This window comes from Burkholderia sp. BCC1972 (genome assembly GCF_905339605.1).
In the GTDB taxonomy this organism is placed as follows: domain Bacteria; phylum Pseudomonadota; class Gammaproteobacteria; order Burkholderiales; family Burkholderiaceae; genus Burkholderia.
On record NZ_CAJPGH010000016.1, the window covers coordinates 112896 to 170290 of the forward strand.

The 57395-nt window shown below is 67.4% G+C and carries 50 protein-coding genes (2 of these 50 cut by a window edge); 13 read left to right on the forward strand and 37 right to left on the reverse strand.

From position 1 onward, the window contains the following. The 3 genes in view from pdxA to U5798_RS22585 are tightly spaced (at most 51 nt apart) and all read right to left on the reverse strand, a layout consistent with a single transcriptional unit that may run on beyond the window. A protein-coding gene (pdxA, locus tag U5798_RS22575) for a 4-hydroxythreonine-4-phosphate dehydrogenase PdxA (RefSeq protein ID WP_322083234.1) crosses the window boundary here: on the reverse strand, positions 1–864 show its 5' portion. The gene continues 126 nt to the left of window position 1, outside the view; 864 of the gene's 990 nt are visible here — the first part of the coding sequence; it begins with the start codon at positions 862–864; its stop codon lies off the left edge, out of view. Positions 865–875: 11 nt separating this feature from the next. Further along, entirely contained in the window at positions 876–2234 is a 1359-nt protein-coding gene (locus tag U5798_RS22580) for a peptidylprolyl isomerase (RefSeq protein ID WP_124453618.1), read from the reverse strand. A gap of 51 nt (positions 2235–2285) precedes the next feature. Continuing rightward, on the reverse strand, positions 2286–4646 hold the full coding sequence (locus U5798_RS22585) for an LPS-assembly protein LptD (RefSeq protein ID WP_124453616.1): 2361 nt from the start codon (positions 4644–4646) through the stop codon (positions 2286–2288). Between the two features lie 223 nt (positions 4647–4869). Here U5798_RS22585 and U5798_RS22590 point away from each other — a divergent pair, with 223 nt between their 5' ends. Both U5798_RS22590 and murU read left to right on the forward strand, forming a co-directional pair. Continuing rightward, complete coding sequence (locus U5798_RS22590; protein ID WP_322083235.1) at positions 4870–5919, forward strand: aminoglycoside phosphotransferase family protein; 1050 nt, start codon at positions 4870–4872, stop codon at positions 5917–5919. Positions 5920–5952: 33 nt separating this feature from the next. After that, the gene (murU, locus tag U5798_RS22595; protein ID WP_322083236.1) at positions 5953–6672 is read left to right on the forward strand and encodes an N-acetylmuramate alpha-1-phosphate uridylyltransferase MurU; all 720 of its coding nucleotides are present in this window, start codon (positions 5953–5955) and stop codon (positions 6670–6672) included. Positions 6673–6847: 175 nt separating this feature from the next. On the opposite strand, the gene U5798_RS22600 is transcribed toward murU, so the two are convergent. Further along, positions 6848–8719 (reverse strand): ABCB family ABC transporter ATP-binding protein/permease, encoded by a 1872-nt coding sequence (locus U5798_RS22600; RefSeq protein WP_124453612.1) that lies wholly within the window; start codon positions 8717–8719, stop codon positions 6848–6850. A 174-nt stretch (positions 8720–8893) separates the two neighbouring features. Here U5798_RS22600 and U5798_RS22605 point away from each other — a divergent pair, with 174 nt between their 5' ends. After that, positions 8894–9289, forward strand: coding sequence for an acyl-CoA thioesterase (locus U5798_RS22605; protein WP_034208354.1), 396 nt, complete (start codon positions 8894–8896; stop codon positions 9287–9289). Between the two features lie 43 nt (positions 9290–9332). Here U5798_RS22605 and U5798_RS22610 read toward each other — a convergent pair whose 3' ends face one another. Then, complete coding sequence (locus tag U5798_RS22610) at positions 9333–9815, reverse strand: nitrate reductase associated protein (RefSeq protein ID WP_124453609.1); 483 nt, start codon at positions 9813–9815, stop codon at positions 9333–9335. Positions 9816–9929: 114 nt separating this feature from the next. On the opposite strand from U5798_RS22610, the gene fdhD reads away from it, so the two are divergent. Further along, positions 9930–10784, forward strand: a complete 855-nt coding sequence (gene fdhD / locus U5798_RS22615) for a formate dehydrogenase accessory sulfurtransferase FdhD (RefSeq protein ID WP_322083237.1) — start codon at positions 9930–9932, stop codon at positions 10782–10784. 51 nt (positions 10785–10835) lie between these two features. On the opposite strand, the gene U5798_RS22620 is transcribed toward fdhD, so the two are convergent. The 18 genes from U5798_RS22620 to U5798_RS22705 form a co-directional block, all read right to left on the reverse strand. Continuing rightward, complete coding sequence (locus U5798_RS22620; RefSeq protein WP_322083238.1) at positions 10836–11603, reverse strand: enoyl-CoA hydratase; 768 nt, start codon at positions 11601–11603, stop codon at positions 10836–10838. 92 nt (positions 11604–11695) lie between these two features. Further along, the gene (locus U5798_RS22625; protein WP_124453603.1) at positions 11696–12895 is read right to left on the reverse strand and encodes an acetyl-CoA C-acyltransferase; all 1200 of its coding nucleotides are present in this window, start codon (positions 12893–12895) and stop codon (positions 11696–11698) included. A 27-nt stretch (positions 12896–12922) separates the two neighbouring features. Further along, the gene (locus tag U5798_RS22630) at positions 12923–15358 is read right to left on the reverse strand and encodes a 3-hydroxyacyl-CoA dehydrogenase/enoyl-CoA hydratase family protein (RefSeq protein ID WP_124453601.1); all 2436 of its coding nucleotides are present in this window, start codon (positions 15356–15358) and stop codon (positions 12923–12925) included. A gap of 113 nt (positions 15359–15471) precedes the next feature. Beyond that, complete coding sequence (locus tag U5798_RS22635) at positions 15472–17259, reverse strand: acyl-CoA dehydrogenase C-terminal domain-containing protein (RefSeq protein ID WP_124453599.1); 1788 nt, start codon at positions 17257–17259, stop codon at positions 15472–15474. Between the two features lie 58 nt (positions 17260–17317). Then, positions 17318–17917 carry a TetR/AcrR family transcriptional regulator gene (locus tag U5798_RS22640; protein WP_006751498.1) on the reverse strand — a complete coding sequence of 200 codons (600 nt, stop codon included), beginning with the start codon at positions 17915–17917 and terminating at the stop codon, positions 17318–17320. Positions 17918–18117: 200 nt separating this feature from the next. Continuing rightward, positions 18118–19392 (reverse strand): cardiolipin synthase ClsB, encoded by a 1275-nt coding sequence (gene clsB / locus U5798_RS22645; RefSeq protein ID WP_322083239.1) that lies wholly within the window; start codon positions 19390–19392, stop codon positions 18118–18120. Next, entirely contained in the window at positions 19389–19883 is a 495-nt protein-coding gene (gene nudB, locus U5798_RS22650) for a dihydroneopterin triphosphate diphosphatase (RefSeq protein WP_124453595.1), read from the reverse strand. The genes clsB and nudB overlap by 4 nt, the downstream gene beginning before the upstream one ends. Positions 19884–20042: 159 nt before the next feature. Beyond that, the gene (gene aspS / locus U5798_RS22655) at positions 20043–21845 is read right to left on the reverse strand and encodes an aspartate--tRNA ligase (protein ID WP_014896081.1); all 1803 of its coding nucleotides are present in this window, start codon (positions 21843–21845) and stop codon (positions 20043–20045) included. Between the two features lie 67 nt (positions 21846–21912). Beyond that, positions 21913–22563, reverse strand: a complete 651-nt coding sequence (locus U5798_RS22660) for a DUF502 domain-containing protein (RefSeq protein WP_059465763.1) — start codon at positions 22561–22563, stop codon at positions 21913–21915. 61 nt (positions 22564–22624) lie between these two features. Beyond that, positions 22625–22972, reverse strand: coding sequence for an FmdB family zinc ribbon protein (locus U5798_RS22665; RefSeq protein WP_124453591.1), 348 nt, complete (start codon positions 22970–22972; stop codon positions 22625–22627). A gap of 96 nt (positions 22973–23068) precedes the next feature. Continuing rightward, positions 23069–23695 (reverse strand): SAM-dependent methyltransferase, encoded by a 627-nt coding sequence (locus tag U5798_RS22670; protein WP_124453589.1) that lies wholly within the window; start codon positions 23693–23695, stop codon positions 23069–23071. Positions 23696–23711: 16 nt separating this feature from the next. Continuing rightward, positions 23712–25289, reverse strand: coding sequence for a ubiquinone biosynthesis regulatory protein kinase UbiB (ubiB, locus tag U5798_RS22675; RefSeq protein ID WP_124453587.1), 1578 nt, complete (start codon positions 25287–25289; stop codon positions 23712–23714). A gap of 12 nt (positions 25290–25301) precedes the next feature. After that, positions 25302–25928 carry an SCP2 domain-containing protein gene (locus tag U5798_RS22680; protein WP_124453585.1) on the reverse strand — a complete coding sequence of 209 codons (627 nt, stop codon included), beginning with the start codon at positions 25926–25928 and terminating at the stop codon, positions 25302–25304. A 163-nt stretch (positions 25929–26091) separates the two neighbouring features. Then, positions 26092–27123 carry a Tim44 domain-containing protein gene (locus U5798_RS22685; RefSeq protein ID WP_322083240.1) on the reverse strand — a complete coding sequence of 344 codons (1032 nt, stop codon included), beginning with the start codon at positions 27121–27123 and terminating at the stop codon, positions 26092–26094. A gap of 41 nt (positions 27124–27164) precedes the next feature. Continuing rightward, positions 27165–27896 carry a bifunctional demethylmenaquinone methyltransferase/2-methoxy-6-polyprenyl-1,4-benzoquinol methylase UbiE gene (ubiE, locus tag U5798_RS22690; RefSeq protein WP_124453581.1) on the reverse strand — a complete coding sequence of 244 codons (732 nt, stop codon included), beginning with the start codon at positions 27894–27896 and terminating at the stop codon, positions 27165–27167. Between the two features lie 52 nt (positions 27897–27948). Next, on the reverse strand, positions 27949–28362 hold the full coding sequence (locus tag U5798_RS22695; protein ID WP_124453579.1) for a gamma-butyrobetaine hydroxylase-like domain-containing protein: 414 nt from the start codon (positions 28360–28362) through the stop codon (positions 27949–27951). After that, complete coding sequence (locus U5798_RS22700; RefSeq protein ID WP_124453577.1) at positions 28359–28802, reverse strand: HIT family protein; 444 nt, start codon at positions 28800–28802, stop codon at positions 28359–28361. Before U5798_RS22700 ends, U5798_RS22695 begins: the two co-directional genes overlap by 4 nt. A gap of 85 nt (positions 28803–28887) precedes the next feature. Further along, a complete protein-coding gene (locus U5798_RS22705; RefSeq protein WP_322083241.1) occupies positions 28888–32913 on the reverse strand; it encodes a DUF3683 domain-containing protein in 4026 nt (1341 codons plus the stop codon). Between the two features lie 577 nt (positions 32914–33490). Between U5798_RS22705 and ilvA the strand changes: the two genes are divergently transcribed. Then, the gene (ilvA, locus tag U5798_RS22710) at positions 33491–35014 is read left to right on the forward strand and encodes a threonine ammonia-lyase, biosynthetic (RefSeq protein WP_124453573.1); all 1524 of its coding nucleotides are present in this window, start codon (positions 33491–33493) and stop codon (positions 35012–35014) included. A gap of 12 nt (positions 35015–35026) precedes the next feature. Beyond that, positions 35027–35857, forward strand: coding sequence for an NADPH-dependent 7-cyano-7-deazaguanine reductase QueF (queF, locus tag U5798_RS22715; RefSeq protein ID WP_322083242.1), 831 nt, complete (start codon positions 35027–35029; stop codon positions 35855–35857). A gap of 63 nt (positions 35858–35920) precedes the next feature. Here the strand turns inward: queF and U5798_RS22720 are convergent, their stop codons facing one another. The 5 genes from U5798_RS22720 to U5798_RS22740 form a co-directional block, all read right to left on the reverse strand. Continuing rightward, the gene (locus U5798_RS22720) at positions 35921–36358 is read right to left on the reverse strand and encodes a hypothetical protein (protein WP_322083243.1); all 438 of its coding nucleotides are present in this window, start codon (positions 36356–36358) and stop codon (positions 35921–35923) included. Between the two features lie 77 nt (positions 36359–36435). Then, positions 36436–36789, reverse strand: a complete 354-nt coding sequence (locus tag U5798_RS22725) for a DUF1493 family protein (protein WP_322083244.1) — start codon at positions 36787–36789, stop codon at positions 36436–36438. A gap of 275 nt (positions 36790–37064) precedes the next feature. Continuing rightward, positions 37065–37451, reverse strand: a complete 387-nt coding sequence (locus U5798_RS22730; protein ID WP_057926573.1) for a RidA family protein — start codon at positions 37449–37451, stop codon at positions 37065–37067. Positions 37452–37529: 78 nt separating this feature from the next. Then, on the reverse strand, positions 37530–39011 hold the full coding sequence (locus tag U5798_RS22735; protein ID WP_322083245.1) for a D-aminoacylase: 1482 nt from the start codon (positions 39009–39011) through the stop codon (positions 37530–37532). A 2-nt stretch (positions 39012–39013) separates the two neighbouring features. Beyond that, entirely contained in the window at positions 39014–39952 is a 939-nt protein-coding gene (locus U5798_RS22740) for a MurR/RpiR family transcriptional regulator (protein ID WP_322083246.1), read from the reverse strand. A gap of 119 nt (positions 39953–40071) precedes the next feature. On the opposite strand from U5798_RS22740, the gene U5798_RS22745 reads away from it, so the two are divergent. Continuing rightward, complete coding sequence (locus tag U5798_RS22745) at positions 40072–41352, forward strand: amino acid deaminase (protein WP_322083247.1); 1281 nt, start codon at positions 40072–40074, stop codon at positions 41350–41352. A gap of 154 nt (positions 41353–41506) precedes the next feature. After that, positions 41507–42088, forward strand: coding sequence for a DJ-1/PfpI family protein (locus tag U5798_RS22750; RefSeq protein WP_006487930.1), 582 nt, complete (start codon positions 41507–41509; stop codon positions 42086–42088). Between the two features lie 70 nt (positions 42089–42158). Here U5798_RS22750 and U5798_RS22755 read toward each other — a convergent pair whose 3' ends face one another. Further along, positions 42159–42605, reverse strand: a complete 447-nt coding sequence (locus U5798_RS22755) for a MarR family winged helix-turn-helix transcriptional regulator (protein WP_124453553.1) — start codon at positions 42603–42605, stop codon at positions 42159–42161. Between the two features lie 51 nt (positions 42606–42656). Continuing rightward, positions 42657–44252, reverse strand: coding sequence for an MDR family MFS transporter (locus U5798_RS22760; RefSeq protein WP_124453551.1), 1596 nt, complete (start codon positions 44250–44252; stop codon positions 42657–42659). Positions 44253–44358: 106 nt separating this feature from the next. Between U5798_RS22760 and U5798_RS22765 the strand changes: the two genes are divergently transcribed. After that, positions 44359–45201 carry an EcsC family protein gene (locus tag U5798_RS22765; protein WP_124453549.1) on the forward strand — a complete coding sequence of 281 codons (843 nt, stop codon included), beginning with the start codon at positions 44359–44361 and terminating at the stop codon, positions 45199–45201. On the opposite strand, the gene U5798_RS22770 is transcribed toward U5798_RS22765, so the two are convergent. The 5 genes from U5798_RS22770 to U5798_RS22790 all read right to left on the reverse strand — a co-directional run bounded on the left by U5798_RS22770 (position 45171) and on the right by U5798_RS22790 (position 50725). Further along, positions 45171–46133, reverse strand: coding sequence for an alpha/beta hydrolase (locus U5798_RS22770; protein ID WP_124453547.1), 963 nt, complete (start codon positions 46131–46133; stop codon positions 45171–45173). The genes U5798_RS22765 and U5798_RS22770 overlap by 31 nt on opposite strands. Positions 46134–46222: 89 nt before the next feature. Further along, entirely contained in the window at positions 46223–46657 is a 435-nt protein-coding gene (locus tag U5798_RS22775) for a CHRD domain-containing protein (RefSeq protein ID WP_322083248.1), read from the reverse strand. 303 nt (positions 46658–46960) lie between these two features. After that, entirely contained in the window at positions 46961–47734 is a 774-nt protein-coding gene (locus U5798_RS22780) for a class II aldolase/adducin family protein (protein WP_322083249.1), read from the reverse strand. A gap of 437 nt (positions 47735–48171) precedes the next feature. Next, positions 48172–49794 (reverse strand): phospholipase D family protein, encoded by a 1623-nt coding sequence (locus U5798_RS22785; RefSeq protein ID WP_322083250.1) that lies wholly within the window; start codon positions 49792–49794, stop codon positions 48172–48174. Between the two features lie 214 nt (positions 49795–50008). Next, positions 50009–50725, reverse strand: coding sequence for a FadR/GntR family transcriptional regulator (locus U5798_RS22790; RefSeq protein WP_124453539.1), 717 nt, complete (start codon positions 50723–50725; stop codon positions 50009–50011). 127 nt (positions 50726–50852) lie between these two features. Between U5798_RS22790 and U5798_RS22795 the strand changes: the two genes are divergently transcribed. Genes U5798_RS22795 through U5798_RS22810 form a run of 4 tightly spaced genes read left to right on the forward strand, consistent with a single transcriptional unit; the run spans position 50853 to position 55571 of the window. Then, entirely contained in the window at positions 50853–51653 is an 801-nt protein-coding gene (locus U5798_RS22795) for a (Fe-S)-binding protein (RefSeq protein WP_322083251.1), read from the forward strand. Next, positions 51650–52378: a LutC/YkgG family protein gene (locus U5798_RS22800; protein ID WP_322083252.1), complete on the forward strand. Its 729-nt coding sequence runs from the start codon at positions 51650–51652 to the stop codon at positions 52376–52378. Before U5798_RS22795 ends, U5798_RS22800 begins: the two co-directional genes overlap by 4 nt. Further along, on the forward strand, positions 52375–53820 hold the full coding sequence (locus U5798_RS22805; protein WP_322083253.1) for a LutB/LldF family L-lactate oxidation iron-sulfur protein: 1446 nt from the start codon (positions 52375–52377) through the stop codon (positions 53818–53820). Before U5798_RS22800 ends, U5798_RS22805 begins: the two co-directional genes overlap by 4 nt. 50 nt (positions 53821–53870) lie before the next feature. Further along, complete coding sequence (locus U5798_RS22810) at positions 53871–55571, forward strand: lactate permease LctP family transporter (RefSeq protein ID WP_322083254.1); 1701 nt, start codon at positions 53871–53873, stop codon at positions 55569–55571. 115 nt (positions 55572–55686) lie between these two features. Here U5798_RS22810 and U5798_RS22815 read toward each other — a convergent pair whose 3' ends face one another. Next, a complete protein-coding gene (locus U5798_RS22815) occupies positions 55687–56448 on the reverse strand; it encodes a M48 family metalloprotease (RefSeq protein ID WP_124453529.1) in 762 nt (253 codons plus the stop codon). A 202-nt stretch (positions 56449–56650) separates the two neighbouring features. After that, on the reverse strand, positions 56651–57395 hold the 3' portion of the coding sequence (locus U5798_RS22820; RefSeq protein ID WP_124453527.1) for a glycosyltransferase family 2 protein. It continues 38 nt past the right edge of the window; 745 of the gene's 783 nt are visible here — the last part of the coding sequence; its start codon lies off the right edge, out of view; its stop codon occupies positions 56651–56653.

The following is a 57395-nucleotide window of genomic DNA, read 5'->3' on the forward strand; positions in this document are numbered from 1 at the left end:
GATCGGCAGCCCGAGCGTCACGTTGATGCCCTCGCCGAAGGTCGCATACTTCAGCACGGGCAGGCCCTGGTCATGGAACATCGCGAGCACGCAATCGGCATCGGCCAGATGGCGCGGCTGGAACAGCGTGTCGGCCGGATACGGGCCGCGCGCGTCGATGCGCTGCGCGTTCGCCCGGGCCAGCGCGGGCGAGATCACGTCGATCTCCTCGCGGCCGAGATAACCGTTCTCGCCCGCGTGCGGGTTCAGGCCCGTCACGAGGATCCGCGGCGCCGCAAGGCCGAAGTCGCGCCGCAGGTCGCGATCGATGATCGCGAGCGTCTCGACGAGACCGTCGATCGTCAGCGCGGCGGAGACATCCTTCAGCGGCAGGTGCGTCGTCGCGAGCGCGACGCGCAGCGGCCTGTCGCCGGTGCCCGCCAGCATCATCACGACGCGCGGCGTATGCGTGCGCTCCGCCAGGTATTCGGTATGGCCGGTAAACGGCACGCCCGCATCGTTGATCGTGCTCTTCTGCAGCGGCGCGGTCACGATCGCGTCGTACCGGCCGGCCAGCGCGCCGTCGATCGCCGTGTCGAGCAGCCCGAGCACGTACCGGCCGTTCGCCGCGTCCAGCTTGCCCGCCAGCACGGGAACGGCCAGCGCGTGGTGCGCGACCGACACGTGCGCACCGCCGGCCAGCACGGCGCGATCGGCGCCGACGGCTGCGGCCCGCGCATCGAGCAGCGCCGCATCGCCGAGCACGGTGAAATGCGCGTCGGGCCAGCGCTGCGCGGCGTCACGCAGCGCCTGCACGGTCAGCTCCGGGCCGACCCCCGCCGGTTCGCCTGTCGTGATCGCGATCTGCAGCGCGGGCGTGGTCATGCGGGGCTCGCTCAGTTCGCCGGGGCGACGCCGCCGATCTTGTACTGAACGTACGACGAATCGCGCAGCTCGCGCAGCCAGTCGGCGTAGGCCTGCTCGGCCTTGCGCTGGCCGATCGCCTGGCGGGCGATGTCCATCTGCTGTTGCACCGACCCTTCCGCTTCGCGGCGGTTCAGCACCTGGATCAGGTGATAGCCGTACTCGGTACGGATCGGCTGGCTGATCTGGCCGTCCTGCAGGTTGTTCATCGCACGCTCGAATTCCGGCACGGTCTCGCCCGGGCTGATCCAGCCGAGATCGCCGCCCTGCGACGCCGACCCGTCCTGCGAGTAGGTGCGCGCGAACTTCGCGAAATCGCCGCCGGCCTGGACCTGGTTGCGGATGTCGACCAGTTGCTGGCGCGCCTGGCCTTCCGACTTGCCTTCGCCGACGCGCAGCAGGATGTGGCGCACGTGCGTCTGCACGATCTTCGGCGCGGCGGCCGTGGCGCCCTGGCTCTGGCGGCGGTCGACGAGGCGCACGATCTCGAAGCCGTCCGGCACGCGGATCAGCGTCGGGTTGACCTGGCCCGGGCGCAGCTTCGATGCGGCGTCGACGACCTCGGCCGGCAGCGCGCTCGGCGCCTTGAAACCGAGGTCGCCGCCCTTCTTCGCGTCGTTCGCTTCCGAGTTGTTCTTCGCGAGGCGCTCGAAATCGGCGCCCGACTTCGCCTGCTGCAGCAGCGCGTCGGCCTTCTTCTGCGCGGCCTCGATGTCGGCCTGCGGCGCGTTGGTCGGCGCCTTGATGAAGATGTGCTGGAAGCGCAGGTCCTGCTGCTGCGACGCGTTCGGCCCGCGCTGGCTCGCGATGTAGTTCGCGACTTCGGCATCCGACACGGTGATCTTGCCGTCGACCTCGCGCTCACGCAGCTTCGACAGCGTCAGCTCGGTCCGCGCATCGCTCGTGAAGATGCTCCAGGGCACGCCTTGCGCCTCGAGACGCGCGCGGTACTGCTCGAGCGTCATCCCGTTCGCCTGCGCGAGGCGCTGCAGCGTGGACTGCACGGTCGCGTCGTCGACGCGGATCCCGTCGTCCTTCGCCTTCTGCACCTGGATACGCTCGAGCACCATCTGGTTCAGCACCTGCGCGCGCAGCTGGTCGGTCGGCGGCACGGGCGCGTTCTGCTGCTGCAGCCGGCGCGCGATCAGGCCGGCGCGCTGGTCGAGTTCGCGGCCCGTGATCACGTCGTTGTTGACGACCGCGACGACTTCGTCGGCGAGCTGCGCACCTTGCGAACCGAGCGCCTGCGCCGCGGCCGGCGCGGCGGCGAGCAGCGCGGCGGACGCGGCGAGGCTGGACACGACTGCCGCGAAACGAAGGTTTTTCTTCATTGCCACTGAAACTCCATTGAAATCGTGCTGACCGGTGCAGACAAGCCTGCGTTACTCGTAGTTGCTGAAGCGGGACATCGGCGGCGGCGGCGGCGGCAGCGGCGTGTAGCCCGGTACCCCGGCGCGGAATGCGGACACGAGGCCGTTGTCGACGGTCGACAGGCCCTTGAGCGTCAGCTGCATCATGAATCGCGTCGACGAGTTCTGCTGTCCCGACGAATTGATGCCGTTCGCGGCCCGCTGCACCCCGACCCCGAGCGCCCAGCAATCCGCGTCGTATTGTAAGCCGACCAGACCGTCGACCACGCGATCTCCGGCGAGGTCGTAGTTGAAACGGCCGATCGCATACAGGCGGCGCGTGAGCGGCCATTGCGCGGACACCAGGAACTGGTTGATCGGCTGGTTGTCGAGCGTGGTGTTCGAGCGCGTGTAGCGATAGCCGACGTTGATCACGCGGCGCTCGCCCGGGCTGTAGCCGAAACCGATGCTCGACTTCACGAGCTGGTTGTTGTTCTGGTTGTACTGGAACGCCGTCTCAGACATGAAGCCCGAGCCGAGCTTCAGCGCGGCGCCGACGATCAGGTCCGAGTGGCGCGCCAGCACGGCGGCCTGCCCGGGATTCAGCGTCACGCGCTGATCGGCGAAGTAGTACTGCTGCGCGATCACGAAGCGCGCGCGCTCGTCGCCGGTGCGCGGGTCGATGAAGCGCGACGTCAGGCCGGCCGTAATCCGGTTCGCGTCGGCGATCCGGTCGTTGCCGACGAACGTGTTCGGCTGGTAGATCTCCGCGAGGCCGAAGTCCGATTCCGCGGTGTCGAACAGCGGCGCGTTCGACTGGTTGCGATACGGCGTGTACACGTAGTACAGGCGCGGCTCGAGGGTCTGGATGAAGTCCTGGCCGAACAGGCGCACCGAGCGGTCGAAGATCAGGCCCGTGTCGAAGCTCACGGTCGGGATCGACTCGGTGAAGCGCTTCGGGTTGTTCGGCGTGGTCGACGACAGGTAGTTCAGGTCGTACGACGCGAAGTGGTACTGGACCTTCGGCACGACGAAGTAGCCGGGGCCGTACACGCCGTACGCGATGTACGGGTTGAAGACGATCCGGTCGCCTTCGGTTGCGTCGGCCGTCGTGATGCGGAACCGCGAATAGTCGGCTTCCGCGCCGAAGTCGAAGCCGCCGACGTTGTACTTCGTGTACTTCACGTTCAACTGCGGCTCGCGGCTGTACGGCGCGATCGACGGCGGCAGCGTCTGCCAGTGCTGGTAGCGCGCGAGCACCGACCACGGGCCGTTGTTGTACGTGAGGCCGGCTTCCTGCTGGTACAGCGTCTGCGTCCCGTTGATGAACTGGTTCATCGAACCCAGTTGTTCGGGATACAGGTTGTCCGAGACCTTGTTGTAGTAGACGTAGCCGCCGAAACCGCCGCCGAAGTTCTGCTGGTGCTGCCAGTAGATCGCGTAGCGGTTGCGGTGCTCGAGCCGGTCACTCGGCAGGTAATTGGCCGTAAACGTGCCCGAATACGACGGCGACAGGTAGCGGAACGTCGCCTCGGTCATCACGCCGCGCCGCGAGATGATGCGCGGCGTGAGCGTCAGGTCGCGGTTCGGTGCGATGTTGAAGTAGTACGGCAGCGTCAGCTCGAAGCCGTTGCTCGAGTTCACCGAGAACGTCGGCGGCAGCAGGCCGCTGCGCCGCTCGCCCGACAGCGGGAACGTCATCCACGGGCTCGCGAAGATCGGCACGCCCTGGAAGAACAGCACGCCGTTGCGCGCGGTGCCTTCGTCGGCGCCCGTATCGAAGTCGAAGCGGCTGCCCTTGATGTACCACGCGGGGTTCGTCGAGCACTGGCACGCCGTGTAGGTGCCGTTGACGAACACCGAGCGCTCGTTGTCGACCATGTCGACGCGCTCGGCGCTGCCCGACCCGCCCGTCATGTTGAAGTGGTACTTCGGCGCCGTCATGAAGCCCTGGTTCGCCTCGATCTTCAGGTGCGCCTCGGGACCTGCGAACGACGTACCGCCATTGACCACCTTGACCTGGCCGTACGCATCGGCCATGTCGGTATCCTGATCGTAGTGGAGCGCGTCGGCCTTCACGACGGCGTCGCCGCGCCGCAGCTCGGCGGAGCCCTTGGCGGCGAGATCCTGCTCGGCCGTGCCGCTCGTGTGGTCGGCGATCACGAAGGCGGCCGGCTTCGCGCCGTCCTTCAGCGGATGATCCTCGAGCTGGGGCGCGAGACGCAGATCCCACGGCGAGTCGAGCGGCTGCGGCTGCGCGGCCGCGCCCGACAGCTGCGCGTACGACACGGCCGGCACGAGGCCGGGCACGGCCAGGAGCGCGAGCGCGAGCCGCCGTTTGCGCGGCGCCCCGTCACCGGGGAAAACATTCGGGAATAGCGGTTTGGGCGGCATCTATCGTTTGGCGAATCGCCCCTTGTCAACCGCGCCTTCACTGCACATGCGCGCACGGCGGGCCGCGCCGTCGCACCGCGACTGCGGCTGAGCGCAAACCGGGGAGGCGATCGGGCGGGCGGCGCGACAGGCAGCGGGCCTGCACGGCGGAAGCTGACGCGGGGCGCGTCAAAAAAGTCGTGGGGTATTATATGGCAAGACGTTCCCCCCTCCTCCGAGTTTCATGACGCCCCCATCCGCCGCATCCCAGCCCGACGCCCGCCTCGACGCCCTGACCGCGTGGCTGCAACCGCTCGCCGAGCGCTATGCCCTCGACCTGTCGACCCTCGCGCCCGCGTCGTCGGACGCCAGTTTCCGCCGCTATTTCCGTGTCGCATCGGCCACGAGCGCCGGCGGCACGCTGATCGCCGTCGACGCGCCGCCGCCCGAGAAGTGCCGTGAATTCGTCCAGGTCGCGCAGCTGCTCGCCGCGGCCGGCGACCACGTGCCAGACGTGCTGGCCCACGATTTCGACGCGGGCTTCATGCTCGTGACCGATCTCGGCCGCACGTCGTACATCTCGGTGCTCGACCCGGCCGACCCGGTCGCCGCGCGGCCGCTGATGCGCGACGCGCTCGATGCGCTGATCCGCTTCCAGCTCAGGTCGTTGCCCGACGTGCTGCCGCCGTTCGACGAAGCGTTCCTGCGCCGCGAAATGGAGCTGCTGCCCGAATGGTTCGTCGGCCGCCACCTCGGCAAGCCCGTCACCGACGCGATGCGCGGCACGCTCGACCGCACGTTCGCGCTGCTGGTCGCGAGCGCCCATGCGCAGCCGCAGGGTTTCATGCTGCGCGACTTCATGCCGCGCAATCTGATGGTCTGCGAGCCGAACCCGGGCGTGCTCGACTTCCAGGACGCCGTCTACGGGCCGCTGACGTACGACGTCGTGTCGCTGCTGCGCGACGCGTTCGTCAGCTGGGACGAGGAGTTCGAGCTCGACTGCTTCGCGTACTACTGGGAAAAGGCGAAAAAGGCCGGCGTGCCGGTCGATCCCGATTTCGGCGAGTTCTACCGCCAGCTCGAATGGATTGGGCTGCAGCGCCATATCAAGATCCTCGGCCTGTTCGCGCGCATCAATTACCGCGACGGCAAGCCGCATTACCTGAACGACCTGCCGCGCTTCATCGCGTATGCACGCAAGGTTGCGCTGCGCTACCGCCCGCTCGTCCCGTTCGCGAAGCTGCTCGACGAGCTCGAGGGCAACGCGCCGGCCGACATCGGCTATACGTTCTGACCGCCCCCCCAGAGTCCTGATACCCGGCCGAACATGAGCACTACCCTGACCACGGCGATGATCTTCGCCGCCGGGCGCGGCGAACGAATGCGCCCGCTGACCGACACCCGCCCGAAACCGCTGCTCGAAGCCGGCGGCAAGCCGCTGATCGTGTGGCAGATCGAGGCGCTCGCGCGCGCGGGCATCGAGACGATCGTGATCAACCACGCGTGGCTCGGCGAGCAGATCGAGGCCGCGCTCGGCGACGGTTCGCGCTGGGGCGTGCGGCTCGCGTATTCGGCCGAAGGCGAAGCGCTGGAAACGGCGGGCGGCATCGCGCAGGCGCTGCCGCTCATCGAGCGCGACGGGCAGCCGGCCGTGTTCGCGGCGGTCGCGGGCGACGTGTACTGCGCATTCGACTACCGGACGCTCGCGGCCCGCGCGGCACGGATGGCCGCGCTCGACGCGCCCGCGATGCACCTCGTCATGGTGCCGAACCCGCCGTTCCATCCGGCCGGCGACTTCGTGCTCCGCGACGACGGACAGTTGTCGCTCACCGGTGCGCCGCGCGTCACGTTCGGCAGCATCGGCCTGTACGACACGCGGATGTTCCGCGACATCGAGCCCGGCGCGCACCGCGCACTGTCGCCGTACTTCAAGGCGACGATCGAAGCCGGCCGCGCGAGCGGCGAATTGTACGAAGGTATCTGGGAGAACGTTGGCACGCCGGCGCAACTGGGCGAACTCGACGCACGGCTGCGTACCGCGAAGTGACCGGCTGACGGGACGCCGGGCTGGTTGATCGCCTCGCTGGTTGGCCGGTCGGCTGGTTGGCTGACCGGCGAAGCGGGGGGATCGGCCGGGCTGATCAACAGGTCCGGCGCCGGCCGGCTCCCGGCCATCAGGCACGCCCCCTTTCCGCTGCGCGCCCCGCGTGCAGCGCCGCCGCTCACGCGGCCTCGGCCTCTTCGCCGCCTGCCGCCGCGCGCTGCTGCTGCAGCGCCCACATCTGTGCATACAGCCCGTCGGCGCGCACGAGCTCGTCGTGCGTGCCGCGTTCGACGATCCGGCCGTGATCCATCACGAGGATCTGCTGCGCGTGCACGACCGTCGACAGCCGGTGCGCGATCACGAGCGTCGTGCGGTGTCGCGCGATCTGGTCGAGCTCGTGCTGAATCGCGCGCTCCGAGCGCGAATCGAGCGCCGACGTCGCCTCGTCGAACAGCAGCACCGGCGGATCCTTCAACAGCGTGCGCGCGATCGCGACGCGCTGCTTCTCGCCGCCCGACAGCTTCAGCCCGCGCTCGCCGACCGGCGTGTCATAGCCCTTCGGCAAGCTCTCGATGAAATCGTGGATGTGTGCGGCGCGCGCGGCCGCGACCACCTCGTCGCGCGTCGCGGTCGGCCGGCCGTACGCGATGTTGTAATAGATCGAGTCGTTGAACAGCACGGTGTCCTGCGGCACGATCCCGATCGACGCGCGCAGCGAATCCTGCGTGACGTCGCGGATGTCCTGGCCGTCGATCCGGATCGCACCGCCCGCCTCGCGGTCGAGATCGTAGAAACGGAACAGCAGGCGCGACAGCGTCGATTTCCCCGAACCGCTGTGGCCGACCACCGCGGTCGTCGTGCCCGCATCGATCGTGAACGTCACGTCGTGCAGGATCTGCCGCGCCGGCTCGTACGCGAAGTTCACGTGCTCGAAGCGCACCTGCGCGCCGGCCACCGCGAGCGGCTGCGCATCGGGACGGTCGGCCACTTCCTTCGCGGCCGACAGCAGCCCGAACATCCGGTCCATGTCGGTCAGGCTCTGTTTCAGCTCGCGATACACGACGCCGAGGAAATTCAGCGGAATGTAGAGCTGCAGCATGAACGTGTTGATCAGCACGAGATCGCCGAGCGTCAGCTTGCCTGCGAGCACGCCCTGCGTCGCGCGCCACAGGATGAACACGAGCCCCGTGCCGATGATCGCCTGCTGGCCGAAGTTCAGCACCGACAGCGAGTTCTGCGAGCGGATCGCGGCCTTCCGGTAGCGCTTCAGGTTCTCGTCGTAGCGCTGCGCCTCCCACTCCTCGTTGCCGAAGTACTTCACCGTCTCGTAGTTGATCAGCGAATCGATCGCCCGCGAGTTCGCGCGCGAATCGAGTTCGTTCATCGTGCGGCGGAAGTGCGTGCGCCAGTTGGTGACCTTCACGGTGAACACGATGTACGTGACCAGCGCCGCGAACGTCACGTACGCGTAATAGGCCTCGTACTTGACGACGAAGAAGCCGAGCACGAGCCCGACCTCGACGAGCGTCGGCAGGATGCTGTACAGCGAATACGAAATGAGTTGCTGGATGCCGCGCGTGCCGCGCTCGATGTCGCGCGACATGCCGCCCGTCTGGCGTTCGAGATGGAACCGCAGCGACAGCCCGTGCAGGTGCCGGAACACCTGCAGCGCGAGCTGGCGCACCGCGCTCTCGGTGACCTTCGAGAACAGGATCTCGCGCAGCTCGGTGAACAGCGACGTCGACAGCCGCACGAGCGCATACGCGACGACCAGCAGCCCGACGCCGCCCGCGAGCACGATGCCGGCCGACTGCTCGGCACGACCGAGCGCGGTGATCTGCTGCACGTAGGACAGGTGGTCGACGATGCGCTTCATCACGACCGGCACGCCGAGGTTCGCGACCTTCGCGCCGATCAGGCAGGCGAGCGCGAGCGCGACGCGCCATTTGTAGGTGGTCAGGTACGGCAGCAGCGACCGGATGGTCTGCCAGTCGTTGCGGGGCCCGGTCGAAGCCGGCGCGGGCTCGCCGGAAGCAGGGAATCGGCGCATGGGGGAAGTCTCGGTGGCGGTGCACGACGCGTGTATCGACGGCCGGCTCGCGCGCTTTCTCGTACAATTTGCGAACGTTGTATTGTCGCAGAAGCCGCTTCGCGCCGCTGCCGGCGGCCTCGCCGGCCCGCCTGCGCGCGGCGGCCCATTTATTACAGGATGAAAGCCCCCGCCATGACCGATTCGACCCTCGAACTCCCGCAGAAGCAGCCCGCATTGCGCGTCGTCCCGCAACCGCACGACGCGAATGTCCACGGCGACGTGTTCGGCGGCTGGATCATGTCGCAGGTCGACATCGCCGGCTCGATCCCCGCGAGCCAGCGCGCGAACGGCCGTGTCGCGACGGTCGCGGTCAACTCGTTCGTGTTCAAGCAGCCGGTGTTCGTCGGCGACCTGCTGAGCTTCTACGCGACCATCACGCGTACCGGCAACACGTCGATCACGGTCGACGTCGAGGTGTACGCGCAGCGCATGCGCCTGATGGGCGAAATCGTGAAGGTCACCGAAGCGACGCTCACGTACGTCGCGACCGGCCCGGACCGCAAGCCGCGCCAACTGCCGCCGCTCTGACCGGCACGCGCCGCGACCGCGCGGCGCACCGTGTACGGCCGCGTCAGTGCGTGGCCGTCAGCCCGAACTCCCGCATCGCGGGCAGGAAATCGTGATTCAGCTTCGGCTTGCGCGACAGCTTGACCAGCACGTAGCGCTGGAACGGCGCGAGCTGCTGCCACTGCGCGAGCGCCGGCGCCGTCAGTCCGGCCAGCGCGCTCTGCTGCACGAGCGACTCCGGCACCGCGTCGACGGCGCGCCAGGTCGGCTGCTCGTCCGGCTGGAACCATGACGGTTCCAGATCCGCGTGCGTGCGCAGCATTTCGAACAGCGCGTGATCGAAGTTGGGCTCGATCGCGGTGTCGTCGTCGGCCGGAAAACGCGCGAGCAGCTTGCGGTCCTCGAGCGGCAGCAACTGCCACTGTTCGAGCGAGATCCGCAAACCGAAGCGGTCGAGATTGAAACGCACGATCATCGGGATGTACGTGAAGTTTTCCGACGAATCGTGTTCGAAGTTGAAGAGCAACGGAGCGTCGCTGAGTCCCATGGTCGTTACCTGACGTGGCGGATGCCGGCGCGGCCGGCCTGCCTGAGGTATTTTAGAACCTCTGCGCGCGGGCGGCGGCACGATTGTCGCCGGCCGTGCCTCGAATCAACGGGAGTGCTCGTGAATCCGACCCAATCCGATGGACTGCGCGACGACCTGCGCGACGAACCGCGCGGCGTGATCGAACTGTCCGTGCGGCGCACGCGCGGCGGCGCAGTCGAAACCGCGCACGACTACGTGGGCCAGGAATGGCCGGTCGCGCTCGTGTTCAACGGCATTTCGCACGCGGTGATGATGTGTACGCCGTGCGACCTCGAAGCGTTCGCGGTCGGCTTCGCGATCTCGGAAGGGATCGTCGCGCGCGGCAGCGACATCAAGGACATCGAGGTAATCCTGCACGCCGATGCGCCGCTGCCGCATGCGGAAGTGCACCTGGAGGTCGTCCAGCAGGTATTCGCCGCGCTGAAGGACCGGCGCCGCGCGCTCGCGGGGCGCACGGGCTGCGGCGTGTGCGGGATCGAAAGCATCGACCTGCTCGACCTCGCGCCCGAACGCGTGCCCGACACGGGCTTTCTCGCGCGCCTCGCTCCCGACGCGCTCGCGCACGCGGCGCACGGGCTGCCGGCGCACCAGGCGCTCACGAAGCTGACCGGCGGCCTGCACGCGGCCGCGTGGTGCGACGCAACAGGCGCGATCCGGACGGCATTCGAGGATGTCGGCCGCCACAACGCGCTCGACAAGCTGATCGGCTCGCTCGTGCTGGCGCGCGCCGACACGACCGACGGCTTCGTGTTCCTGTCGAGCCGCGCGAGCTACGAGCTCGTGCGCAAGGCCGCGCGCGTCGGCATCCCGCTGGTCGCGACTATCTCCGCGCCGTCGTCGCTCGCGATCGAGATCGCGAAGGCGGCCGGCTTGCGGCTCGTCAGCTTCTGCCGCGAAACCGGCCACGTCGACTACGGCACGGCCTGACCGCCATCGCGGGATCGCGCCGGCGGTCACACGTCGGCGCGCCCTGCTCCGTCAGTCGAACTGACGAAAATCCGGCTTGCGCTTCTCGAAGAACGCCGTCATCGCCTCGCGCGCTTCCGGCGCACGCAGCATCGCGGAGAAATGGCCGGCTTCCTCGGCCATCCGCGCGGACGTCGCGACACCGCCCGAGTCCTTCAGCAGCGCCTTCGTCACGCGCAGCGACGACGCCGGCAGCGCCGCAAGCTTGGCCGCCTGCTTCGCCGCGAACGCGTCGAGCTCGGCAGCCGGCAGCACGCGGTTGACGATGCCGATCCGGTGCGCTTCCAGCGCGTCGAACGCTTCGCCGAGCAACAGCTTCTCGGCGGCGACCTGATGGCCGGCCAGGCGCGGCAGCAGCACGCTCGACGCGGCTTCCGGGCACAGCCCGAGCTGCGCGAACGGCAGCGAGAACGTCGCGGTGTCCGCCGCGTAGACCAGATCGCAGTGCAGCAGCATCGTCACGCCGACGCCGACCGCAATGCCCGGCACCGCGGCCACGATCGGCTTGCTCGCGCTGCTGATCCGCGCGAGAAACTGGAATACCGGCGCGGTGTCGTCCTTCGGCGGCGCCTTCAGGAAATCCTCGAGATCGTTCCCTGCGCTGAAATTGCCGTCGCTGCCGCGCAGCAGGATCACGCGGATCGCCTTGTCTTCCTGCGCGTCGGCGAGCGCGTCGGCCATCGTCTGGTACATCGCCGCCGTCAGCGCGTTCTTCTTCGCCGGGCGCACGATCGTGATCGTCATCACGCCTTCGGCGCGTTCCACTTGAATTTCGGCCACAACCGTCTCCTTTGACTTTCCTCTATCGGAATGAAAAAACGGTGCGCGAGCTCGTGGCCCGCGCACCGTCGTCGTCTTTCGTCGCGTCCCGCTTACAGGCGTTCGATGATGCCCGCGGCGCCCATGCCGGTGCCGACGCACATCGTGACCATCCCGTACTTCAGGTTGCGGCGGCGCAGGCCGTGCACGACAGTCGCCGCGCGGATCGCGCCGGTCGCGCCGAGCGGGTGGCCGAGTGCGATCGCGCCGCCCAGCGGGTTGACCTTCGACGGATCGAGGCCGAGATCGCGCATCACAGCCAGCGATTGCGCGGCGAACGCCTCGTTCAGTTCGATCCAGTCGAGATCGTCCTGCTTCAGGCCGGCAGCCTTCAGCGCGGCCGGAATCGCTTCCTTCGGGCCGATGCCCATGATTTCCGGCGGCACGCCGCGCACCGCGAAGCTCACGAAGCGCGCGAGCGGCGTCAGGTTGAATTCCTTCAGCACCTTCTCCGACACGACGAGCAGCGCGCCCGCGCCGTCCGACGTCTGCGAGCTGTTGCCGGCCGTGACCGAGCCCTTGTTCGCGAACACCGTGCGCAGCTTCGCGAGGCCTTCGATCGACGTATCCGCGCGCGGACCCTCGTCGAGCTTGATCTCGCGCGTCTTCACGTCGACTTCGCCGGTCGCGAGGTTCGGGAAACGCTCGCTGATCGTGTACGCGGCGATCTCGTCGTTGAATTCGCCGGCCTGCTGCGCCGCGAGTGCCTTGCGGTGCGACTCGACCGAGAACGCGTCCTGGTCTTCGCGGCTCACCTTCCACTGCTCGGCGACGCGCTCGGCGGTCAGGCCCATCCCGTACGCGATGCCGAAGTCTTCATTGCGGTCGAAGATGTGCGGCGACATCGACGGCTTGTTGCCCATCATCGGCACCATGCTCATCGATTCGCAGCCGCCCGCGAAGATCGCGTCCGATTCGCCGACGCGAATCCGGTCGGCCGCCATCGCGAGCGCGGTGATGCCCGACGCGCAGAAGCGGTTGACCGTCACGCCGCCGACCGTCTGCGGCAGGCCCGCGAGCAGCGCGCCCATGCGCGCGACGTTCAGGCCCTGCTCGGCTTCCGGAATCGCGCAGCCGATGATCGCGTCCTCGATCAGCTTCGTGTCGAAGCCGGGCACCTGCGCGACCGCCGACTTGATCGCGTGGACCAGCAGCTCGTCCGGGCGCGTGTTCTTGAAGACACCGCGCGGGGCCTTGCCGATCGGCGTGCGGCTGGCGGCGACGATGTATGCGTCTTGCAATTGTTTGCTCATTTGAGACTCCTTGCCTTATCCGCTCGCTCAGTTACGCACCGGCTTGCCGGTCTGCAACATGCCCATGATCCGTTCCTGCGTCTTCTGCGTGCCGAGCAGCTCGACGAACGCGCGGCGCTCCAGCGCGAGCAGCCACTGCTCGTCGACGAGGCTGCCGGCTTCGACGTCGCCGCCGCACACGGCTTCGGCGATGCGGCTCGCGATCAGGTAGTCGTGGTCGCTGATGAAGCGGCCGTCACGCATGTTGACGAGCGATGCCTTGATCGTCGCGATCGCCGAACGGCCTGCCACCGGCACGTCCTTCGCGCGCAGCGGTGCGCGATAGCCGGTGGCGGCCAGCGCACGCGCTTCCTTCTTCGCGGTGTCGAGCAGTTCGAACACGTTGAAGATGATCGTGTCGGACGGCTTCACATAGCCCATCGCACGCGCATCGTGCGCGGACGCCGAGACCTTCGCCATCGCCGCGTTCTCGAACGACTTCGTGACGAACTTCAGGATGTCGGTGGTCGCGTTCGCGGCCGTTGCGGCATCCGCCGCGCGCAGCGCCGCTTCCTTCAGGCCGCCGCCTGCCGGCACGAGGCCGACGCCCACTTCGACGAGACCGATGTAGCTCTCGACGTGCACGACACGCTTCGCGCTGTGCAGCATCAGCTCGCACCCGCCGCCGAGCGCGATGCCCGACACGGCTGCGACGACCGGCACGTTCGCGTACTTCACGCGCAGCATGCCTTCCTGGAACTTCTTCACGAACGGCTCGATGCCCTTCGCGCCGCCCATCATGAACGCGGGCATCGCCTCCTCGAGGTTCGCGCCGGCCGAGAACGGGCCGCCCGGCGTGCCGAGCTTCAGCGACGTCGGCTGCCAGATCACCACGCCCTTGTAGTCCTTCTCCGCGAGTTCGATCGCCTGCACGAGGCCGTCGATCACGCTCGGTCCGATCGTGTTCATCTTCGACTTGAACGACACGATCACGACGTCGTCCTCGCCGGCACGGTCGTCGACCCATGCGCGCACGGCATCGGTCTCGAACAGCGTCTTGCCGTACGTCTTCGGATCGGCACCGGCTTCGCCGAGCAGCGGCGCGCGGAATACCTGCTTGTCGTAGACCGCGAGGTCCGAACGCGGCACGAAGCGCTTCGCAGCCGGCGCCCACGAGCCTTCGGCGGTGTGCACGCCGCCCTTCTCGGCGACCGGGCCTTCGAGCACCCACGACGGCAGCGGCACGTTTGCCAGCGCCTTGCCGGCCGCGATGTCTTCCTGCACCCACTCGGCGACCTGCTTCCAGCCGGCGGCCTGCCAGCCTTCGAACGGGCCTTCGTTCCAGCCGAAGCCCCAGCGGATCGCGAGGTCGACGTCGCGCGCGTTGTCGGCGATCGACTCGAGATGCACGCCGATGTAGTGGAACACGTCGCGGAAGATCGACCACAGGAACTGCGCGTGCGGATGGTCCGTCTCGCGCAGCAGCTTCAGGCGCTCCGCCGGCGGACGCTTCAGGATGCGGCCGACCGTCTCGTCAGCCTTCGCGCCCGAATCGACGTAGGTGCCCGTCTTCGCGTCGAGCACCTTGATCGCCTTGCCTTCCTTCTTGTAGAAACCGCCGCCCGTCTTCTGGCCGAGCGCGCCCTGCTTCACCAGTTCGGCGAGCACGGCAGGCGTCTGGTAGACCGGGAAGAACGGATCGTCGGCGAGGTTGTCCTGCATCGTCTTGATCACGTGCGCCATCGTGTCGAGGCCGACCACGTCCGCGGTGCGGAACGTCGCCGACTTCGCGCGGCCGAGGCGGCTGCCGGTCAGGTCGTCGACTTCGTCGAAGCGCAGGCCGAACTTCGCGGCCTCGGTGATCACCGCGAGGATCGAGAAGATGCCGACGCGGTTCGCGATGAAGTTCGGCGTGTCCTTCGCGCGCACGACGCCCTTGCCGACGATGCTCGTCAGGAACGTCTCGAGCTGGTCGAGGATCTCCGGACGCGTATGCGCGGTCGGGATCAGTTCGACGAGGTGCATGTAGCGCGGCGGGTTGAAGAAGTGCACGCCGCAGAAGCGCGACTTCAGCTCGTCCGAGAAACCTTCGGACAGCTTCGTGATCGACAGGCCCGACGTGTTGGTCGCGAAAATCGCGTTCGGCGCGATGTGCGGCGCGACCTTCTTGTACAGGTCGTGCTTCCAGTCCATCCGCTCGGCGATCGCCTCGATCACGACGTCGCATTCGGCCAGCTTCGCGATGTCGTCTTCGTAGTTCGCTGCCTCGAGGTACTTCGCGTCGTCCTTCACGCCGAACGGCGCGGGCGACAGCTTCTTCAGGTTCTCGATCGCCTTCAGCGCGATCGCGTTTTTCGGGCCTTCCTTGGCCGGCAGGTCGAACAGCAGCACCGGCACGCGCGCGTTGATGAGGTGCGCGGCGATCTGCGCGCCCATCACGCCGGCGCCCAGCACGGCGACCTTGCGAATCAGGAAATTGCTCACGGGATGTCTCCGGATAGTGTCGTGCAGCGCGGGTTGTGGGGGCTGCACGGCGAAGTGAGTACCAGGAACCGTTGCGTTCGGGCGGCGCGCGGCGCGCACCGCCCGGACTCGCGTCAGAACAGCGATTCGTCGACTTCCATCAGCGTCTTCGAACCGGCGCGCGCGGCGCGGATCGTCGACGCCGTTTCGGGCAGCAGGCGCGCGAAGTAGAAGCGAGCGGTGGCGAGCTTCGACTTGTAGAACGGGTCGCCCGACGCTTCGTTGTCGAGGGCGAGGCGTGCCATGCGCGCCCAGAAGTACGAGAACACCAGGTGGCCGACGGTACGCAGGTACGGCACGGCGGCAGCACCGACTTCGTCGGGGTTCTGCATCGCCTTCATGCCGATTTCCATCGTCAGCTTCTGCACCTTTTCACCGATGTCGGCGAGCGGATTGATGAACTCGGCCATTTCCGGCTTCACGCCTTCGGCTTCCGCGAATTCCGTCACGAGCTTGCCGAACTTCTTCAGCTTCGCGCCCATGTCGCCGAGCACCTTGCGGCCCAGCAGGTCGAGCGACTGGATCGAGTTCGTGCCTTCGTAGATCATGTTGATCCGCGCGTCGCGCACGTACTGCTCCATGCCCCACTCGGAGATGAAGCCGTGGCCGCCGTAGATCTGCATCGCGTGGTTCGTGCACTCGAACGCGTTGTCGGTCAGGAACGCCTTGATGATCGGCGTGAGCAGCGCGACGAGGTCGGCCGCTTCCTTGCGCACGGCTTCGTCGGCATGCGACAGCTCCTTGTCGATCTGCAGCGCGGACCAGTACGTGAACGCACGCGCACCTTCCGCGTAGGCCTTCTGCGTGAGCAGCATGCGGCGCACGTCCGGATGCACGATGATCGGGTCGGCCGGCTTGTCCGGTGCCTTCGGGCCCGTCAGCGAGCGCATCTGCAGGCGATCCTTCGCATACGCGAGCGAGTTCTGGTACGCGACTTCCGTGAGGCCGAGACCTTGCGCGCCCACGCCGAGACGGGCCGCGTTCATCATCACGAACATCGCGTTCAAGCCCTTGTTCGGCTCGCCGACCATCCAGCCCTTCGCGTTGTCGAGGTTCATCACGCACGTCGAGTTGCCGTGGATGCCCATCTTGTGCTCGATCGAGCCGCACTTGATGCCGTTGCGCTCGCCCGGCGCGCCCGCTGCGTCGGGAATGAACTTCGGCACGATGAACAGCGAGATCCCCTTCGTGCCCTGCGGCGCGTCCGGCAGGCGCGCGAGCACGAGGTGGATGATGTTCTCGGCCATGTCGTGCTCGCCGCTCGAGATGAAGATCTTCGTGCCGCTGATCGAGTACGAGCCGTCGCCGTTCGGTTCGGCCTTGGTGCGCAGGATGCCGAGGTCGGTGCCGCAATGCGGCTCGGTCAGGCACATCGTGCCGGTCCATTCGCCGGTCACGAGCTTCGGCAGGTAGGCCTTCTGCAGTTCCGGCGCGCCGTGCGCGTGCAGGCATTCGTACGCGCCGTGCGACAGGCCCGGATACATCGTCCAGGCCTGGTTCGCCGAGTTCATCATTTCATAGAGCGCGTTGTTCACGAACGCGGGCAGGCCCTGGCCGCCGTAGTCCGGATCGCAGCCGAGCGCCGGCCAGCCGGCCTCGACGTATTGCTGGTAGGCCTCCTTGAAGCCGGTCGGGGTCTTCACGACGCCGTCGCCTTCATACGTGCAGCCTTCGCGGTCGCCGACCTGGTTCAGCGGGAACAGTACCTCGGAGCAGAACTTGCCCGCTTCCTCGAGGACCTGGTTGATCGTGTCGGCGTCGAGGTCCGCATGCTTGGGCATTTGCTTGACTTCGGCTTCGACGTTCAGAAGCTCGTGCAACACGAATTGCATGTCGCGCAGCGGCGCGGCGTACTGTCCCATGACTCTCTCCAAAGGTGGGCAAAACGGCTCGAGCTCCAGGCGGGCGGGTCACGCGCCGCTAACGGCTCTCGCTCTGATACGAAACAATCGTCTTTTCCAGCGCGGCCCACGTGAGGCGCACGGCGTCCGGCGAATGCAGGAAGCGTGCGTCGTGATGCAGGCCGAGCGTGAAGCTGTACAACTCGAAGAGCATCAGGTCCGGATCGGTATCCGCACGCAGATGGCCTTCTTCCTTCGCCTGCGAAATGGCACGCAGCATCGCGGCACGCCAGGCCGTCACGCTCGCGATCAACTGCTCGCGCACGGGGCTGTCAGGCCGATCGTCGTACTCGACCGCACCGCTGATGTAGATGCATCCCGTCGTCACCTCCTGGATGCGCTTCTCCGTCCAGCGGGCCAGCATCGCCCGAAGGCGCGGCAAGCCTCGCGGTTCGCGCAGGCTCGGAAAGAACACCTCGTTTTCGAAACGATGGTGATACTCGCGGACGACCTCGACCTGCAGGTCTTCACGCGATCCGAAGTGCGCGAACACACCGCTCTTGCTCATCTGCATGCGCTCGGCCAGCAGGCCGATCGTCAGCCCCTCCAGCCCGTCACGGCTGGCGAGGTCCAAAGCAGCTTCAAGTATCGCGGCACGCGTCTGTTCGCCTTTTCGCATAGCTATTTCTGTAACCGTTCGGGGGTTCGAATAAAATCGAACGGCCGTACTATTATTGAGTGCGGCCGCTCGCGAAACAAGGAAATTATTAGAAACCGGTGTCTAACCGAGCCGCTATTTTGCGCGATTCCGGCGGGACCGGAGCGGCTTTTCCGCACGAACGTGCGGACAGATATTTTGAAGCGAATGCTTAGTCTGCGTCAGTCGTAACCGCCGACCGTCAGCGCCTTCATCACGAGACGATACGTGGTGTACGCAAGCCAGTTCAGCAGCCGCTCGACGCGCGGGCGCGCGGCGAAGCGCGCGGGGTCGATCTCCCGGCCGTCGGCGAACGCGGCCGCGATCGCGTCGCGCAGTTCGTTCGTGACTGCATCGTAGCGCACCAGCACGACGTTCGCTTCATTGTTCAGCATCAGGCTCAGCGCGTCCAGGTTCGACGAGCCGACCGTCGCCCAGTTGTCGTCGATCACCGCGACCTTGCCGTGCAGCATCGTCTTGTCGTATTCGGCGACGCGCACGCCCGCGCGCAGCAGCGCGTGATAGAGGAACGGCACGGCCGTATCGAGCGCCGCGAACTCCTTGCGGCCGATCAGGATCCGCACGTCGACGCCGCGCCGTGCCGCGCCCGTCAGCGCACGGCGCAGCTTGCGGCCCGGCATGAAGTACGGATTCGCGAGCAGGATCCGCTGGCGCGCCTGGCCGATCGCGGCGAGATAGGCCTTCTCGATCGCGCGGCGGTTCACGACGTTGTCGCGCGCGACGAACGCGACGCTCGGCTCCGTCACGACCCTGAGCGCACCGGCCTTGATCCACCGGTGGCTGCGCATCCAGCGCCGGAACATGTCGGGGAACGCTTCGCCGCCGTGCAGCCCGGCCGCGTACTGCGCGTACGGCTTGTGGCCGAACTGGATCCGGTGCCACTGCAGTTCGAACGCGGCGCGCACGTCGGACACCGCGGGCCCCGCCATCTCGACCGCGAAATCCCAGCGCGGAAACGGCAGCGTCGTGCCGTTCTGCGCATAGTCGTCGACGATGTTGATGCCGCCGCAGAACGCGGCCGCATGATCGATCACCGCGAGCTTGCGGTGCGTGCGCGAGAAGCCGAAGCGGCCGAACAGGAAGCGGTTGTAGATGCAATGCTCGACGCCGGCCTCGGCCCAGGTGTCGAACAGCGGCAGGCGCGCGGTGCCGATGCCGTCGGTGATCACGCGCACGCGCACGCCGCGCCGCGCCGCACGGATCAGCGCGTCCGACACCGGCCGCCCCGCCGCGTCGTCGCAGAAGATGTAGGTTTCGAGCATCACCTGCTCGCGGGCGGCGTCGATCCGCTCGATCAGCGCCTGGAAGAATTCGCCGCCGGTTTCGCACAGCCGCACCGTATTGCCGGCCGTGAACGCGAGCCGCGATGCGGAACCGCGTTCCTGCAGGAACATCTGCCGCAATTGCGCGAAGCGCTTGCGGGCCTCCGCCGTCATGCGGACGAGCCGTGCGGCGCGCGCGACAGGGCCACGCGCGCGGGCAGTTGCAGGATCGCCTCCGCATTCGACGGCGAGAAGCAGCGCGCGGCCGCCTCGCGGAACGGCAGCCACGCATGGTCGACGTGTTCGCGCGGCGACAACGTCACGTCGACGCGACGCGGCACGCACAGGCCGAACCAGTGCTCGACGTTGCGCGTGACGCCCGGTGCATAGCGATGCAGGTATTGCGGATAGATCGTGTATTCGATCCGGTGGCGCCAGTCGACGAGCGCGCTGGCCGGCACGTCGGGCGTGCCGACGGCGATGCCGGTTTCCTCGGCCACTTCGCGCGCGGCCGTCACGGCGAGCGGCTCGTCGAGCGCGTCTTTCGAGCCGGTGACCGATTGCCAGAAATCGGGCTGGTCGGCACGCTTGATCACGAGTACATCGAGGTCGGGCGTGTAGATCACGACAAGAACGGATTCGGGGATTTTCGGCGGCTTCGTCATCGTTGTTTCATGCGGCACAGGGCCGTGCGTCGGGCATGTGCCCCGAACGTGCGGCAAGTGCTGCGACTGTACCGCAAAAAATGAAAAAGGCGCATCGCTGCGCCTTTTTCGTAGGTGTCGTGTGCGCGCGACCGCACACACGACCGGGTACCGAACGCGTTACGCCTTCGGCTGCTCCGGCTGACGCAGACGGATGTGCAGTTCGCGCAGCTGGCGCTCGTCGACCGGGCTCGGCGCTTGCGTGAGCAGATCCTGCGCACGCTGCGTCTTCGGGAACGCGATCACGTCGCGGATCGAATCGGCGCCGGCCATCATCGTGACGATGCGGTCGAGACCGAATGCGATACCGCCGTGCGGCGGCGCGCCGTACTGCAGCGCGTCCAGCAGGAAGCCGAACTTCAGCTGCGCTTCTTCCGCGCCGATCTTCAGCGCACGGAACACCTTGCTCTGCACTTCCTCGCGGTGGATACGCACCGAGCCGCCGCCGATTTCCCAGCCGTTCAGCACCATGTCGTAGGCCTTCGCGAGGCAGCGGCCCGGGTCGGTCTCGAGGTACTCGAGGTGCTCGTCCTTCGGGCTCGTGAACGGGTGGTGCGCAGCCACGTAGCGCGCATCTTCGTCGTCGTATTCGAACATCGGGAAGTCGACGACCCACAGCGGCTTCCAGCCGGCCTGGACGAGGCCGTTCGCCTTGCCGAATTCCGAATGGCCGATCTTCAGGCGCAGTGCGCCGAGGCTGTCGTTGACGACCTTCGCGCGGTCGGCCGCGAAGAAGATGATGTCGCCGTCTTCAGCGCCGGTGCGCTCGAGGATCGCCGCGATCGACGCGTCGTGCAGGTTCTTGACGATCGGGCTTTGCAGGCCGTCGCGGCCCTTCGCCTTCTCGTTGACCTTGATCCAGGCGAGGCCCTTCGCGCCGTAGATGCGCACGAATTCCGTGTAGCCGTCGATGTCGCCGCGCGACAGTTCGCTGCCCTTCGGCACGCGCAGCGCCGCGACACGGCCGTCCTTCGCGTTGGCCGGCGTGCTGAACACCTTGAAGTCGACGTCCTTCATCGCGTCGGTCAGCTCGGTGAATTCGAGCTGCACGCGCAGGTCCGGCTTGTCCGAACCGAAACGCGCCATCGCTTCCGAGTACGGCATCACCGGGAATTTGGCGTCGAGCTCGACGTCGATCGTCGTCTTGAAGATGTGACGGATCATGTCTTCGAACAGGTCACGGATTTCCTGCTCGCCGAGGAACGACGTTTCGCAGTCGATCTGCGTGAATTCCGGCTGGCGGTCGGCGCGGAGGTCCTCGTCGCGGAAGCACTTGGTGATCTGGTAGTAACGGTCGAAGTTCGCGACCATCAGCAGCTGCTTGAACAGCTGCGGCGACTGCGGCAGCGCGAAGAACTGGCCCGCGTTCACGCGCGACGGCACGAGGTAGTCGCGCGCGCCTTCCGGCGTGCTCTTCGTCAGCATCGGCGTTTCGATGTCGATGAAGCCCTGCTCGTCGAGGTACTTGCGTGCCTCGATCGCGACGCGGTAGCGCAGGCGCAGGTTGTGCTGCATCTGCGGGCGGCGCAGGTCGAGCACGCGGTGCGTGAGGCGCGTCGTTTCCGACAGGTTGTCGTCGTCGAGCTGGAACGGCGGCGTGACCGACGCGTTCAGCACGTTCAGTTCGTGGCACAGCACTTCGATCTTGCCGCTCTTCAGGCCGGCGTTGACCGTGCCTTCCGGACGGTTGCGCACGAGGCCCTTGATCTGCACGCAGAACTCGTTGCGCACGCCTTCGGCGGTCGCGAACATCTCCGCGCGATCCGGGTCGCATACCACCTGCACGAGGCCTTCACGATCGCGCAGGTCGATGAAGATCACACCGCCGTGATCGCGGCGGCGCTGCACCCAGCCGCACAGCGACACGGTTTGGCCCAGCAGGTGTTCGGTCACGAGACCGCAGTATTCAGTACGCATCGACATGATGTTTGCTTTCGTTCGGTTTGATCAACGGGCGCCGCAACGCGCGGCCCGGGCGATGATTCTTTACTTACAGCGGCGGCTCGACGGGGCGGCGGGCGGGCGCCGGAGCCGGCGCCGGAGGCGCCACGACGCCCATCGAGACGATGTACTTGAGCGCGGCATCGACCGACATGTCGAGTTCGATGACTTCGCTCTTGGGCAGCATCAGGAAGAAGCCCGACGTCGGGTTCGGCGTCGTGGGCACGTACACGCTCACGTACTCTTCCGTCAGATGGTTGACCACGTCGCCGCCGGGCGTGCCGGTCAGAAACGCGATCGTATACGAGCCGCGGCGCGGGTATTCGATCAGCAGCGCCTTGCGGAACGCGTTGCCGCTGCTGGACAGCAGCGTGTCCGACACCTGCTTGACGCTCGTGTAGATCGGCCCGACGACCGGGATGTGACGCACGACCGCGTTCCACCACGTGACGAGCTTCTGGCCGATGAAGTTCTGCGTGGCCAGCCCGACGACGAAGATGAACGCGAGCGTCAGCACCGCGCCGATCCCCGGCAGATGGAAGCCGAGCATCCGCTCGGGCTGCCACGATTCGGGCAGCAGGAGCAGCGTCTGGTCCATCGTGCCGATGATGAGGCCGAGCACCCACAGCGTGATCGCGAGCGGGACGAGAACCAGCAAGCCGGTCAGGAACACCGTTTTCAGGGTCGTCTTTTTCATCATCTGCCGTCAATGAACCGCGCTGGAAGCGCGGGTTGGTCGCGGCCCGGCCGGGCCGCGACGGTCAACTGCTGGCGGCGGGCGTGGCGGCCGGTGCCGGCGCTGCGCTCGTCGTCGTGCTGGCGGAAGGGCTTGCCGCCGCCGGTGCGGCTGCAGCGGGCGCGGCTTCCGCCGCTGCGGCCGGCGCCGCGTCGCCCGACGCCGTCGCCGGTGCGCTGGTGCCGCCCGAGCCGCCGCGGAAATCGGTGACATACCACCCCGAGCCCTTCAGCTGGAAACCGGCGGCGGTGACCTGCTTGCGAAAAGCATCCTTCCCGCATTCAGGGCATTGCGACAGCGGCGCGTCGCTCATCTTCTGGAGCACGTCCTTCGCGAAACCGCACGCTTCGCATCGATAGGCGTAGATCGGCATGATATTTTTTCCCGCAGAAACTGGAAACGGCTTGCAAAACCTTGAATTATATCCGAAACCCCGGCGCGCTCCGGCAATCGCTGCGATGCCCGGGCCTCAGCGGCGGCGCCACGTGAGCCAGCGCTCGTGTCCTTCGAACACGGCCAGCGAATCGGTCACGGGCAAATCCTCGATCAATTCGAAGTGCGGCGCGAGCAGCGCATCGAGTTCCGCACGCTCGATTCCGAACGGCGGCCCCTTCGGTTTCGCCGTCACGAAGAAATAGCCGGCCAGCAATCCGTCCGCGGGCAGCAGTTCGGCCATCCGTGCCGCGTAGCCTGCGCGCATGGCCGGCGGCAGCGCGCACAGGAACGCGCGCTCGTACACCCACTGCACGTCGAACGGCGGCCGGTACGTAAAGAAATCGGCCTGCTCGACGACGTCAGCATGCGCACCGAGCTGCGCCTTCGCGGCAGCCACCGCCTGCGCGGCGAAATCGATCGCGCGCACGGGCCAGCCGGCCTGCGCGAGCCACCCGGCCTCCTGCGCACTGCCGCAGCCGGGAATCAGCACCGTGCACGGCTCGAGCCGGTGCGCGAACCCGCGAAAGCCGTCGGGCACGCCGCCGAATTCCCACGGCGTCATGCCGCGCTCGAAGCGCTCGTCCCAGAATGACGCGTTGCCGGGGTCGCGCGTCGCGAAATCGGCGGCCGTCGGTGCGGCCGGGTGCTTCGGATCGGACATCGCCATGCTCCTTCGGTCAGGCGCCGTACGCGAGCGCGAGCAGCACGCGCGCCACGAGCGCCCCGACACCGACCGACAGGCCGAAGATCAGCAGCGCCTGCATCAGCCGGTTCGTACGTTTCTGCTCGACGAGGATCTGGCGCATCAGGTCCTCGCTCGCGGCGCGCGGCGCGTCATGGCGCGCCGCCATCGCGTGATGGATCAGGCGCGGCAGTTGCGGCAGCGTCTTGCTCCATTGCGGCGCTTCGACCTTGAAGCGCTCGTACCAGCCGCGCAGGCCGATCTGCTCGGTCATCCAGCGCTCGAGGTACGGCTTCGCGGTCTTCCACAGGTCGAGTTCGGGGTCGAGCGAACGGCCAAGCCCCTCGACGTTCAGCATCGTCTTCTGCAGCAGCACGAGCTGCGGCTGGATCTCGACGTTGAAGCGGCGCGACGTCGAGAACAGGCGCATCAGCACCTGGCCGAGCGAGATGTCCTTCAGCGCGCGGTCGAAATACGGCTCGCACACCGCGCGAATCGCGCTTTCGAGTTCCTCGACGCGCGTCTCGGGCGGCACCCAGCCCGATTCGAGGTGCAGCGTCGCGACGCGGTGATAGTCGCGCTTGAAGAACGCGAGGAAGTTCTGCGCGAGGTAGTTCTTGTCGAAATCGGACAGCGCGCCGACGATCCCGAAATCGAGCGCGATATAGCGCCCGAACGTGCTGGGGTCGAGGCTCACCTGGATGTTGCCGGGGTGCATGTCCGCATGGAAGAAACCATCGCGGAACACCTGCGTGAAGAAGATCTCGACACCCTCGCGCGCGAGCTTCTTGATGTCGACGCCGGCCGAGCGCAGCGTCTCGACCTGGCTGATCGGCACGCCCGTCATGCGCTCCATCACGAGCACCTGCGACGTCGAGAAATCCCAGAACATCTCGGGCACGAGCAGCAGGTCGAGGCCCGCGAAATTGCGGCGCAGCTGGCTGCCGTTCGCGGCCTCGCGCATCAGGTCGAGCTCGTCGTGCAGGTACTTGTCGAACTCGGCGACGACCTCGCGCGGCTTCAGGCGGCGGCCGTCGGCCCACATGCGCTCCGTCCAGATGGCGATGTCGCGCATCAGCGCGAGATCCGAATCGATCACGGACAGCATGTTCGGGCGCAGCACCTTCACCGCGACGGCCTTGCCCGCGTGTACGCCCTGCTTCAGCTTCGCGAAATGCACCTGTGCGATCGACGCGCTCGCGATCGGCTCTCGCTCGAATTCGTCGAACAGCTCGTCGACCGGCGCCCCGAGCGACTTCTCGATGATCGAGATCGCGACGGCCGAATCGAACGGCGGCACCTGGTCCTGCAGCTTCGCGAGTTCGTTTGCGAAATCGACCGACAGCAGGTCGCGGCGCGTCGACAGCACCTGGCCGAACTTCACGAAGATCGGGCCGAGGCTTTCGAGCGCGTGACGCAGCCGCACGGCGGGCGGATCGGAATAGCGGCGGCCGATCGTCGTGATCCGCAACAGCAGCTTCACGCGCCGGTCGTCGATCCGGGACAGCATCACTTCGTCGAGACCAAAGCGGATGACGGTGTAGACAATCTTGATGAAACGGAAAATGCGCATGCCCTGCGGCCCTCAGTGCGCGCCGCGCGGGCCTGGGCCCGTGCGCGCGCCGATTTTTTGTTCGAGTCGCTCGACCCGCTTTTCGACCCGCGCGAGCGCATCGCGTGCGCGCGCCAGTTCGGCGTCGAAGCCGCCGAGCGACGCGCGCCGGACGACTTGCGGGTTCTCGTCGAGCCAGTATTCGGCGACGGAATCGAGCACGTTGCGGCCGGTGCGTCGCGCGCGGGCACCGGCGTCGCGCACGACCGTCGCGATCCGGTATGCCGCAGCGTCGCCGACCAGCTTCGCGAGATCTTCTTCAGGTTCCCAGCGCAGATGCTCGGCCAGCTTCGCGATCTGCGTCGCGAACTCCGCGTCGCCCTCGATCTTCACATGCTTCATCACGGCCGCCTGGCCGCCCTGCAGGAACGCGGCGACGGTATCGCCCGCGAGCGCGATCGACACGTCGACCTGCTGCGCATCGTGCGCGTCGACGGCCGACAGATAGCCGTCGGGCTGCACCAGCAGCGTGAGCGTGACGGGGGGCACGTCGATCCGGGCAGTCTTGCCCGCATAGGGAATCAGGCGGTCGCGCGCCCATGATTCGCGCGCGAGCAGGTGATTGACGGCAGCGGCAAAAGGCTTGGCGGCAAAGGTCATCGGGCTGGGAAAGAAAAAACCCGCGCAGGCCGGGCGCCCACGCGGGTTTCTATTGTAACGTCGGATCGTCGGCAGACCGTGCCTGACCGTACACCCGGGCGGCAAGCGGTCGCAGTGCGGCGGCCGTCGCCCGGGTGCCGGCGGCGCGGGCCGCCGGTCACGCTCAGTGCGTGTTGATCTGCTGGATACCCGCGAGCAACCAGCCCTGGCTGCCCGACTTCGACAGGTTCCACACCTCGTCGAACGGTGCGGCCGACGCGCTCGCCGATTCGCGGATCAGGCCATGGAAGCGCACGCTCGCCGACTGCTCGATGCCGCGATCCTCGATGGCGACCAGTTCCGCGTCGAGCTGCACGACGTCGGTCTGGTTCGCCTCGTTGCCGCGCGAATCGAGGTCGATCTTGATCTCGGCGAACATTTCGGGCGTCGTGAACTCGCGGATGTCGGCCAGGTTGCCCTGGTCCCACGCCGCCTGCAGGCGCACGAAGTAGACCTTCGCGCTGCGCAGGAACGCCTCGGAGTCGAAGCCGGCCGGCACCTGGAGCGGTGCCGCCGCAGCCGCTGCCGCGCCGGCTGCCGCCGCGCCGCCGCCGAACACGCCCTGCGCTTCGTTCGCATAGCTGCTGCCGCTGCCGGCGTAGTTGCTGCCGGCATTGCCTTGCTGGAACGACGGGCTTTGCGAGTAGCCGCCCGACGACGATGCCGAACCACCGACCGAGTACGCCGGCTCCTGCGGGCGACGGCGGTTCATGAACTTGCGGACCAGCCAGATGCCGACCATCGCGAGGAGTGCGATCACGATGACGTTCGCCATCATGCTCGCGAACGCGCCGCCGAGGCCGAAGTGCGACAGCAGCGCCGCGATGCCGAGACCGGCCGCGAGGCCGGCGATCGGCCCGAGCCAGCGCGAGCGGTTGGGCTGCGCGGCCGGCGCGGGCGCGGCCGGGTTCGCACGCTGCGCCTGCGACGGCGCGGCCTGCTGCATCGGCTGCTGCGCGGGCGGCGTGGCCTGGCGCTGCGTGACGGTGGAATTCTGCCGGCCGATGCTGCGCCCGCCGCCCATGCGCTTGGCTTCAGCGTCGAGCGATGCGAACGTGCCGGCCGTGAGCAGGCCGACCATCAGCAGCGTGCCGACCCGTCGAGCCCACGGCTTCGACGGCTTGCTACGGTTGAACAACGAACGCGTTTCGGACATCAGCTTCTCCGGATGTAAGGCAAATGTATGGAAAGAGCCCCTTAGTACTTGGTGCCCATGTGTAAAGCTACCACGCCACCTGACAAATTGTAATATTTGACGGCATCGAGGCCCGCTTGTTCCATCATCGTCTTCAGCGTGTCCTGGTCGGGGTGCATCCGGATAGATTCAGCAAGATACCTGTAACTTTCAGCATCTTTCGCGAACTTGTCGCCAAGCCACGGTAATACTTTGAAAGAATACAGATCGTACGCTTTTTTCAGCGGATCCCAGACTTTCGAGAATTCCAGCACCATCACGCGGCCGCCGGGTTTGGTCACGCGGCGCATCTCGGCCAGCGCGACGTCCTTATGCGTCATGTTGCGCAGGCCGAACGCGACCGTGACCACATCGAAGTAGTTGTCCGGGAACGGGATTTTCTCGGCGTCGCACAAGAGCGACGGCGTCACGATCCCCTTGTCGAGCAGCCGGTCGCGGCCGACGCGCAGCATCGATTCGTTGATGTCCGTATGCCAGACCTCGCCCGTCGGGCCGGCCGCCTTCTTGAACGACTTCGTCAGGTCGCCGGTGCCGGCCGCGATATCGAGCACCTTGAAACCGGGGCGCACGTTCGCCTGCGCGATCGTGAACGCCTTCCACGCGCGGTGCATGCCCGCCGACATCAGGTCGTTCATCAGATCGTAGTTGCTCGCGACCGAATGGAACACTCCCGCCACTTTCTTCGCTTTTTCGTTTTCCTCGACGCTTTCGAAGCCGAAGTGGGTTTTGCTCATCGCGTTGATCCTCAGTAAATGGCAAGACGGCGCCGAGCGGGCGCCGTCGATTTCAGTGGCAGTGGCCGTGCGACGCGGAGGCCGCCTGCATCGGGGCGTCGCGCTCGACGCCCGCCGCCTTCAGTTTGTCGAAATAGTCGCGCCACAGCGCGTCCTGCTGCGTCGCCAGCTCGTACAGGAAATCCCACGAGTAGATGCCGGTCGAATGGCCGTCGGAGAACGTCGGCTGCAACGCATAGTTGCCGACGCCCTCGAGCGCCGTGATCGTCACTTCGCGCTTGCCGGTCTGCAGCGTTTCCTGGCCGGGCCCGTGGCCGCGCACCTCGGCCGACGGCGAATAGACGCGCATCAGCTCGAACGGAATCCGGTAGCTGTCGCCGTTCGGGTACTGCAATTCGAGCACGCGCGACACCGCGTGCACGACGACGCCGGACGGAATCGGCGTCGTGGAAGTCAAACCGCTCATGCTTGCCTCGAATCGGTCATGCGTTGAATTTCCTCGCGCACCGCATTGTGCAGCAGCGAGGCCTGCGCGGCGCGCGTGCGCAACAGCGCCTCGGACACGCTGCGCTGGCGCGGCGCCCAGACGGGCTGCGGGAAGTGGGCGTCGTTGGAAAAGCGCGGGATCACGTGCCAGTGCACGTGCGGCACCATGTTGCCAAGGCTCGCGAGATTCACCTTGTTCGGCTGCATCACGCGGCGCACGGCCCGCTCGACCGCGTAGACCACGCGCATCAGGTGTGCCCGCTCGGGTTCGCCGAGATCGGAGAACTCGGCGACGTGCGCGCCCCAGATCACCCGGCAGAAGCCCGGGTAGTCGTGCTCGCCCGTCGCGAGGACGACGCGCAGCGCATCGTCCTGCCAGAGCAGCTCGCCGCCGTCTTCACGGCAAAACACGCATTCCATCGTCGCTCCCATGTGGACGGGCGCCGGCCTGGCTGCGCCGGCGCCCGCTCATTCCTGGCCCGGTCGGGCGGTCGTCATGCCCGCATTAGACCAGCACGCGCTCGATCCCGCCATTGTTCGCGCGTGCGACATAATCGGCCATCCAGTTCTCGCCGAGCACCTGGCGCGCAATTTCGACCACGATGTAGTCGGCTTCGAGGTTCGCGTCCTCGCTGTAGCGCGACAGGCCCTGCAGGCACGACGGGCAGCTCGTCAGGATCTTCACGTCCGGGCCGTTCGCCGCGGCGGGGGCCGGCGCCGGCGCGTCGCCCGCCACCACGGGAATCGCGCGCAGCTTCGCGGCGCCCTTGCGGATCTCCTCTTCCTTGCGGAAGCGGACCTGCGTCGAGATGTCCGGGCGCGTGACCGCGAGCGTGCCCGATTCGCCGCAGCAGCGCTCGTTCTTCTCGATCTTGTAGCCGTCCTTTTCCGAGCCCATCAGCTCGTTGACGAGCTTCACCGGGTCGATCGTCTTGATCGGCGTGTGGCACGGGTCGTGATACATGTAGCGCGTGCCCGACACGCCGTCGAGCTTCATGCCCTTCTCGAGCAGGAACTCGTGGATGTCGATGATCCGGCAGCCCGGGAAGATCTTGTCGAATTCGTAGCCCGCGAGCTGGTCGTAGCAGGTGCCGCACGACACCACGACCGTCTTGATGTCGAGGTAGTTCAGCGTGTTCGCGACGCGGTGGAACAGCACGCGGTTGTCGGTGACGATCTTCTCGGCCTTGTCGTACTGGCCCGAGCCGCGCTGCGGATAGCCGCAGCACAGGTAGCCCGGCGGCAGCACCGTCTGCACGCCGGCTTCCCACAGCATCGCCTGCGTCGCGAGGCCGACCTGCGAGAACAGGCGCTCGGAGCCGCAGCCCGGGAAGTAGAACACCGCTTCCGAATCGACGGTCGTCGACTTCGGGTTGCGGATGATCGGCACGATCTTGTTGTCCTCGATGTCGAGCAGCGCGCGCGCCGTCTTCTTCGGCAGGTTGCCCGGCATCTTCTTGTTGACGAAGTGGATCACCTGCTCGACGACGGGCGGCTTGCCGGTCGTCGCGGGCGGGTGCTGCGTCTGCTTCGTCACGACCTTCTTCAGCATGTCGTTCGCGAAGCGCTGCACCTTGTAGCCGACGCCCATCATCACCGTGCGCGCGGCGTTGATCGTCTGCGGGTTGGTCGCGTTCAGGAAGAACATGCCCGCCGCATTGCCGGCGTTGAACTTCTTCTTGCCCATCTTGCGCAACAGGTTGCGCATGTTCATCGTGACGTCGCCGAAGTCGATCTTCACCGGGCACGGCGTCGCGCACTTGTGGCACACCGTGCAGTGGTCGGCCACGTCGTTGAACTCGTCCCAGTGCTTGATCGACACGCCGCGGCGCGTCTGCTCCTCGTACAGGAACGCCTCGACCAGCAGCGACGTCGCGAGGATCTTGTTGCGCGGGCTGTACAGCAGGTTCGCGCGCGGCACGTGCGTCGCGCACACCGGCTTGCACTTGCCGCAGCGCAGGCAGTCCTTCACCGAATCGGCGATCGCGCCGATGTCGGACTGCTGCATGATCAGCGATTCGTAGCCCATCAGCCCGAAGCTGGGCGTATAGGCATTGCGCAGATCGGCGCCGTCGAGCAGCTTGCCCTTGTTGAAGCGGCCGTTCGGGTCGACGCGCTGCTTGTACGCGCGGAACTCGGCGATCTCGTCCTCGGTCAGGAACTCGAGCTTCGTGATGCCGATCCCGTGTTCGCCGGAAATCACGCCGTCGAGCGAACGCGCGAGCGTCATGATGCGTGCGACCGACGCGTGCGCGTCCTGCAGCATCTCGTAGTTGTCGGAGTTGACCGGGATGTTCGTGTGGACGTTGCCGTCGCCCGCGTGCATGTGCAGCGCGACGAACACGCGACCGCGCAGCACGCGCTTGTGGATCGCCTGCGCCTCGTCGAGGATCTGCTTGAACGCGCCGCCGTTGAAGATCGCGCGCAGCTCCGCACGGATCTCCTGCTTCCACGAGATGCGGACCGTGCGGTCCTGCGTGACGTGGAACACGGTCGCGCCCGGCTGCTCGTCCGCGCGATCCGCGAACTTCTCGGCGAGCGCCTCGTAGCCGAGCTGCACCAGGTAATGCTGCGCCTCGCGCAGCGGCTGGTCGAGCCGGTCGCGCACGAATTCCCAGCGTGCGCGCACGCGCTTGAGCAACTCCAGCGCCTGCTGCACGCGGTCTTCCAGCAGCTCCGCGCTCGGGATCTCGTTCGCGTCGTCGGTCTTGCCGAGCGGCAGGTTGCCGGCGCGGAAGAACGCCTCGAGCGCGTCGACGAGCTGCAGCTTGTTCTTCAGCGACAGCTCGATGTTGATCCGCTCGATGCCGTCGGTGTACTCGCCCATCCGGTTCAGCGGGATCACGACGTCTTCGTTGATCTTGAACGCGTTCGTGTGCTTCGCGATCGCGGCCGTGCGGCTGCGGTCGAGCCAGAAGCGCTTGCGCGCCTCCGCGCTGATCGCGACGAAGCCTTCGCCGCTCTTGCCGTTCGCCATCCGGATCACTTCGGAGGTCGCGTGTGCCACCGCGTCGGCGTCGTCGCCGACGATGTCGCCGATCAGCACCATCTTCGGGAACGCGTTGCGCTTGCTCTTGGTCGCGTAGCCGACCGCGCGCAGGTAGCGCTCGTCGAGATGCTCGAGACCCGCGAGGATCGCGCCGCCCTGCTTCGACGTTTCGAACAGGTAGTCCTTGATCTCGACGATGCTCGGGATCGCCTCGCGCGCCTGGCCGAAGAATTCGAGGCAGACGGTGCGCGTGTGCGCGGGCATCTTGTGCAGCACCCAGCGCGCGGACGTGATGAGCCCGTCGCAGCCTTCCTTCTGCACGCCCGGCAGGCCGGCGAGGAACTTGTCGGTCACGTCCTTGCCGAGCCCTTCCTTGCGGAACCGGCGGCCTTCGATCTCGAGCATCTCGGTCTTGAGCAGCTTCTCGCCCGGCGCATACGCGCCGTCGAACCACTTCAGCTCGAAGCGCGCGACCGCGATGTCGTGGATCTTGCCCTGGTTGTGCTCGTGGCGCGTGACTTCGAGCCAGTTGCCGTCCGGGTCGACCATCCGCCACCAGGCCAGGTTGTCGAGCGCGGTGCCCCACAGCACGGCCTTCTTGCCGCCCGCGTTCATCGCGACGTTGCCGCCGATGCACGACGCGTCGAGCGACGTCGGATCGACCGCGAACACGTAGCCGGCCGCTTCGGCCGCTTCCGTCACGCGACGCGTGACGACGCCCGCGCCGGAGAAGATCGTCGGCACCTTGTGCGCGACCCCGGGCAGCTCGGTCAGCTCGACCGCGCCGAGCTGCTCGAGCTTTTCGGTGTTGATGACGGCGGAGAACGGCGTGAGCGGCACCGCGCCGCCCGTATAGCCGGTGCCGCCGCCGCGCGGGATCACGGTCAGGCCGAGTTCGAAGCACGCCTTGATCAGCGCCGCGATCTCGGCTTCGGTGTCGGGCGTCAGCACGACGAACGGGTATTCGACGCGCCAGTCGGTCGCGTCGGTCACGTGCGACACGCGCGACAGCCCGTCGAAGCGGATGTTGTCCTTCTCCGTGCAGCGGCCGAGCGCCTTGGTCGCGCGGCGGCGCAAGTCGGCCATCTTCTCGAATTCGTCGGCGAACTCGTCGACCGCGCGCTGCGCGGCGGTTTCGAGCATCTCGACGCGCGACGCGCGCTCGCGGCCCGCATCGTCGCGGTGCTCGGTGAGATCCGCGCTGCGGCGCTTGCCGATCTCGGTCAGGCGGTGGTTCAGCGCCTCGATCAGCAGCGCGCGGCGCTTCGGGTTGTCGAGCAGGTCGTCCTGCAGGTACGGGTTGCGGCGCACGACCCAGATGTCGCCGAGCACTTCGTACAGCATCCGTGCCGAGCGGCCGGTGCGGCGTTCGGCACGCAGTTCGTCGAGCACCGACCACGCCTCTTCGCCGAGCAGGCGGATCACGATCTCGCGATCCGAGAAGGACGTGTAGTTATAGGGAATCTCGCGCAAGCGGGGCGCGGGGTCGGCGGCGACGGCGGCGGCCGCGCCATGCGGATCGAAAACTTGTGGTGCGTTCATGTTCGGACGACTCGGAGGGCCGATACACCGTGCACGGGCGTCGGCAAGCGCGTGGGCGCAATCTTGGGGAAATCTGTTCTGTTACCAGGCGCGCGACTGTCCTTCATGGGGCCGGAGCGGGCGACTCGCCCCTCCTGGCCGGCGACAGGGCCTGGCGGCACTCGGAACGATCAGCACGATCGCGCGCGGCGCGCATGCCGTTCGGCCGCGGGGCTGGCTGCGCGCGGCGTCGGCTTCAACGGTGCGATCCGAGGGTGCCTCTGCATCTTCCGAATCCTTGATTCAAAACGGAATTCTAACCCATGATCGCGCCGCCCGTGACACGCCGGACAGGTCGTGGGGCTATCGCCGCCAGCCGCGCCGGGCGGGGTTCGGCACGGTTTCGTGCGATCATTCGCCGCCCGTCCGGTCGGTAACCATACGGTTAAGCCGGTAAAAAATGGAGCGTCCCGCGCCGCGAACGCCCGATCCATGCGCCTTGGCGCGCGTTCGCCCGGCATGCCGCTTGCATGCGGGCGGACCCTTGGCGCTATCATTGATCCTTTACCGTCTGCTTCCGCACTGCACGCGAGCGCCCATGGCATCCCACGATTACCTGAAAAAAATCCTCACCGCGCGCGTCTACGACGTCGCGATCGAGACGGAACTCGAACCCGCCCGCAACCTGTCGGCCCGGCTGCGCAATGCCGTTTACCTGAAGCGCGAGGACAACCAGCCGGTGTTCTCTTTCAAGCTGCGCGGCGCGTACAACAAGATGGCGCACATTCCGACGGATGCGCTCGCGCGCGGCGTGATCACGGCATCGGCCGGCAATCACGCGCAGGGTGTCGCGTTCTCGGCGGCCCGGATGGGCGTGAAGGCCGTGATCGTCGTGCCGGTCACGACGCCGCAGGTGAAGGTCGATGCGGTGCGTGCGCACGGCGGCCCGAGCGTCGAGGTGATCCAGGCGGGCGAATCGTACAGCGACGCGTATGCGCACGCGGTCAAGGTGCAGCAGGAGCGCGACCTGACGTTCGTCCACCCGTTCGACGATCCGTACGTGATCGCCGGCCAGGGCACGATCGCAATGGAAATCCTGCGCCAGCACCAGGGCCCGATCCACGCGATCTTCGTGCCGATCGGCGGCGGCGGGCTCGCGTCCGGCGTCGCCGCGTACGTGAAGGCCGTGCGCCCGGAGATCAAGGTCATTGGCGTGCAGGCCGAGGATTCGTGCGCGATGGCGCAGTCGCTGGACGCCGGCGAACGCATCGAACTGAGCGAAGTCGGCCTGTTCGCGGACGGCACGGCCGTGAAGCTCGTCGGCGAGGAGACCTTCCGGCTGTGCCGCGAATTCCTCGACGGCGTCGTGACGGTCAACACCGACGCGCTGTGCGCGGCGATCAAGGACGTATTCCAGGACACGCGCAGCGTGCTCGAGCCGTCCGGCGCGCTCGCGGTCGCCGGTGCGAAGCTGTATGCGGAACGCGAAGGCATCGAAAACCAGACGCTCGTCGCGGTCACGTCCGGCGCGAACATGAACTTCGACCGGATGCGCTTCGTGGCCGAGCGCGCGGAGGTCGGCGAGGCGCGCGAAGCCGTGTTCGCGGTCACGATCCCCGAGGAACGCGGCAGCTTCAAGCGCTTCTGCTCGCTCGTCGGCGATCGCAACGTCACCGAGTTCAACTACCGGATCGCCGATGCGCAGTCCGCGCACATCTTCGTCGGCGTGCAGATCAAGCGCCGCGGCGAATCGGCGGAGATCGCCGCGAACTTCGAGTCGCACGGCTTCAAGAGCGTCGACCTGACGCACGACGAGCTGTCGAAGGAACACATCCGCTACATGGTCGGCGGCCGCTCGCCGCTCGCGCTCGACGAACGCCTGTTCCGCTTCGAATTCCCGGAACGGCCGGGCGCGCTGATGAAGTTCCTGTCGTCGATGGCGCCGGACTGGAACATCAGCCTGTTCCACTACCGTAACCAGGGGGCGGATTACAGCTCGATCCTCGTCGGGCTGCAGGTGCCGCAGGCCGATCGCGCCGAATTCGAACGCTTCCTCGCGGCGCTCGGCTATCCGTATGTCGAAGAGAGCGCCAACCCGGCTTACCGCCTCTTCCTGTCGTAAAGGCGTCACACGATGAATCCCGAACAATCCCCGCTCGGCAAGGCCACCGTCTACGCGGCGCAGTACGACGCGTCGCTGCTGTTCCCGATTCCGCGCGCCGGCGCGCGCGAGCAGCTCGGCATCACGTCGGCGCTGCCGTTCTTCGGCACCGACATCTGGAACGCATACGAACTGTCGTGGCTCAATGCGCGCGGCAAGCCGCAGGTCGCGGTCGCGACGTTCTACGTGCCGGCCGAATCGCCGAACATCGTCGAATCGAAGTCGTTCAAGCTGTATCTCGGCTCGTTCGCGCAGTCGAAGTTCGACTCGATCGACGCGGTGCGCGACGTGCTGAAGCGCGACGTGTCGGCCGCGTGCGGCGCGAGCGTGTCGGTGCAGCTCGTGTCGGCGCACGATTTCGGCAAGCTCGAGATGGACGAGCTCGACGGGCTGTCGCTCGACCGCCTCGACCTCGACACCGACATCTACGAACCCGATCCGTCGCTGCTGTCGGCCGCCGACGGCGAGAACGAAGCACCGGTCGAGGAAACGCTCGTGTCGGACCTGCTGCGCTCGAACTGCCCGGTCACGGGCCAGCCCGACTGGGGCAGCGTGCAGATCCACTACGTCGGGCCGCAGATCGACCACGCGGGCCTGCTGCGCTACATCATCTCGTTCCGCAATCACACGGGCTTTCACGAGCAGTGCGTCGAGCGGATCTTCCTCGACATCCTGCATGCGTGCAAACCGGTGAAGCTCGCGGTGTATGCGCGCTATACACGCCGCGGCGGGCTCGACATCAACCCGTTCCGCACCAACTACAACCAGCCGATGCCGGATAACGCGCGGACGGCGCGGCAGTAAATGCGTGTGTTGGCGGGCATTTTGCGGTCCGCCAACATTGCCTGCTTGCGACGGCGCGTTTCTCTAATTCGGCGCGAACACGTCGGCCCGGCACTTCGGGCAGTACAAGTAGATCGCCCGACCATCCGACATGGTAATGAAGCCTCGCCTTGCCTGGTCTATCCTCCATTTCGCCGCGCCACCGCCCGCCAGACGCGCGTCGCCTTCGGCATAGCAACGCGCCGCGCCCAAGTCATGGCTGTATGCCCGTTCCGTTACGCGGCTCGCACGCTTGAAAAATGCGCTGACATCCGCACGCCGAAAAACGAACGTGCGACACATATCCGCCGTTTCGTCCCCGTTGATGTCAGCCGACCATGCGCCGTTCCTGACGATTTCGACTGACTCCGGGACGACAATGGGTACCGCACCGCCAGGCGATAACTTATTGGACAGCGTGCCCGCGACCGCACTGTGGCTGAGCGCGAGCGCCAACATCAAAATTGCGATCCGACTCACCATTGCACCCTCGCCGCCTCCGTCCGGTTCTTCCGCGATACTGTCGGATAGCGGAAGTCCCCACGCCCTCGTCTCGGCTCTCACGGCAACTTAGCCAGGTGCTCGGCATCCCATTTCCGTTCAACCGCCGCGCGGTACAGCATCGCCAGCGTGATCGGTTCCCGTTCGAGAACGTGCGGTTTTCGGAGCACCCATCGGCGTAGCAACGAATAAAGGCCTCCCTCGCCCTCCATCAGGAAATACCGGTGAAAATCGAAGTCGCCGGTGTCGACGGAAAAACGCTCGAAAAAGCGGCCCATGAAATCGTCTGCCTCGTCGCCGGTCTGGCCAAGATCCTCCCAAAGCCTCGTGGCGGCAAACAACGGTGTCGATTTGCCAAGCCCTACCTCTGCCCTGACGAAGACCTCGATCTCATCCCAACGCACGTTTTCCATCAAAGTACCTTGCCGCGTGGCTAGAAAAGACCGTTGTACCGAGCTAATCGCACCATGCATTCGCGGCTTGCTGTCGCAGCCCGCTCAGACAGGCGTGTCACGTTGAGGCCCGTCGGAAAACTTCGTCACACAATGCAAAGTTCCGGTGCCGCCCATACCTGCTTCAACCGAGTTGTATTTGGACGCCCTCGCCCTCGCATCGATTGCCTCAAATGCAACAAGGCCGGTGCACGTCAATGCACCGGCCTTGTTGTACAGCATCCGCCCTTGCCGCGTTACTTCGCCGGCGCCTTGTAGGCGATGCAGTCGACCTCGACCTTGCAGTCGATGACCATGCTCGACTGCACGCACGCGCGTGCCGGCGGGTTTTCGCCGAAGTACGACACGAACACCTTGTTGAACGACGCGAAATCACGCGCGTCGTCGAGCCACACGCCGCAGCGCACGACGTGTTCCAGGCCGTAACCGGCTTCCTTCAGGATCGCGATCACGTTCTCGATCGTCTGCTTCGACTGCGTGACGATCCCGCCTTCGACGACCTCGCCGTTCACCATCGGCGTCTGGCCCGACACGTACAGCCAGCCGTCGGCCTCGACCGCACGCGCGAACGGCATCACCTGGCCGCCGGTACCCTTCGCTTCGCCTACGCCATATCGCTTCATCGTTTCACTCCTCACATTTCGGTTACGGATGCGCGCGCCGGCTGCGGCGCACGCGGAAGATCGGAACAACGGCCGCACTCAGAACGCGGCGTCGGCACTCGCCGCCACACGCTCGCCGCGCGCGACGAACCCGCCGGCCCGTTCGCCGGTCGGCTGGCCGTTTTCATATGTCAGCACGCCGTTCACCCACACCGCGTCGATCCCGTGTGCAGGCTGTTGCGGCTTCCCGAACGTCGCGGCGTCGATCACGCTCGCCGGATCGAACAGCACGAGATCGGCGTGGTAGCCGACATGCACCTCGCCGCGCTTCGCGATCCCGTAGCGCCGCGCGGACAGCGACGTCATCTTGCGGATCGCCTCCTCGAGCGGCAGCAGGTTCGTGTCGCGCACGTAATGGCCGAGCACGCGCGGGAACGCGCCCCACAGCCGCGGGTGCGGCAGCGGATCGTTCGGCAGGCCGTCGGAGCCGACCATCGTCGCGGGGTGCGACAGGATCCGGCGCACGTCGTCCTCGGACATGTTGTGGTACACGGCGCCGGCCGGACGAATGCGCTGCGCGGCTTCCTGCTCGGTCACGCCCCAGTCGGCCGCGATCGCCTTCAGCAGCTTGCCCGCGACTTCCGGATGCGGCTCCGACCACGTGATCGTGATGTCGATGTCGCCCGTCACCTGCTTCAGGTCGAGCGTCGACGAGCTGCGGCTGTACGGATAGCAGTCGCAGCCGACCGGCTGGTAGCGGCGCGCGCCTTCGAGCGACGCGAGCACTTCGGTGCTGCGCCCCCAGTTCGACGGGCCCGCGCATTTCAGGTGCGAAATCACGACCGGCACCTGCGCATGGCGGCCCACGCGATACGCCTCATCCATCGCATCGAGGATCGCGTCGAATTCGGTGCGCATGTGCGTCGTATACAGCGCGCCGGCCTTTGCGAGCGGTTCGGCGAGCGCCATCACTTCCTCGGCCGGCGCCGCGAACGCGGAGCCGTATGCGAGGCCCGACGACAGGCCGAGCGCACCGTTCGCGAGCGCCTCCTCGAGCTGCGCGCGCATCCCGGCGATTTCGCCGTCGGTCGCCGCGCGGTCGAGGCGGTCCATCTGGTTGTTGCGCAGCGCCGTATGGCCGACGAGCGCCGCGACGTTCACGGCCGGGCGCGCATGGTTCACGGCCGCGACGTAGTCGGCGAAGGTCGGATACTGGAACGCGCCGCGCTCGCCCAACAAGTTCATCGGGTCGGGCGGGTCGCCCGCGAGCGTCACCGGCGACGCGCTGATCCCGCAGTTGCCGACGATCACGGTCGTCACGCCCTGCGAGATCTTCGGGATCATCTCCGGCGCGCGGATCACGTGCGTGTCGTCGTGCGTGTGCACGTCGACGAAGCCCGGCGCAAGCGCGCGGCCGTTCGCATCGACGACGTTCTCGGCCAGCCAGTTCGACAGGTTGCCGATCGCCGCGATCAGGCCGTTGCGGATCGCGACGTCGCGCGTGACGGGCGGTGCGCCGGTGCCGTCGTACAGCTGCGCGCCGACGATCAGCGTATCGGCGGCTTCGGGATGCGAATGCATGGTCAGTCTCCTACCGGTTGACGGTCTCCGCCGCCGCGGTGCGCATCGAGCGCGTGCTTGATGCGGCGCAGCGATTCTCGGCCCGCATCGCCGAGCCGCAATGCGACTCCGGTGACGAGCACGTCGATCGCCATCATCATCGCGTAACGCGATGTCGAAGGCTTGTAAATGAAATCGGTTTCGAATGCGACGACCGGGATCAGGTGGTCGGCGAGCTTCGCGAGCGGCGACGCCGGTGCGGTGATCGCGATCAGCTTCGCGCCGTAGCGCTTCGCGAGCCGGCAGCTCTCGAGCAGCTCGGGCACGCGCCCGCTCACCGACAGCGCGACGACGACGGTGTCGCGCGACAGCGTCGCGGCCACCATCCGCTGCAGCACGCTGTCCTGGTAGCTCGCGACCGGCCGGCCGAAGCGCACGAGCCGGAACCGCAGCTCGTCGGCGAGCGCGGTCGAGCCGCCGCCCTGCCCGTACACGTAGGTCATCTTCGCGCCGGCGAGCAGGTCGGCCGCTGCGTCGAACGACGTGTTGCGCAGCAGCTGGTGGTTGTGCGCGAGCGCCACGCGGATCTCGTCGTAGACCATCGATGCGGGACTCGCGTCGTCGGCCGGCGCGTCGTCGGACGGTACCAGGAAGCGCTGGCCGACGGCCGCCGCCTGCGCGACGAGCACCTTCAGTTCGCGTACGTCGCGGCAGCCGACGGCCTTCGCGAAGCGCGTGACCGTCGCGACGCTGACCTCCGCGTCGCGCGCCAGCGCGCCGATGCTCGCATGCGCGGCGCGCGCGAGATCGGCCAGGATGAACGCGGCGACCTTGCGCTCGGCTTCGCGCAGCTCGGGCGCGCATTCTGCGATCCGCGCGACGATGTCGAGGACCGGCGGGGCGGCCTGGGCCGGATGAGGCTCGGCCGCGAACGGAGCGGACGGGGAGGCGGGCGTATTCATCTGTGGATAAGGGTGCGGAGCTTGATGTTACTAAATAACATCACCGCGCCGATGCTACTTTCTGTACCATCTGCGTGTCAACTTCAGTGCAATGCATAGTGATGATGGAGCGGGATGACATGAAAGTTACAAACTATCAGGAAGCGACGATCGACCCGTTCGGCAAGGGTCTGGGCAATCTGCCGAGCGCGAGCGTGCCGCTCGGCGACGCAGGCCGGCTCGAATGGAACCTGCTCGCGGAAGACGTCAGCCTGCCGGCCGCCGTGCTTTACGAAGACCGCGTCGAGCACAACCTGAACTGGATGCAGGCATTCGTCCAGAAATACGGCGTCAAGTTCGCGCCGCACGGCAAGACGACGATGGCGCCGCAACTGTTCCGCCGCCAGCTCGACGCCGGCGCGTGGGGCATCACGCTCGCGACCGCGCACCAGACGCAGGCCGCGTATCACGGCGGCGTGCGGCGCGTGCTGCTCGCGAACCAGCTGGTCGGCCGCCAGAACATGACCATCATCGCCGGACTGCTGTCGGATCCCGATTTCGAATTCTTCTGTCTCGTCGATTCGGCGGAAAGCGTCGACCAGCTCGGCCGCTTCTTCGGCGCCGCGAAGAAATCGCTGAACGTGCTGATCGAGCTCGGCGTGCCGGGCGGCCGTGCGGGCGTACGCGACGCCGCGCAGCGCGAGGCCGTGCTGGCCGCGCTCGCGCGCTACCCCGACACGCTGAAGCTGGCCGGCATCGAACTCTATGAAGGCGTGCTGAAAGAGGAAGGCGAGATCCGCACGTTCCTGCAGGAAGCCGTCGCGCTCACGCGCGAACTCGCAGAAGCGGGCCGCTTCGCGCGCACGCCGGCGATCCTGTCCGGCGCCGGTTCGGCGTGGTACGACGTGGTCGCGGAAGAATTCAGGAAGGCATCCGACGCCGGCTTCGCGGAAGTCGTGCTGCGTCCGGGCTGCTACCTGACGCACGACGTCGGCATCTACAAGAAGGCGCAGACCGACGTGTTCGCGCGCAACCCGATCGCGCGATCGATGGGCGAAGGGCTGCTGCCGGCACTGCAGCTGTGGGCTTACGTGCAGTCGGTGCCGGAAGCCGATCGTGCGATCGTCGCGCTCGGCAAGCGCGACGCGGCATTCGACGCGGGCCTGCCCGAGCCGGCGCGCCACTTCCGCCCGGGCCGCGACTCCGCGCCGCGCGACGTCGCCGCGACCGAAGGCTGGGCCGTGACCGGGATGATGGACCAGCACGCGTACCTGCAGATCCCGCCGGGTGCGGACGTGAAGGTCGGCGACATGGTCGCGTTCGACATCTCGCACCCGTGCCTGACGTTCGACAAGTGGCGCCAGGTGCTCGTGCTCGATCCGCAGTTCCGCGTGAAGGAAGTCGTCGAAACGTTCTTCTGACGCACCCCGCGCGCCCCGCCCCGCCGCTCGCGCGGGGCGGCCGTCACGCGCGCTTCAATCTGCCGGAGTACACTGCGCTTTCGTCCTCGGGGCCCCTCGCGGCCGTTGCGTACGGCGCGAGCGGGCCTTCAACGCTGCTTCACTGGAGAAAGCCATGGCCGCGAAGAAGATCCTGTTCCTGACCGGCGATTTCGCCGAAGACTACGAAACGATGGTGCCGTTCCAGGCGCTGCAGGCCGTCGGCCATCACGTCGATGCAGTCTGCCCGGGCAAGCGCGCGGGCGACAAGATCAAGACCGCCATCCACGATTTCGAAGGCGACCAGACCTACACCGAGAAGCCCGGCCACCAGTTCACGCTGAATGCCGCGTTCGACGACGTCGACGCCGCGCGCTACGACGCGCTCGCGATCGCGGGCGGCCGTGCCCCCGAATACCTGCGACTCGATCCGAAGGTGATCTCGCTCGTGCGCGAGTTCGCCGAAGCCGGCAAGCCGATCGCCGCGATCTGCCATGCGGCGCAGCTGCTCGCGGCCGCCGATGTGATCCGCGGCAAGCGCATTTCGGCCTACCCAGCCTGCGCCCCCGAAGTGAAGCTCGCGGGCGGCGAATATGCCGATATCCCGGTCGACGCGGCCGTGACCGACGCGCCGTTCGTCACCGCGCCCGCGTGGCCCGCACATCCGGCCTGGCTCGCGCAATTCCTCGCGCTGCTGGGCACGCGCATCGAGTTGTAAGCCTGAATCGAATCGTGACGGGGTGAGACAAGGCGGCCGGTGGCACACACGTGCCGCCCCGCTCCCCGCTTCAGCGCGCGACCGGCGCCGAACCGACGTCCGCGATCCGCGTTTCCAGCATCGCGAGCGCACCCGACAGCGCATTCAGCACGTCGTCCGGCAACTGCGCCATCGTCTGTTCGATGAACGCCTTGCGGCGCGGCAGGCACGCGTCGAATGCCGCGCGGCCTTCGTCCGTCAGCGTCACGTTGGTCACGCGGTTGTCGCGTGCATCGGATTCGCGCTGGATCCAGCCGAGCGCGTCGAGCGACTTCAACTGGCGCGTGAGCGCGCCCGGATCGATGCGCAGCACTTCGACGAGCTTCTTCTGCGACGAATGCCCGCCCATCGTGTGCAGCGCGACCATGATGCGCCAGCGCGGCATCGGCTGCCCGACATGCGCTTCGAACGCGGTCATGAACGCGCGATACGTGCGTCCGAATTGCTGCAAGATCGCGACGCGGTCCTGTTCTTCCATGCGCTGAGTTCGTTTCCGGTAAATCGTTGAATCGTTGAATCGCCCGAGCGGTCAGTCGGCCGCGACGTGCGGCTCGATCTTGCGCCGCAGCGCGATCGGCGGCACGCGACGACACTGCCACACCGACACAACGGCGATAAGCGCCGCCATCGCGACGCCCAGGTGGATCGCGCCGACGAGCGATTCGCGGGCCGCTTCCAGCAGCAGCGCGCCATTATGCCCGGCACGCGTCAGCTCCGCGACGAGACCGCCCTGCGCCGCGCGATCGATCAGGATCTGCGGGTCGGCGAGCTGCGCATGCCACTGCATCGCGTGATCGGCCGTCAGCGCGTTGCGCACGCCGCCCGAGTACATCTGGTTGACGAGCGTGCCCGTCAGCGCCGTACCGAGCATCCCGCCGACCATCCGCAGCGACTGCAGCAGCGCCGTCGCGATGCCGAGATGCTCGCGGCCGGCGGCCTGCTGCGCGAACACGGTGAGGTTCGGCAGCACGAAGCCGAGCCCGATGCCGCCCGCGACCATCAGCGCCATCAGCATCCAGGCCGGCGTCGTGTGGGTCGACACGACGATGCCCGCGCACGCGATCGCGAACAGCACGAAGCCGACGTGCAGCATCGCGTTCGGATTGCGGATGCGCGTGACGACGCGGCCGTTCATGATGCTGCCGATCGTGATGAACACGACGAGCGGCGTGATCACGAGCCCGGCTTCCTTCGGCGACATCCCGAAGCCGCCCTGGAACAGCAGCGGCGCGTAGAACAGCAGCGAGAACATCGAGAAACCGGCGAGGATCGCGAGCACGAACAGCGCCGACAGCGCGCGGTTGCCGAACATGTCGAACGGCAGAATCGGCTGCGCGCAACGCTTCTCCCAGTGCCACAGGCCGACGCCGGCCGCGACCGCGACGACGAGCAGCAGCGACGCCCAGCTCGCGACGCCGTACTTCGGCAGCCATTCGACGAACAGCTGCAGCGCGCCGAGCGACAGCGCGATCAGCAGCGCGCCCGGCCAGTCGAGCCGCATCTTGCGGTCGTGCTCGACGTGGCGCAGGTGCGGCAGGTAGCGCCACACGAAGAACAGCGACAGCAGGCCGACCGGCAGATTCACGTAGAACACCGAGCGCCAGCCGAACGACTGGGTCAGGAAGCCGCCGAGCGACGGGCCGACCGCGTTCGCGATGCCGAACGCGGAGCTCATCAGCACCTGCCAGCGCAGCCGCACGACGGAATCGGGGAACAGGTCGGGAATGCACGCGAATGCGGTGCCGACCAGCATCCCGCCGCCGATCCCCTGCAGCCCGCGCGCGAGCACGAGGGTCAGCATGTCGTTGGCCATCCCGCACAGCACGGATGCGGCGGTGAACACGACGATCGACGCGATGACGAACGGCTTGCGGCCGTAATAGTCGCCGAGGCGGCCGAAGATCGGCACCGTGATCACGGAACTGAGCAGGTACGAGGTCGCGACCCACGCGTACAGGTCGAATCCGCGAAGCTCGGCGACGATGGTCGGCAACGCCGTGCCGACGACGGTCTGGTCGAGCGCGACGAGCATGGTGACGAACGAGATCCCGATCATCGCCAGCAGCGATTCACGGAACGGCAGGACTTGCCCGCTCGAATGGTGGGCGGCAGTGTGAACGGCCATTTTTTGTTGATGCAACTTTTGACGAGTCAAATAATCTCAAAATTCTAGCATGCCGGAGTAATCTAGGCGGGCGACGGTTGAGGGCCTGTTCAGGTCAAGGAGAAAGATGGAACCGATTTCAATCACCCCCGCGACGACGCTTTCGCAGGAGGATCGGGACGCGCTGTGGCGCGCGAAGCAGGTGCTGGAAAGTCCGTCGCTGACGATGAAGCTGACCGGCATGCTCGGCGCGCCGGTCGAGAAAATGATCGCGCGGCTGCCGGATTTCGCGACCGGCAAGATCAACGACGCGACGCAGCTCGCGCTGCGCAAGTGCCTGAACATCGCGCTGCGCACGCTCGGCAAGCCGCCGGCGCCGGACGCCGAGCCCGACAAGCCGAGCAACCTGCTGCACAAGCTCGCGGTCGCGACGACCGGCGCGGCCGGCGGCGCGTTCGGCTTTCTCGCGCTGCCGGTCGAGTTGCCGGTGACGACCACGCTGATCTTCCGCTCGGTGTGCGACATCGCGCGCAGCGAGGGCGAGGACCTGACGTCGGTCGATACGCAGCTGCAATGCCTGGCCGTGCTCGGCATGGGCGGCCACCCGGACAAGCAGGAAGAGGACGCCGATCTCGGCTATTTCGTGCTGCGCGGCGCGCTTGCGCAGGCGATCTCGAAGGCGTCGTCGGACATCACGACGAAGGGCATCGCCGCGCACAGCTCGGCGGCCGTGTTCAAGCTCGTGCAGACGGTGGCGTCGCGCTTCTCGGTGCAGGTGACCGAGCAGATGGCCGCGAAGTCGATCCCGGCGATTGGCGCCGTGCTCGGCGCGACCGTCAACACGCTGTTCATCGACCACTTCCAGCAGATGGCGCACGGTCACTTCACCGTGCGCCGGCTCGAGCGCAAGTATGGCTCGGCGGCCGTCAAGGCCGCCTATCAGGCAATCGACGCCTCGCCGACGCGCTGAACCGCGCGTTCGACCGCGACGCGGCGCAGGAACGCGGCCGCGCGGTCGAGCGCGTCGCGCGCTTCCGGCACCATCGGCGCGTACAGCTGCCACACGTGCGGCATGTCCGGCCACACCTCGATCTCCACCGCCACGCCGGCCGCCTTCGCCTTCTCGGCGACGCGGCGCGAATCGTCGAGCAGCACTTCGGTGCTGCCGACCTGGATATACAGCGGCGGCAGGCCCGTGAAATCCGCATAGAGCGGCGACGCGTACGGATGCGTTGCCGGCGTGTCGCCGAGATACAGTTTCGCGGCCTTCGGCAGCGCCGCACCGGCGAACATGGGATCGGCGCCGTCGTTGGTGCGCAGCGTCTCGCCGGTTGCCGCGAGATCGGTCCACGGCGAGAACAGGATCGCACCGGCCGGCAGCGGCTCGCCGCGGTCGCGCAGTGCGACGAGCGTCGCGAGGGCGAGGCCGCCGCCCGCCGAATCGCCGCCGAGCACGATCGACTCGGGCGGCGTGCCCAATGCCAGCAGTTGCCGGTAGGCGGCGAGCGCATCGTCGAGCGCGGCCGGGAAGCGGTTTTCGGGCGCGAGCCGGTAGTCGAGCGAGAAGGAACGCACGCCCGCGCGCTTCGTCAGGCCGAACACGAGCGGCCGGTGGGTCTTCGTCGAACAGAAGTAGTAACCGCCGCCGTGGATATACAGCAGCGTGCGGCCGGGCCCGCGACCCGCGCTCGAATCGGTGCGCTCGAGCCATTCGCCGCGCAGCGGCGCGTCGCCCGCGCCATGGCACTGGCGCAGCCGATAACCCGACGGCGCGCGGCGCGGCACGACCATCCGCAGGTCGGTAAAGCGCCGCGCACGCGCGGGGTCGAGCACCTCGCGCGTGGTCTCGGGACGAAACTGCCAGCGCAGCAGCCAGCAGGCGAACTTGCTTTGCCAACTCATCGGACGCACTCCGTATTCGCAGTGTGACGATGGTACGTGCGAACGTTCCCGCACCGCTCGACAGGTGCCTCTATATCAAACGCCGGCGCTCAGTTCGCCGGCATCACCTGGCCGCGGATCTCGCCGGACGGGTGCTCCTTCGTGTGGACGTTGAAGTACCACTTGCCGCCCATCAGGTCGGTGACCTGCGCGTCGGTGAGCGCCTTCGCCCCCTTGATCGGGCTCGCCAGCTCGTCCTTCGGAATCGGCACCTGCACGCCCGCGTTCTGGCCGACCGGCGCGGGCCCGTGGAAGTGCGCGGCGGTGGCCGGCCCCGTGAGGTGCTCGTAAGTTGCCGTCCACTGCAGCGTATGGGTGGCCGTGTCGTACGTGGCGTCGACAGTACCCGAACCCTTGGTCGCCGTCGGCGGCACTTCGCTCGACGGCTGGAGATTGGCAGACAGGCGCACCGATTCGGCGGCAGCGCTGCCGGCGGCCAGCACGCCCGCGAGTAACGCGACCTGGAGCAAACGCAGCTTGAGCATGGACTCTCCTTGTACGACGTTGTACGCCGCCCGGAACGGGGGCGCCAGACAGGATGGTAGTCGATCGCCGCCGTTGCGGGAGTCCGCCGAACGGCCATGCAGCGAATCGTCGCAGCGTCGCGTCAGTCTGCGTCAACCTGGAACGGACTTTTGCAACCTGACGGCTGAATCCGCGCGCGGCCTTTCGCTACACTTCGTTTCACAGTTGCTTGTTTCCTTCGTCCGAAGGAGTCTGCGAGTATTCACGCGGCCACCCGGCCGCGTTTTTTTTGCGTGTGCCGCCGGCACGCGCGGCACGTCAGGTCATGCGCGATAGCCGGGATCGATGCGATCGACGATACGCTGCAGCGCGTCGAACGCGTCCTGCCCCGCGCCATGCTTCGGATCGAAATTCAGCGAATCGCGCACGCATCCCTCGAGCACCGGCGGCGCGATCGGCAGCGGGCCGCCGATCGCATGCGTCGCGACCTGCACCTCGCATGCACGGTTGAGCAGCCACATCAGCGAGAACGTCTGCGCGAGCGTCGCGCCGATCGTCACCGGGCCGTGGTTGCGCAGCAGCAGCACGGGCCGCCCGCCCGCGCTCTCGACGATGCGCCGGCCCTCCTCGAGATGCACGGTGATGCCCTCGAAGTCGTGATACGCGATCTTCCCGTACAGCTGCGCCGAATAGAAGTTGGAAAACGACAGCCCGTCGCGCGAACAGCACACGGCCATCGTGGGCGTCGTGTGCACGTGCATCACGCAATGCGCGTCGGGCAGCGCCGCATGGATCGCGCTGTGAAACGTGAAGCCCGCCGGATTGATCGGCCAGTCGGAATGCCCGATCACGTTGCCGTCGATGTCGATCTTCACGAGGTTCGACGCGCACACCTCGCGGTAATGGAGCCCGAACGGGTTGATCAGGAAATGCCCGTCCTCGCCCGGCACGCGCAGCGAAATGTGGTTGTAGATCAGCTCGGTCCAGCCGAGGGTGTCGAAGATGCGGTAGGCGGCCGCAAGCTGCACGCGCGCCTGCCATTCGGCTTCGGAGAAGCGGGCAGGACGCGCGAACGGCTGGTTCGGTACACGTTGCATGGGGAACTCCGGTTGCGGGTGGGCGCAGCACACGTGGCGCGGGCCGCCGGGGCGTATCGCCACACCGCCATGATGGTTGCGAACACAACCATATCACCTTCCCCGAGCCGCGTTAACGCGGGTTTAGCCGGAGCGCTTCCGTCCCCTTAGGGCCTGTTCACGCTAATAACGGGCTTGCGCTGGCCCCCAGAAGGGCCGAGCGCAAGGAATGCGACGCAGCGAATACTCGACGTATTCGCAAGGAGCATGACGCGGCGATCGGCCCTTCTGGGGGCCAGCCCCACGAATGAATTTTCCAAAAAACAGGGGAACGTGCCTTGCCGGCCGCACTGCGGCGTCGATCGTCGCTTGTTTGGCGCGGCCAATCGGCGCTCCTCCCTCCTTGCATTGCGACCGGCAAGGCACGTTCGCAAGCCCGTTATTAGCGTGAACAGGCCCTAAAGCTGGTCGTCGACTGGCAGCAGCATGAAGATGCCCGTCATCAGGTTGCGCAGCAGCCCCGCGTGCGGATCGACGTGATAGGTCGTCGGCTTGCCGTCGTCGATGCCCTTCCACTCGAGTCCGGGCGACCCGCCGCCCGCCGGCGTGACGAGGCTCACGCGATAGCTTTCGTCCGGCTGCGTCGCGCGCGCGAAGATCTTCGCGGCCTGCTCCGCGAGCGCCGGGCTGTGGATCACCAGTGCCAGTTCGGTATTCAGGTGCACGGAACGCGGGTCGAGGTTCATCGAGCCGATCACGAGGATCTTCCGGTCGATCACGTACGCCTTCGCGTGCAGGCTCGCACGCGAGCGCGAACCGAACAGGCGCGGGCGCGGGCTGCCCGGCTGCGCCTTGAACTCGTACAGCTCGACGCCGCGCTGCAGCAACGGCACGCGGTACGGCCCGTAGCCGGCCTGCACGGCGACCGCGTCGGTCGCGGCGAGCGAATTCGTCAGGATCGCGACGCGCACGCCGCGCGCGGTCGTGTCGCCGAGAATCTTCACGCCCGCGTCGTGCGGCACGAAGTACGGCGAGAACGCGAGGAATTCCTGCTGCGCGCCACGCGTCAGCTCGGCGAGCCGCTGCATCGGCGGGCTCACGTATGCGTCGGTCGGCCGCGCGACCTTGTCGGGCGCGTCGACCTTGAATTCGGCCGGCGCCCACACGAGCTCGAGCGCGTCGCGCGCGATCTGCTGCGCGAGCGGCGTCGCGTTCAGCGGCTTCGCGTTGTACGGCTCGGCGTTCTGGCGCCAATGAGCACGCAGCTCGTCGCGCATCGCATCGAGATCCTTCGGATCGAACGTCTGATGATTCAGCGCACGCAACGGATAGCTGCTCGCGCTCGACCAGTACGTGTCGAAGCTCGCCGAGACGTCGTTCGTCACCGGGCCGGCGGCGAGCACGTCGAGATCGCGGAACTGCAGCGTCGGGCTCGCGCTGAAGTATTCGTCGCCGAGATTGCGGCCGCCGACGATCGCGATCTGGTTGTCCGCGATCATCGCCTTGTTGTGCATCCGGCGCGTGAAGCTGTCGATGCGCGTGAAGAAGTCGGTCGTGCGCTCGACCATGCCCTGCGACGCGCCGAACGGGTTGAACACGCGGATCTCGATGTTCGGGTGCGTGTTCAGCGCGGCCATCACGCGGTCGATGTCGCGGAAGTTCAGGTCGTCGACCAGCATCCGCACGCGCACGCCGCGGTCGGCCGCGTAGAGCGCCGCGGCGAGCAGCAGCTTGCCCGTCGTGTCCTCGGTCGCGATGTAGTACTGCATGTCGAGCGTCTTCGTCGCGGCGCGGGCGAGCGCGATGCGCATCTGCAGCGCTTCGGCGCCTTCCGGCAGCAGCCGGAAACCCGACTGGCCCGGATGCGCGGCTTCGGGTGCGGCCAGCGCGTCGCGCAGCGGCGTCGCGGTATCGGGCGGCAACGCGTGGGACACCGGGCGATCGAGCGTGGTGGCGGGCGGATGCGTCGCGCACGCGGCGACGAGCGACAGCAGTGCGCAGACGGCCAGCGCACGGACCGGGCGGCATGCGGCACGCCACGACGGCGCGGCCGGCGCGCGCCGGATGAAAGACGTGAGCACGGGAGCTTCCTCGACTGGCGGAACGACGGTCCGCATTCGCCGCGGCGCGCGGCTGGCGCGCGGTTCCGGCCGATTCTAGTGGGCGGCCGGCGAACCGGTCAATCGCGCAGGCGGCACCTGGCGCCCCGCGCGCGGCCCGCTGCCGGCACGCGATGCCCGGGCGCGCCCGATTCGCCCGTCGGACGGGCGTCGAATGGAAGCGGTCCGACCAATCTCACGGCGCACCGTCATTGCGCTCGAAATGACTGCGCACGTAGTCGATATGCGTCTGCATCGCGGTGCGCGCCTCTTCTGGCCGCTGCGCGCAGATCGCGTCGCACACGACGCGATGCTGCAGCAACAGCAGCTCGGACGCCTGCTCGTCGACTGTCGTCATCCCGGCCACGTTGATCGAGATGTGCTCGCGCAGCATCCCGATCACGCTCGTATGCAGGTGCAGGAACATCGTGTTGTGGGACGCGAGCGCGATCGCCTCGTGCAGCTTCGCGTCGGTCGCGGCTTCGACGGCCGCGTCGTCGTTCGCGTGCGCGGCTTCGAGTTCGCGCAGCAGCGCGCGGATCCGGCGCCGGTCGTTTGCATCGGCCCGCATCGCGGCGAAATACGCGGTCGCGCCTTCGAGCACGCGGCGGAATTCGAGGATGTCGTCGCGCAGCGCCGGATGATCGGCGACCAGTTGCCCCCACGGCGACGCAATGCCCGCGCGCAACTGGTCCGTCACGTAGACGCCCGCGCCGCGCCGGCTCTGCAGCAGCCCGCGCGCGACGAGCCGCTGGGTCGCCTCGCGCACGGTATTGCGCGCGACGCCGTACTGCTGCGCGAGCACGCGCTCGGCCGGCAGCCGCGCGCCGGCCGGCCAGGTGCCGTCGAGCAGCGCCGTCTCGATCTTGCGCATCACCACTTCGGTCCGGCCCCGTGCCGTCATCGCTGCCATCGTCGCGTCTCCCTGCGGAATGCCTGTTGCACCGATTGGCCCAACCAATTTGAGCTGCGGCGCCGTCGCGGGAATTATGCAGCGAAATCGTCGACCCGCATGCGGGCCGTCGCCCCTGGAGCGAGACATGAACGAAAGGCAGTACCCCGCCGCCGTCCCCGCGCACGTCTATCTGTTCGCGACCTGCCTGGTCGACCTGTTCGTCCCCGAAGCGGGGCTCGACGCGGTCCGCCTGCTGGAACGCGAAGGGTTGACCGTCCACTATCCGCGCGGCCAGAGCTGCTGCGGGCAGCCGGCCTACAGCAGCGGCAATCCCGACGAAGCGCGCCGCGTCGCGGCCGCGCAGCTCGACCTGTTCGCCGAGCCGTGGCCCGTGATCGTGCCGTCCGGCTCGTGCGCGGGCATGATCCGGCACCATTGGCCGGCGCTGTTCGCCGATGATCCCGTCAACGGCCCGAAGGCGCGTGCGATTGCCGACCGGACCTACGAACTCGCGGAATTCCTCGTCCATGTGCTCCACGTACGGCTCGACGCGGCCACGGCTGGTGCCGGCCCCGACGAGCGCGTCGTGCTGCACACGTCGTGCGCGGCACGCCGCGAGATGGGCACGCGCGTACACGGTGTCGCGCTCGTCGACGCGCTGCCGGGCGTCACGCGCATCGAACACGCACGCGAATCCGAATGCTGCGGCTTCGGCGGCACGTTCTCGCTGAAACATCCGGACATCTCCGGCGCGATGGTGCGCGACAAGGTCGCGTCGGCCTGCGCGACCGGCTGCGACCGGCTCGTGTCCGCAGACTGCGGCTGCCTGCTGAACATCGGCCACGCGGCGGCCAAGGCCGGCGCGCCGCTGCCGGTCGAGCATCTCGCGAGCTTCCTGTGGCGCCGCACGGCCGGCGCCGCATCGTTGCGCGGAGACAAGCAATGAGCGCGCGCGCCGCCATCCTCGCGCGTCTGCGCACGGCCGCCCCGGGCGTCGCCGCGACGGCCGCCCCCGCGCTCGACGCAAGCATCGACACGCATTACGCCATGCGCCGCGCGTCGGCCGAACGCGACCCGCAGGCGCTCGCGCAGGCCATGCAGGCCGCACTGACCGCGTCGCACGCGGACGTGTGGTGCGCAAGCGCCGACGCATGGCCCGCGCAGCTTGCCGCGCGCCTTGCCGACGCCCGCGTGCGCCGCTTGCTGCTCGACCCGGCCCGCGCGGAAGCCGCGGCGCTCGCCCGCGCACTGCCCGATACGGTCGCGCTCGTGCCGTTCGACCGGCCGATCGACGCATGGAAGGCCGAACTGTTCGACACGATCGACGCGGGCTTCACCGTCGCGCGCTCGGGCATCGCGGCGACCGGCACCGTCGTCCTCGCACCCGATGCCGGCACGCCGCGCACGGTGTCGCTGGTGCCGCCGCTGCACATCGCGCTCGTCCACGCGAACACGCTGCATGCGGACCTGCACGCGGCCGTGCACGCGGAGCGCTGGCACGCCGGCATGCCGACCAACCTCGTGCTGGTGTCGGGGCCGTCGAAGACCTCCGACATCCAGCAGACGCTCGCCTATGGCGCACACGGCCCGCGCCGCCTGTGGGTCGTGATCGTTACCGATTCGGCGGCCGCCCCGTCGGCCGCACCCGCCAGCGAGGAGCAGCCGCGATGAGCGAACAGACACTGCAATTCGTCGCCCCCGGCGACTTCAAGGCCCGCGCACGCGCCGCACTCGACGATCCCGCGTTGCGCCAGAGCTTCCGCGGCGCGATGGACTTCCTGCAGGGCAAGCGCGCGACGCAGTTTCCCGACGACACCGAACTGCAGCAGCTGCGCGATCTCGGCGAAGCCGTCCGCCAACATGCGCTCGCGCAACTGCCCGCGCTGCTCGAACGGCTGGAGACGAAGCTCACCGAAGCCGGCGTGCACGTGCACTGGGCCGAGACGGCCGCCGACGCGAACGCGATCGTGCTCGGCATCGCGCAGGCGAAGAAGGCGCGCCGCGTGATCAAGGGCAAGTCGATGGCGAGCGAGGAAATCGAGCTGAACCATTACCTCGCGGAGCACGGCGTCGACTGCATCGAATCCGACATGGGCGAGTTCATCGTGCAGCTCGCGGGCGAGAAGCCGTCGCACATCGTGATGCCGGCGATCCACAAGACGCGCGGCGACATTGCCGAACTGTTCGAGGCACACATCCCCGGCACGCGCTATACGGAAGATGTCGACGAACTGATCCAGACCGGCCGGCACGCGCTGCGCCGCGCGTTCGCCGAAGCGGACATCGGCCTGTCCGGCGTCAATTTCGCGGCGGCCGACACGGGCACCCTGTGGCTCGTCGAGAACGAAGGCAACGGCCGCCTGTCGACGACGGTGCCCGATACGCACATCGCGATCATGGGGATCGAGAAGGTCGTCGAGAAGCTCGAGCACATCGTGCCGCTGTCGAGCCTGCTCACGCGCTCGGCCACCGGCCAGGCGATCACGACCTACTTTAACCTGATCTCGGGCCCGCGCCGCGACGGCGAACGCGACGGCCCGCGCGAGCTGCATCTCGTGCTGCTCGACAACGGCCGCACGCAGGCCTATGCGGACGAACAGCTGCGTGCGACGCTGCAATGCATCCGCTGCGGCGCGTGCATGAACCACTGCCCCGTCTACACGCGCATCGGCGGCCACGCGTACGGCACGACCTACCCGGGCCCGATCGGCAAGATCATCTCGCCGCACCTGCTCGGCCTCGACGCGACGGCCGACCTGCCGACCGCATCGACGCTGTGCGGCGCATGCGGCGAGGTCTGCCCGGTGCGGATCCCGATCCCGCAACTGCTCGTGCGGCTGCGCACCGAGGCGAACCGCAAGCCCGACGAATCCGTCGCGCACCCGCTGCGCGGCCAGGGCGCGAACTACAACCGCGCGGAAGACCTCGTGTGGCGCTTCTGGTCGGGCGCGTTCGCGCATCCGCGCGCGTACCGCGCGTTCCGCTGGGCCGCGACGCGCCTGCATGCGCTGACGCCCGCGAAACAGATGGGCTGGACGCAGCACCGCACGCCGCTCGAACCGGCACCGCGCAGCCTGTCCGACCTGCTGCGCGCACGCGGCCAGCCCGAATAGCGCAGCCGCTTTCAAAGCCGTACCCCTAACAATCCATGGAGGAGACACCCATGCAGGTTTGGCATCAGATCTACACCCCGCTCGGCAGCCTCGGGCTGTCGGCATTCGTCGCGGCGATTCCGATCATCTTCTTTTTCATCGCGCTCGCCGCGCTGCGGATGAAAGGCCATGTCGCGGCCGCGATCACGCTGCTGCTGGCGCTCGGCGTCGCGATTCTCGCGTACGGAATGCCCGTGCCGCAGGCGCTTGCCGCAGCCGGCTTCGGCTTCGCCTACGGCCTGTGGCCGATCGCGTGGATCATCGTCGCGGCCGTGTTCCTGTACAAGATCGTCGTGAAGACCGGCCAGTTCGAGATCATCCGCGCGTCCGTGCTGTCGATCACCGACGACCAGCGCCTGCAGATGCTGCTGATCGGTTTCTCGTTCGGCGCGTTCCTCGAAGGCGCCGCCGGCTTCGGCGCGCCCGTCGCGATCACGGCCGCGCTGCTCGTCGGCCTCGGCTTCAAGCCGCTGCATGCGGCCGGACTGTGTCTGATTGCAAACACCGCGCCGGTCGCGTTCGGCGCGATGGGCATTCCGATCATCGTCGCCGGCCAGGTGACGGGCATCGACGCATTCCACATCGGCGCGATGGCCGGCCGCCAGTTGCCGCTGCTGTCGCTCGCGGTGCCGTTCTGGCTCGTGTTCATGATGGACGGGCTGCGCGGCGTGCGGCAGACCTGGCCGGCCGCGCTCGTCGCGGGCGGCAGCTTCGCGCTCACGCAGTACTTCACGTCGAACCACATCGGGCCCGAGCTGCCGGACATCACGTCGTCGCTCGTCAGCCTCGTCGCGCTCGCGGCGTTCCTGAAGGTGTGGCAGCCGCGCACCGCGAAACAGCCGGCCGGCGGCCTCGTCGCGTCCGGCGGCGGTGCGGCGCTGGCCTGGTTCGGTGCGGGCGGCAGCGGCTTCGGCGCGAGCCGGCAGGCGTCGCCGTATACGCTCGCGCAGACGATGCGCGCGTGGTCGCCGTTCCTGATCCTGACGGCCGTGGTCACCGTCTGGAGCATCGCGCCGTTCAAGGCGCTGTTCGCCGCGCACGGCGCGCTCGCGTCGACTGTGCTGAAGTTCCATGTGGCCGGGCTCGACCAGCTCGTCGTGAAGACCGCGCCGATCGCCGCGACGCCGAAGGCGCTCGAAGCGGTGCTGAAGATCGATCTGCTCTCGGCGGTCGGCAGCGCGATCCTCGTGACCGCGCTGATCTCGATGGCGCTGTTGCGGATGAAGCCGCGCGACGCGCTCGGCACGTTCGGCGAAACACTGAAGGAACTGACGCGCCCGATCCTGTCGATCGGCCTCGTGCTCGCGTTCGCGTTCGTCGCGAACTACTCGGGGATGTCGTCGACACTCGCGCTGATGCTGGCCGCGACGGGCGCCGCCTTCCCTTTCTTCTCGCCGTTCCTCGGCTGGCTCGGCGTGTTCCTGACGGGCTCGGATACGTCGTCGAACGCGCTGTTCTGCTCGCTGCAGCAGGCCACCGCCCATCAGCTCGGCCTGCCCGAAACGCTCGCGGTCGCCGCGAACACGACGGGCGGCGTGACCGCGAAGATGATCTCGCCGCAGTCGATCGCGGTCGCATGCGCGGCGACGGGCCTCGTCGGCAAGGAGTCCGAGCTGTTCCGCTTCACGGTGCGCCACAGCCTGCTGTTCGCGGTGATCGTCGGGTTGATCACGCTCGTGCAGGCGTATGTGCTGCCGGGAATGGTGCCGTAAGCGGCGCGCAGGCAGGCCTCAAAAACAAAACCCCACGCCCGGACGAGCGTGGGGTTTTTCCTGTCGCGCAGCGATCGCCGGCACGGGCAGGCGATGCGTGATGCGCGTGGCGCGATCAGCTGCCCTTCGCGATGCGATCCTGGATGTGCTGCGCACGGCTCGACGACGACGGGTGCGAGCTCATCATCGAGCTCTTGCCGCCGTCCAGCTGCGCGAGCTTCTGGAACGCGGTGACGAGGCCCTTCTGGTTCATGCTCTTCTGCTTCATCAGGTCGAACGAGTAGTCGTCCGCCGCGCTTTCCTGCGTCTGCGAGAATTGCGCGTTGATGAACTTCTCGGTGATGTCGCCGAGCTGCGAGCTCGACAGGGCCGCCACGCCCGGCGATGCCGCGCCGGCCGCGGTGCGCGCCGCGCTCACCGCGTACGCCGTCTGCATCGCCTTCTTCGAGTGACCCAGTGCAACGTGGCCCATTTCATGACCGATCACGCCGCGCAGCTCGTCGTCGTTCATCATGTCCATCAGGCCGCTGTACACGCGCACGCAGCCGTTGCCCATCGCCCACGCGTTGACGTCCTTGGTCATGTAGACCTTGTAGTTGATCTTCTGGCCGTTCAGCGTCATGTCGCCGAAGCCCTTCATCACCTTCGTCAGGCGCTTCGCGTACGCGCTGTTCGCCGGTGCGATCTTCGACTCGGCGTCGCTGGACTTGCACGATTCGTTCGACAGTGCGGCGATGTCGCTGTCCGACAGCGTCGCCGCCTTGTACAGGTTGGTCCCCGCCGACGCCAGGCTGTTCGCGTCAAGGCTCTGTACCCCGCCGCATGCGCTCAACAGGAACGCCACGCCACACGCTGCCACCGCTTTCTTGAGTTGCATCCCGGAATCCCTCGATAGTTGTATTTGGGAGCGGCGATTTTGCATAATCCGGCAGAAAATTACCAGATGTTTACATCGGATGACACACTCATTACTCGACGAATCGAAACGATGCGGCGCTTGGCTGCCGAATTGACGACGGAAAATGCAGCAATCGCCGCGCTCGGGCGGCGATCGGGCAGGAAAACGGGCGGGCTACCGCTCAGGCGGTCTGGTCGCGGCGACGCGTCAGCCGCCGTGCGACCAGCATCGGCAGCCGCACCGCGAAGCCGGTGAACAGGCGCAGGTGCATCCACGCGAGCAGCGCGTTGTCACGGCCATAGTGAAAGTGCGAGACGCCGCCCTCGTGCCGGCCGAAATAGCGTACCGGCGCGTCGATGCGGATCGGGCGCACGCCGGCCCAGCACAGCCGCACGGCCGCTTCGGGATCGAAGTCGAAACCGCGCATCCACGGCTGGCGCCGCATGATCGCCGCGAGCGGCGCGACCGGATACACGCGAAACCCGTAAAGCGAATCGCCGATGCCGGCCCACAGCGTCTCGAGGTCGGCCCAGGCGTTCGACAGCCGGCGGCCCTGCACGCGCAACTGCGGCGCGCTCGCGTCGAACTTCGGCACGCCGAGCACCATCGCGTCGGGCGCGGCCTGCGAGGCGGCCATGAAGGCGGGAATCAGGTCGGCCGGATGCTGGCCGTCGGAATCCATCGTCAGCACGTGCGTGAAGCCGCTCGCGGCCGCCGCGTCGAGCCCCGCGAGCACCGCGGCGCCCTTGCCGCGATTCTCCGGCAGCACGATCACGCGCAGGCCGGGATCGCGCTCGGCCATCGCCTGCAGCCGTTCGGCGCTGCCGTCGGTGCTGCCGTCGACGACGACCCACACCGGGTTCCACTGCGCGCGCGCAGCGCGCACGGTCGTGTCGACCTTGACGCCCGGGTTGTAGCTCGGGATC

Bases quoted from the DNA above. Each gene is read 5' to 3' on its own strand.
- murU (WP_322083236.1), top strand. From the start codon at position 5,953: ATGAGCACTACCCTGACCACGGCGATGATCTTCGCCGCCGGGCGCGGC.
- U5798_RS22665 (WP_124453591.1), bottom strand. From the start codon at position 22,972: ATGCCGATCTACGCCTATCGATGCGAAGCGTGCGGTTTCGCGAAGGAC.
- U5798_RS22680 (WP_124453585.1), bottom strand. From the start codon at position 25,928: ATGACCTTTGCCGCCAAGCCTTTTGCCGCTGCCGTCAATCACCTGCTC.
- U5798_RS22735 (WP_322083245.1), bottom strand. From the start codon at position 39,011: ATGCATTCGCATCCCGAAGCCGCCGATACGCTGATCGTCGGCGCGCAG.
- U5798_RS22660 (WP_059465763.1), bottom strand. From the start codon at position 22,563: ATGATGAAAAAGACGACCCTGAAAACGGTGTTCCTGACCGGCTTGCTG.
- U5798_RS22590 (WP_322083235.1), top strand. From the start codon at position 4,870: ATGACGCCCCCATCCGCCGCATCCCAGCCCGACGCCCGCCTCGACGCC.
- U5798_RS22730 (WP_057926573.1), bottom strand. From the start codon at position 37,451: ATGAAGCGATATGGCGTAGGCGAAGCGAAGGGTACCGGCGGCCAGGTG.
- U5798_RS22815 (WP_124453529.1), bottom strand. From the start codon at position 56,448: ATGCAACTCAAGAAAGCGGTGGCAGCGTGTGGCGTGGCGTTCCTGTTG.
- queF (WP_322083242.1), top strand. From the start codon at position 35,027: ATGAATCCCGAACAATCCCCGCTCGGCAAGGCCACCGTCTACGCGGCG.
- U5798_RS22685 (WP_322083240.1), bottom strand. From the start codon at position 27,123: ATGTCCGAAACGCGTTCGTTGTTCAACCGTAGCAAGCCGTCGAAGCCG.
- U5798_RS22810 (WP_322083254.1), top strand. From the start codon at position 53,871: ATGCAGGTTTGGCATCAGATCTACACCCCGCTCGGCAGCCTCGGGCTG.
- U5798_RS22720 (WP_322083243.1), bottom strand. From the start codon at position 36,358: ATGGTGAGTCGGATCGCAATTTTGATGTTGGCGCTCGCGCTCAGCCAC.
- U5798_RS22765 (WP_124453549.1), top strand. From the start codon at position 44,359: ATGGAACCGATTTCAATCACCCCCGCGACGACGCTTTCGCAGGAGGAT.
- U5798_RS22800 (WP_322083252.1), top strand. From the start codon at position 51,650: ATGAGCGCGCGCGCCGCCATCCTCGCGCGTCTGCGCACGGCCGCCCCG.
- U5798_RS22740 (WP_322083246.1), bottom strand. From the start codon at position 39,952: ATGAATACGCCCGCCTCCCCGTCCGCTCCGTTCGCGGCCGAGCCTCAT.
- U5798_RS22760 (WP_124453551.1), bottom strand. From the start codon at position 44,252: ATGGCCGTTCACACTGCCGCCCACCATTCGAGCGGGCAAGTCCTGCCG.
- U5798_RS22585 (WP_124453616.1), bottom strand. From the start codon at position 4,646: ATGCCGCCCAAACCGCTATTCCCGAATGTTTTCCCCGGTGACGGGGCG.
- U5798_RS22775 (WP_322083248.1), bottom strand. From the start codon at position 46,657: ATGCTCAAGCTGCGTTTGCTCCAGGTCGCGTTACTCGCGGGCGTGCTG.
- U5798_RS22790 (WP_124453539.1), bottom strand. From the start codon at position 50,725: ATGGCAGCGATGACGGCACGGGGCCGGACCGAAGTGGTGATGCGCAAG.
- U5798_RS22755 (WP_124453553.1), bottom strand. From the start codon at position 42,605: ATGGAAGAACAGGACCGCGTCGCGATCTTGCAGCAATTCGGACGCACG.
- U5798_RS22700 (WP_124453577.1), bottom strand. From the start codon at position 28,802: ATGGAATGCGTGTTTTGCCGTGAAGACGGCGGCGAGCTGCTCTGGCAG.
- U5798_RS22610 (WP_124453609.1), bottom strand. From the start codon at position 9,815: ATGGGACTCAGCGACGCTCCGTTGCTCTTCAACTTCGAACACGATTCG.
- U5798_RS22635 (WP_124453599.1), bottom strand. From the start codon at position 17,259: ATGGGACAGTACGCCGCGCCGCTGCGCGACATGCAATTCGTGTTGCAC.
- U5798_RS22670 (WP_124453589.1), bottom strand. From the start codon at position 23,695: ATGTCCGATCCGAAGCACCCGGCCGCACCGACGGCCGCCGATTTCGCG.
- U5798_RS22695 (WP_124453579.1), bottom strand. From the start codon at position 28,362: ATGAGCGGTTTGACTTCCACGACGCCGATTCCGTCCGGCGTCGTCGTG.
- U5798_RS22780 (WP_322083249.1), bottom strand. From the start codon at position 47,734: ATGCAACGTGTACCGAACCAGCCGTTCGCGCGTCCTGCCCGCTTCTCC.
- ubiE (WP_124453581.1), bottom strand. From the start codon at position 27,896: ATGAGCAAAACCCACTTCGGCTTCGAAAGCGTCGAGGAAAACGAAAAA.
- U5798_RS22750 (WP_006487930.1), top strand. From the start codon at position 41,507: ATGGCCGCGAAGAAGATCCTGTTCCTGACCGGCGATTTCGCCGAAGAC.
- U5798_RS22745 (WP_322083247.1), top strand. From the start codon at position 40,072: ATGAAAGTTACAAACTATCAGGAAGCGACGATCGACCCGTTCGGCAAG.
- U5798_RS22795 (WP_322083251.1), top strand. From the start codon at position 50,853: ATGAACGAAAGGCAGTACCCCGCCGCCGTCCCCGCGCACGTCTATCTG.
- U5798_RS22605 (WP_034208354.1), top strand. From the start codon at position 8,894: ATGACCGATTCGACCCTCGAACTCCCGCAGAAGCAGCCCGCATTGCGC.
- U5798_RS22600 (WP_124453612.1), bottom strand. From the start codon at position 8,719: ATGCGCCGATTCCCTGCTTCCGGCGAGCCCGCGCCGGCTTCGACCGGG.
- U5798_RS22770 (WP_124453547.1), bottom strand. From the start codon at position 46,133: ATGAGTTGGCAAAGCAAGTTCGCCTGCTGGCTGCTGCGCTGGCAGTTT.
- ilvA (WP_124453573.1), top strand. From the start codon at position 33,491: ATGGCATCCCACGATTACCTGAAAAAAATCCTCACCGCGCGCGTCTAC.
- aspS (WP_014896081.1), bottom strand. From the start codon at position 21,845: ATGTCGATGCGTACTGAATACTGCGGTCTCGTGACCGAACACCTGCTG.
- U5798_RS22640 (WP_006751498.1), bottom strand. From the start codon at position 17,917: ATGCGAAAAGGCGAACAGACGCGTGCCGCGATACTTGAAGCTGCTTTG.
- U5798_RS22805 (WP_322083253.1), top strand. From the start codon at position 52,375: ATGAGCGAACAGACACTGCAATTCGTCGCCCCCGGCGACTTCAAGGCC.
- clsB (WP_322083239.1), bottom strand. From the start codon at position 19,392: ATGACGGCGGAGGCCCGCAAGCGCTTCGCGCAATTGCGGCAGATGTTC.
- U5798_RS22725 (WP_322083244.1), bottom strand. From the start codon at position 36,789: ATGGAAAACGTGCGTTGGGATGAGATCGAGGTCTTCGTCAGGGCAGAG.
- U5798_RS22705 (WP_322083241.1), bottom strand. From the start codon at position 32,913: ATGAACGCACCACAAGTTTTCGATCCGCATGGCGCGGCCGCCGCCGTC.
- U5798_RS22625 (WP_124453603.1), bottom strand. From the start codon at position 12,895: ATGAGCAAACAATTGCAAGACGCATACATCGTCGCCGCCAGCCGCACG.
- nudB (WP_124453595.1), bottom strand. From the start codon at position 19,883: ATGACGAAGCCGCCGAAAATCCCCGAATCCGTTCTTGTCGTGATCTAC.
- U5798_RS22580 (WP_124453618.1), bottom strand. From the start codon at position 2,234: ATGAAGAAAAACCTTCGTTTCGCGGCAGTCGTGTCCAGCCTCGCCGCG.
- ubiB (WP_124453587.1), bottom strand. From the start codon at position 25,289: ATGCGCATTTTCCGTTTCATCAAGATTGTCTACACCGTCATCCGCTTT.